This window comes from Micromonospora sp. SD12 (assembly GCF_052068495.1).
Lineage (GTDB): Bacteria > Actinomycetota > Actinomycetes > Mycobacteriales > Micromonosporaceae > Micromonospora > Micromonospora echinofusca.
In genome coordinates this window covers 1-55,577 of sequence record NZ_JBQHDF010000025.1, presented here as the reverse complement: position 1 = coordinate 55,577, position 55,577 = coordinate 1, and the positions used below count along the sequence as shown (strand labels likewise).

Sequence of the window (55,577 nt, the reverse complement as noted above, 5' to 3'; positions counted from 1 at the left end):
GCGCGCCGCACGCGGATGGGCACCGCGTTCGGCACCGAGGGTTTCGCCGCACCCGAGCTCGCCGTAGACGCCCACGCCGCCGGTCCGCCGGCCGACATCTACAGCATCGGGCAGATCATCGGTTGGGCGCTGACCGGTGTTCCGCCGCATGCCAACATCCCCCTGTTGCCTGATGGCGGTCCTTGGCGGGCCATCGTCAAGGCGGCGACCCTGCATGACGTCGATCGTCGCATCGGCAGCGTTGACGATCTGCTCGCGATGATCGCCGACGAGTTGGACAATCCGGAAGTCGTGGTCCACCGTGGCGGCCAGCTACTTGCCAGGGCGCGGACCGGGGATTCCGCAGCGCCGCTGGAACTGTTGAGACTGGCAGCCCAGTCGGACGAGAACTGCCGAATCCTACGGGATGGCGTGCTCGGTCTTCCCGACGAGCAGACGCACGGGGCGATCACCGCCGATCCGGGGGCTGCGGCCGAGGTCGTACGCCTGCTGCGCGTGCCGGTCAGCCGAGATCCCGAGGCTGCGACCAACCCGCCTGACGTGATCCGGTGGTTGCTGGTCGTGGCTCACCAGGCCGAGGAGGGTGAGCACTGGGATCTGCTGGACGAGACGATCGAGAGTCTCCTGCTGCTGAGCGCGCGAGTCGGTGACCGCAGAAGCCTCGCGGAGGTCTCAGAGTGGATGGGCAGCCGCACCGGACAAGCGGCCTCCAGCCTCGCCGTCGCTCTGCGCCGTTGGCCCGCGCATTCGCGGATCCGCGAGGAGCTGTCCGGACGCAGCGACGTGGACTACAGGATCAGACAGAACCTCCGGATCCAGCCGAGCAAGGGTCCCCGACCCACCCGGCAGCGCGGCGTTCTTCGGCGACCGCGAGCCTGGCTCCTGGTCGGTGCGGTGGCTGCCGCACTGGGGATCACCGCTCCGGTCCTGGTGGACCAGCTGAACGGTAACGGATCGCCCGGTGAAAACGGGTCCGCGCCCGAGTCCGGGGAGCCGAAGAATCCCTTCGCTGGCCTGCCGAAGACGCCGGGAGAGCTGGCGTTGTTCGTGATGGACGATTTCGTGGCGCCCTGGGACAGCTATCCGAGCTGGGCGGGTTGCCGTAGTGGTTCAGGCGACACGGTCATCAACGGGAGCTTCCCCTCGCAACCGGGTCCGAAGATTGCCCCGTCCAAGAGCATCTACTGCGACAACGGCGGAAACTTGGCGGTGATGTTCGCCGAGTTCAGGGACAGCAGAGACTTCACCGCTGTCCGTAACCGCTACCTCGCTGCCAAGCCTCCGGCCAACCTGAGGCCGGGTGAGGCCGCTGCTCCCCCAGGCTTGCACGTCTTCGAATGGAGCCAGACAGAACGGGCGGTCGTCTGGACGGATCCGAAGAATCAGCTCATCGGACTCCTGGTCACGGGTAGCAGCGGTACGGACCTCGTCGAGCTCTGGACCAGGTACCAGACCTGATCCGCCGCTCCTAGAGAATCTGATCCATGCGTACGTAGCCGCAGATCAGCTCGTTGCCACGGGCCGCCCTCGCCAGCACCCAGTCCCCTTTCTGCTCCTCGGGTATGTAGGGCGACACCGCGAGCTCACTCACCAACAGGCTGTCGTACTTCTGCGCGGGCTCGACGATCGGCGCGCGGTCGTCGGTATCGACGCGCAACTGGACCACTCCGCCTGGGCGCAGCGGCACGATCAATCTCTTCGGGTCACACGTCGCAAGCGGCCCATACGTCGGCCTGACCCGAACCGGCCATCCATCACGCACACCTGCCACGTACGAGATCGGCACGACGCCACCACCACCGCAGTTGTCCTGGTCGGATTGGAAGAGGAACGCTCGTACCTCGAACCCGCCCGTCACCGCGGTTACCGCCTCGATTGGGCGATCACACCTGGTCGTCGACACAATCGGTTTCTGCAGTTGGAGGGCGGAGCCGTCGCGCCACAGCCAGATGTACCAGGCAACATTCACGGATTGCCCGCCCGATGTGCTCAAACCCACCGCAGCATCTTCGTCGCCGTCTCCATCCGCGTCCGCGAAGCGCGGCGCGTCGAGAAGTTTCCATGAGCCGCCACCGTCCATTGGACTGATGGAGGCGTCGTCGCTCCGCTTGGCGGAACCTTGTTCGAGTTTGATGGTCTCCGCCACCGACGTGTCGAACCACTCGGCGTTGGCGAAGTCGAAATCCCGGATCTCGCGGGATGGTGACGGTGTGGGTGACCCGTCCGGGGAGGAGCAACCCGACATCGCCAACAGCGCCCAGGCCAGCGAGCCAGTCACGAACCGGGGAACAGTCGCAAACACATCGATAGGTTATCGCTCGATCGAGCGGGATCAACCATCCGCTGAGCACTCCGTTTGAAGCAGGACGCTGCACTCATCGTGAGCGAGTTCCCGAAACGGCTCAACCGGGGGACGAGCCAGTTCGGCTGCAAGCGCGCGGATCGCTGCATGGGAGTGCCCGGTGCCGGCCCTCGACGCGGCGAAGCGAAGCACCCGGATGCCGGGCGACGTCGCGAGAGGAAGCGAGGGCTCAGCGGGCGGGGGTCGGCTCGGACGACGGCCGCCACTCCCGCCTGATCAGCCCGTAGACCCACGAGTCAGAGACCTCGCCGTTCACGACGCAGTCTTCCCGCAACGTCCCCTCATGCACGAACCCGAGCTTCTCCAGCACGCGGGCAGATGCCACGTTGCGGGTATCGGTCTCAGCCTGGACGCGATTCAGGTTCAGCGTGTCGAATGCCCACCGCAGCAGAGCGCGTGCGGCCTCCGTCGCGTAGCCCTGGCCCCACGCTGCATCGTCGAAGCAGTAGCCCAGCGATGCGCTGCGGTAGTCCGGGTTCCACGGGTTCAGGCTGCACCAGCCGATGAACGCCCCGTCGGAGACGCGATCCACGGCCAGCCCCGCCCCGGTGCCTCCCTCTGCCATCTGCCGGCAAGCTGTGATGAACCGCTCGGCGCGCACGCGGTCGCTCCACGGCGGCGCGTCCCAGTAGCGCAGCACGTAGGCGTTGCTGTGCAGCGCGAAGAGGTCGTTCGCATCCGCGTCGTCGAAGGGACGCAGTCGAAGGCGAGGGGTGTGCAGCGTGGGGGTGGGCAGCGACACGGGTGTCATGTTCCCTCCTGTGAGCGATGGCCGATCAATCCGACATCCGGTGCCGGCCACTCGCAATGGATTTTCTCGGCAGGGCAGGAGGAACGACGTGCCCGCTCATCGGCTACAGATCCGTGCACATCAACTGGCGGTAGGAGAGCTCTCCGCGCCTCTGACCGAGGCGGCACCCGGCGTCGTTGAGGTCTGACTCTCCGCCGGTTGGGGTGGCTGCTTGTCGTCGGGTGGTTGCGGCGGTGAGATCCAGGTGACCAGCACGACAGAGATGATCATCAAGAGGAACCAGGAGGCCAGCTTTGTCAGCGAGACCGGATGCCAGCCGTCCGTCTGGCTCGGGTAGAGCCAGGCGTTGGACCAGGTGGCGATGTTCTCCGCGAGCCAGATGAAGAAGGCGACGAGGACGAAGGCCAGCAGCAGAGGCATGCGCCACCGTGCCCGGAAGATGCGGAAATGCATGACACAGCGTCCGAACACGAGTGCGACGGCCGCGATGAGCAGCCACCGCAGGTCGTGTAGGTAGTGGTTGGCGAAGAAGTTGAGATAGATCGCGGCAGCCACCGCGGCCGTCCACCAGCGTCTCGGGTAGCGCGTGAAGCGCAGGTTGAAAAGCCGATTCACTCGCACCATGTAGGAGCCGACCGCGGCGTACATGAAGCCGCTGAACAGGGGCACTCCTCCGAGCCTTAGCACGCCGTCGGGCTCGTAGGCCCATGAGCCGATGTGGGTCTTGACCAGTTCCATGAGGGTGCCGACGAGGTGGAACAGGACGATTACTCGTAGCTCGCGCAGCGTCTCCAGGCGTCCGGCGAGCATCGCGACCTGGATGACGACGGCGGCGACGGTGAGGGCATCGTTGCGGGCGAGCACGGCGTCGTCCGGATACCACAGGTGCGCCGCGCAGATGACCGCGAGCATGGCGGCACCGAAGACGCATGCCCATGCCTGTTTGAGTCCGAAGGCCACGAACTCGGTCAGCCACCCGGCCAGCCCGTGACGTGGCAGCCGGGCCAGCGCGGCACGGAGGTGGGCATCGATCGCCCGTTCGGCCGTGGTGAGCGTGGCCGTTGCGGCGGTGTCGTGTCGCATCGCCAGAGGTTAGGCCGCGTCTCATGATTCGACCGGTACGGGCGGGCCGTTGTTGGTCCTGGCACGGCGGGGACAGAACCGTGCCACGGGTAGTGCCGGCCCAGACCGCGCGGTGGCCGGCCTACGGAGCGGCGTTGGGCGATGATGCCAGCTGCATTCGTTCAAGACCATCGATAGAATGGCGCAATGACCGTTCGACGACTGCTACTACACACGATGGCGGCCTGCCTCGCGGCGACCACGCTGACGGCTCTCGTACCGGCCGGGACGGCGCAGGCGGCCTGCACGACGAGCAGCTTCACCGTCGTCTGGGACTACGCGGGCATGTACACCGCCCCCAACGAGTCGACCCTGTATGGCACCCGCCGCTACGGACAGGTCGTTACCGGCCCCACCGGGAACACCGCCAACGGGTGGACAATCACCTACGACTACTGGAACGGCATGGCACTCTGGGCCTACATGAAGGACGCCGCCTTGCAGTACCGCGGCTGCGCCTGAAGCGGAACCGACGGGTGCAGTGACGCCAATCGGCCGGACACCTCGGCGTGTGTCAGTGGGGGCAACAATGCGAAAGCCCGTTACCGGTGGTTCCGGCGACGGGCTCGCTACCTGCAACTATTAACGACGGGCGATACTCAGGTCGAACCAGTGACCTCGTCGGTGTGTACTCTCGGCGAGCGGGCCGGGTCGGGCTCGGTGCGCGGCCAAACGGTCTGCTGAGGCGCTTCTCGGCTCGTTTCGACTGGCACCGCTCTGTACTTCGCTGCTGTAGTGCTGGCATCAGACGAGGCGCTGGATGCGGACCTTGGGTTGCTCGTTCCTGAGGTGTCCCTGCTTGTGCTGGCGGACCTGCTCGTCCCAGACCTCCTGGTCGTAGTCGGGGCCGGGTGGGATCCACTTGTGGATCGCTGTATCCCGCTCCCCTGCGGGCGGACGGACTCACCGGCACAGGGACGGGCAGATGACCGACGACCACGACGCCACCGGAGCAATGAGCTTCATCTTCGAAGCCGGCGTCCTCAAACGCGCTGCCCGCACCGGCTGGTGGTTCGCCGGCGTCAAGCACCCCGAGTCCATCGCCGAACACTCGTTCCGCGCAGCGCTCATCGGAATGATGCTCGCCGCCATGGAAGGCGCCGACCCGGCCCGCGTGTCAATGCTCTGCGTCCTGCACGACACCCAGGAAACCCGGATCACCGACATCCCGCACATAGCCAAGCGCTACCTCACCCCCGTACCCAACACCACCGTCACCGCCGACCAGGTCGCCGACTGCCCACCAGCCGTCGCCGACGCCATCACCGCAGCCGTCGCCGAGTACGAGGCGGGTGAGACACCAGAAGCCGTCGTCGCTCGCGACGCTGACAAGCTGGAATGCCTCGTCCAAGCAGTTGAATACCGCCACCAGGGCGTCGACAACGTCCAGCGCTGGATCGACAGCTCACGAGCAGCACTCAAGACCGGCAGCGCCCACCGCCTCGCCGACGCCGCTCTCAGCGGACAACCCCTCGCCTGGCTCACTCCCCCGCCGCCGAGGTGAGCCCAAAGCATTCGCTCACTCAGTCATCAGGAATGAAGAGGCCCTGATCATCGATGTGATTGGGGCCTCTACACCCACCGCTCGGACGGGCGGGATCAACGCATCCGCGACGCGTTCGCTGACGCCCAACGACGACTGACGATGGAATCAGCAAGAGCCACCCTCTTCCGAGGGTGGCTCTTCTGCGTTACTTCGATGGTGGGCGATACTGGGATCGAACCAGTGACCTCTTCGGTGTGAACTGTCGGCGAGCGGGTCGGATCGGGCTGGATGCGAGGTCGAGCGGCCTGCTGACGCACTATTCGACCCGGTTCAGTTGGCATGGTTGCTGTACTTCACTGCTGTACTTTCGCCCCGCGCCCGAAGGGCACCCACGCTCAGACCAGGCCCAGACTGGTGGCGAGATCAGTGATCGCCGTAGGCGCGTTCGGATGTTGGGCAACCTCGACGACGACGTTCCGCGCCGTCGGTCGGTGCCGTATCTCCGATGGCGCTATGTTGTCGGCCTGCATCAGAGTCCGAGCCGCCTCGGTTACATCGCCGATCTGGAGGTACGCACGCGCGGCGTTGATCAGATGCGCGGCACGATGTTCGAGCGGCAGCCATCGCCATCCGTCTCGCACGATGGTTCTCTCGTGCTGGGCAACCGCACCGGTCCCCTCGTCCAGTTCGACTGCGGCGGCCACTCGGGCCAGGTCGACGGCCGTCGGTCCAAAGGCCGTCTGATGGTGGTCCTGCCCGTCGCCCACCCGGGCAGCCATCTCCGTCGCCTCGTCCAGCAGGTCACCGGCGGCGCGGTCGTCGCCCGCTCTGGCCGCTGTCAGGGCAGCCTGCATGAGTAGCGAACCGCACAGGGACAGCTCCTGCGGTGTGCCATCGTCCAGGTCGGCTGGAGCAACCCGGTACGCGGCGGCCAGCAGCATCGTCTTCGCCCGCGCCGACGCGCGCAGCACCTGGCCGAGCTGCATCGCCGCGCAGGCCAGCAGCACCCGGTCACCGGTCGCGGCGGACATCGCTCGGTCGGCGGTCAGCCAGGCGAGGCTTACCTCGTCGAGCTTGACCAGCAGCGCCGCCGTCACCCGGTACGCCTGCACCACGGCCGTACGGTCAGCATTCGGGTTCCGCGCCTGAAGCCGTTGGACATCCGTCAACAGCGTCGGCAATCGCTCGATCAACTGCGGATACCGGGCGTGCTGGTAGGTGGTCCACGCGTGTCCCACCGCCCGGCTCAACTGGTCAGGTGACGCGTCCCGGCAAGCAACCGGTTGACCGAACGCCATCCCGTACGTGGACAGGGCCGCCCGGATCCGGGAAATGCCTTCGGTACGCTCGGCCAGCTCGGCGGACTGAGCATCACGTCCGAGCAGTGCCGCGGTGTCGACCCGAAGAACCGCGGCAATTTCCCGGATGGTCGACACCCGCTCCAAGGACCGCACCCCGCGCTCGACCTTGTCCACCCAGCTCTTGGATTTCCCCAGGCGATCCGCGAATGACTGCTGTGACAGCTTGCGCCGTGCCCGCAGGTAGGCAACACGCCGACCGATCGGCACCGAATCACCGGTCACGACGCCACCGCCGATCCGGCACAGCCCGAGTCGTTTCCTCGACTGGTATGCGCTCAGCCTCGGCCTGCTCCAGAATCCGCCTCTTGGCCGCCTCCTGCTCCGCTGCCTGGGTCCGCTCGCCCGCCCCGTCGCCTGCGGTGTTGTCGCTCATCCCTGCCTCCGCAGTGCTTCCGCTCCCGCTTCATGTGGGATCTACTCTGGTGACCGCGCGACTACGCTCGGAAGCACCTCGATGCTTTCAGGACCTTTCACAGGGGATCCGATGGATGACCTCGGTGTGCAATTGAGGCAGGCTCGGATTGAGGCAGGCGTGACCCTGGCCTCCATCGCGACCCGTACCTGCTACTCGGCCTCGCACCTCAGCAACGTCGAAGCGGGACGCCGGACCGCGACGCCAGACATCGTGCTCGCGTACGCGCGAGCGTTGGGAGAAGCGGACGTGAGACGCAGAGACCTCCTCGCCGCAGCCACCATCGGCCCCATCGCCGCCAACGAGTTGATACGCAACGGCTTCACCGCCGCACTCGCCGGCCACCGCGACAGCACCGACCGCTGGCGTGACCGCGTCGACCAGTACGGCCGCGACTACATGGAGATCGGCGCGGATTCCCTGCAAACACGGCTCGCGAGCGACCTCGTCGTCATGCAACAGCAACTCGACAACCCGGCCATGTGGGCGACCGCCGCCCGTGCCCTGACCACCTACGGCAAGACGACCAAGGACCCGACCGAGGCGATCGGCTGGTACGACACCGCCCGGGTCGCCGCCGACCGCTCCGACGACCTCGCCGTCCGTGTCTGGGTACGCGGTCGAGCCGCCATCGCTCTGGCCTACGAGGGCGCCGCACTCCCCGTCGCACAGCGCTACGCGGACGAAGCCATCGCATTGTCTGACCGTCCCTCACTCGGTCGGCTCCAGGCACTGATGGCCCGCGCACACGTCGCCGCTGGACGCGGCGACACCGCCGCAGCCATCGCCTCGGACGAGGACGCGCAACGGGTCTTCGACCACACCGCCTCACCCGACGGCGAAATCTCCGACGCCGCCGTCCCGGCCTGGCGCATGGCGACCTTCCGGTCCATGCTCTACGCCCGCCTCGGGCTGATCCAACCCGGCGAGCAGGCCCAGACCGACGCCGACCGCCTCCGGCCCGCCTCGCTGACCCGCTTCGCCACCCACATCGAACTCCATCGCGCCCTCATGATGGCCAAAGCCGGCGACGGACCCGGCGGACTGGCACACGCCCGACGCGCATGGGCAGCACTACCGACCAACCGCCGCTCGCAAACCCTCGGCCTCGTTCTCCGCGAAGTCGAGAAGGCCGCCCGACAGCGACGCTGAACCACCAGAAACTCGACCCCTCGTTGGTAAGTTCTGGGCGCTCCGTCCGGCGGAGTCCGTCCGCGTCCGCGACCTCGGACGGCTGTCTGCGTCCGGCCGGCGGCGGCTGCCCTCCTCTCGGCACGTTGCTGTCACTGCTGCTGTCAGCGACCTCCGCGCGAGAGCGATCAAATCCGGCGTCGAGGTTCCTTCCCGGGAGCGTCGCCGTACGGGAGCGAGACGCCCAAGGCTCGCCAGAGGTCGTAGAGCACCCGCCCGAGCCTTTCGCTGTCGTCACTCGACAACTGAGCGATGGGCATGCCGGCGGCCTGGTGCTCGCCGATGTTGTAGATCAGGTCCGCGAGCGACGTGGCTGTCGGTCGGTCAAGGCGAAGAACAACTTCCTTAGGCATGTCCCGCACCCTACGGCTGTCTGACAGCCCAGCCACGGTCCCGACGGCCCGTCCACGGCCCGAAGTCGGTGAGTTGAAGCGGAACCTAGACCGGGCCTCCCGTGACCTGCGCTGACCTGACCGGCGCACTGGTCACGCCCCATCTTGGGCTCACGTCATTGGTCGCTGGTTGCCGACGTTTCACGCCGTCTTGTGCCCCGTGTGTGCCCCAGAACCTGGCAGTTGTTTCTCGGGGCGTTGGTGCTTCCTGGCACCCCGGATGCCAACTCCCGTCAACGCACCACCGACCGCGCACAAGGTTGGAGCAGACAAGGGCCAACCTCCTTCGGGCACATACGCCAAGGTCATGGCGAGTGCAGTGGCGGCCATCAGTGCACCGACTACCGCTAAGAGCAGGTACAAACGGCGTCGCCTACGCATGGGACCAGTAGAGCATGGGCGGGCGGCCCCAGGGCGTGCGGCTGACTCCTTGACCCCCAGGCAACCAGCACCGCCACGTGAGCTGCTGTTGCATGGTCCTTGACCTGGGAGCGCGGTCCGCCATCGTCCGTGCGTGTCCACTGGCGTCCGCCCCGATCGTCACTCGGTTAGTCACCCAGCCGGCCCATCATCCCAAAGAGATCAGGAAGCTAGGCTTCGTAGACGGTCTGCGATTACGAAGGCTGCGTCGTCCGAGCCCTGACGCACCCTTGTGCCGGTTATAGCGTCGGCCAACGCGACCAACTCCTCCGGTGGCAGGCTGTTCACTCCTCGTACGGGCAATTTCACCTGGATTTCCGGGTTCGGAGCAGCGACCAGCAGTGACATGACGCCTCGCCTTGGGTCATCCTCCGTGTCGATATTCGCCGTGGACAGGTCCACCCACCGCGTCCGGAGCCACAGGCGCTCACCGAGCAACGTCCCGTCCAGCCACGCTCCATACGGAATCACAGCGACCATTGCCAAGCTGACCGCTCCTACGATGTAGGCCCCCAAGAAGCACCAGGCAGAGACGAACAGGTGAGGTAGCAGCGAGCCCCACACGTTGATCGGGCTCTCCGTAAGCGACTCAAAGATCAGGTCAAAGGGCACCCAGAGCAGGAACCCTCCCACGACGATAAACGGCAGACTGAACCCGAACGCCCGGGCCTTCCTCGCTGCACCGGCACCCACCGACAGCCGAACCTTCGAACGTCGTCGCATGCCCGCCGATCCTATCTCCGTAGAACCAAAGCACTGTCTGCCGCCGACCCGCCGTCTGGGCAGCGGTCCGCCGTCCGGCCCACCACGTCAAGCGGGCCTTGACGCACGTACGGACCCTGCCACCGGAACAGACTGAGTCGGCTCTCGTGTCACGGACCGCGCCCCCGGCGGACACCGCCACAGTGGCGCAGTTGGCCTAACCTTGCCCGGCACGGACCCGGCTCCCGGGGTCGGAGCTGGCCACCGGCGGCCACCCCTCCCCCTCCCAGATGAGCGGTTGACCTAACCTTGCCCGGCACGGACCCGGCTCCCGGGGTCGGAGCTGGCCACCGGCGGCCACCCCTCCCCCTCCCAGGTGAGCGGTTGACCTGACCCTGAGCGGCTGCGAGCCCGCTCCTGGGCGACCGGCAAGCCGCCGCGCGGACACCGCCCCCATGCTTGGGGCTTGCCGCGCGGACCCGGCGCGCGCCCTCCCTGCGCCGCGCTGCTCGGGCGCGGCGCGGCCGGCTGCCGGCGACGGACCTCCACCACTCTCTGAGCCACCCCCGTCTGCGGCGGCCCCTCCGGGCTTTCCGCTCTCCGCGCCAGCCGCAGGGCGTGTTGCGTGGCCGGAGTCGGAGCGCCAGCGAAGCGACGGACACGCGCCCAGGCGGCGGCGCGTGCGGCCCGTTCAGGGCCGCCTTGATAGACGTAAGGAAAGTCCTCACACACGGCCGGCAGCCGGCTTCCCCAGGCCGCTACTCGGCCTCAGCCAGGTAGCCGACGTACGGTGACCCAGCCGCAGAGCGCACGTTGTAGCCCCAGCGGCGCAACGCCTGCATGATCTTTCTAGCGCCGGCGGGGTTCGCTGAGTGGACGTAAACGACGCCGATATCGAACGGGCGCTCCACAAACGCGGCCCGCTCCAGCACCTCGACGACGGGCCAGATCGTGTCGTCCTCGCCGAGGTCGTGATCCAGCCACAGCTCGTCCAATCGCTGTCCGCAGTGTCGCTCCAGCGCCTCAATGCCGGCCCTGCTGGTACGCGCAACTTGTGCCACCCGGCCATCAACGAACGAGCGCAGGTCGTCAACCAGCACAATTCTTGGCAGCTTCTCGGTATCCACGGCACCATCCTTGGGCCAGCACCGCCGCCATCGCCACCGCTATTGGGGCCCGCACTTCGCACCGGACTACGGCGGGTTGACGTGTCGGTACCCGGTGCTACTCTGGCGCTCGTCGAGCACACCAGCGCGGCCTTCCTGCCGGATCGCTGGACTCGACGTCGGAGATGCTGAGCGGCCTTCCTGCCGCTGACGCGGGCCACGTCCCGCCGGCTCTCGATCGCACCGGCCACCATGCCGGTTCCCGAATCCGCTGAGCGGCCCCAACACGGTCTTCCCTGCCGTCCACGATGGCCCGGATTCGCACTGCTTCACGGTGGGGACAGCCTGCGGCAACCCGCCGGATGCCGACATCCCAGGCTCCCACCCGTGCCGGCCCATTCGGCAGGTTCACGAGCGTGAAAGGACATGACCCATCGGCGGGAAGTGGCATCACCGGCCATCCGCCCTCCGGCGTCAGCCGCCTCTCGGCGGTGCCAGGAGACACGACGAACACCACCAGCGGACCAGGTCCACGGCTGGTGGTGCTTCGTCTCCCGTCCCTGCCACCTCGAAGAGGAGACAGTCGTGTCCACCGCCCCGCTCACCATCTACCGGCCCGGTCTCGCCGTCGGCCGTGACGCCCAGGTCCTGCACCGCGCCGCTACGCCGGAGTTCTCCGGCTGGCTGGAGCACACCCGCCCCGCCGGCGGCTGCTCCCGCCCAATCCGCCTCACCGGCACCATTGCCGCCGTCGACCGGAACACCGGCCGCATCACCAACTGGCTACACACCGACGAGCTGCCCGACCGGGCGCTCTACAAGGCGTGCGGCAACCGCCGCGAATCGCGGTGCCCAGACTGCGCCTGGGTCTACCAGGGCGACGCCTACCAGGTCGTCTGTCGCGGTCTGACCGGCGGCAAGGGCGTCCCCGCATCGGTCGGCCAGCACCCGGTCGTCTTCTCCACCTTCACCGCCCCGTCCTTCGGTCCGGTCCACCACCGCCACGTCTCCCGCCACACCTGCGCCGCCCGGCAGCGCTGCGACTGCCGCCCCGCCCCCTGCCGCGCCCGCAGCACCGCTGGCACCTGCCCCCATGGGCAGCCCGCAGCGTGCTTCGTTCGCCACGACGCCGACGATCCGCGGCTCGGCCAGCCGTTGTGCCTCGACTGTTACGACCACGCCCACCAGGTCGTCTGGAACTACTTCTCAGGCGAGCTGTGGCGGCGTACCAAACAGGCCATCGAGCGACACCTCGCCGCCCTCTGCCGCAAGCGTGGCATCCCGCTCGTCCGGGTCGTCACTGCCTCGGGCAAGGTCCGATGGGTGCCGCCCGTGCGCATGTCCCACGGCAAGGTCGCCGAGATGCAGCGCCGGGCAGCCGTGCACTTCCACGTCCTGCTGCGCCTCGACGGCGTCGACCCGGACGACCCGGACGCTCTCGTGCCGCCACCGGCCGGCATCACCCTTGACGACCTGGAAGACGCGATCCACGTCGCCGCCCGACAGATCACCGTCATCACGCCCGCCCACCCCGACCGGCCGCGAGGTTGGCTGGTCGCCTGGGGTGAGCAGATCGACGTCCGCCGTCTCAACACCGCCAGTGGCGAGCTGACCGACGGCAAGGTCGCCGCCTACCTGGCCAAGTACGCCACCAAAGCCACCGAAGCCACCGGCCACTGCTCCACCCGACTCACTCCCGCCACCATCGATGACTACGCCGATCCCGAAGGCGACCACCTCGCCCGCCTCATCGACGCCTGCTGGCACCTCGGCCGCCTCATCCACACCGACACCAGCAGCGGGGCCGCAGCTGCCAGCGACCGTCAAGACAGCCTTGACGCCAAACCCAACACCTACGGCGGCTTGCGCCGCTGGGCGCACATGCTCGGCTTCGGCGGCCACTTCCTCACCAAAGCCCGCCGCTACTCCGTCACCTTCGGCCAGCTCCGCGACACCCGCGCCACCTACCGCCGCACGGAGGACGACCAACCCGCCGACACCATCACCGTCGGCATCCTCACCTACATCGGGTCCGGCTGGCTCACCGAAGGCGACGCCCTGCTCGCCAACACCGCCGCCCAGCAGCGACGCGAGAGCAGACGCATCGGCCGGGAAGAACTCGCCCACGAAGGCTGGCTCATCGGGGCCGCCGCATGAACCACGACCTCCGCCCCCGCTGGTACTCCCCCGCCGAGGTCGCCGTCCTGCTCGGCTTCGGCATCTCCAAGGTCAAGATGAAGATCGCCACCGGCGAGTTGCGCTCCATCAAGGACGGCAAGTACCGCCGCATCCTCCCCGAATGGGTCGACGACTACATCCGCGAGCAGGTCGAACGCCAGGAGGCCGCCTGATGCCCGCCCGTGCACGAGCCAACGGCGAAGGCTCCATCTTCCCCTACCGCAACGGCTTCGCCGCCTACGTCTGGGTAACCAAGCCGGACGGCCGGCGCACCCGCAAGTACGTCTACGGCAAGACCCGCGAGGCCGTCCACGACAAGTGGATCAAGCTGCACCAGCAGGCCAAGGCCGGACCGGTAGCAACGAGCGTCCCGACGGTCGGCAGCTTCCTCACCTACTGGCTGTCGGAGATCATCGAGCCGAACCGCGCACCGTTGACCTACGCCACCTACGAGACGTTCGTCCGCCGCTACATCGCCCCCGGCCTCGGGTCCAAGCGGCTCGACCGGCTCCAGTCACGCGACGTGCAGACCTGGATCAACCAGGTGGCCCGCACCTGCCAGTGCTGCGCCCAAGGTAAGGACGCCGCCCGGCCGAAGCACAAGCGGCGTTGCTGCGCGGTCGGCCGCTGCTGCCAGACCGTCCCGTCGACCCGCACGGTCAGCGACATCCGGGCCGCACTGCGGGCCGCCCTCACCCACGCCCAGGCCGAGGACCTCATCGCCAAGAACCCGGCCGTGCCGGTCACCCTCGCCACCGTCCGTCGCCGCCGTGGCAAGTCGTGGTCGAGCGACGAGGCACGGAAGTTCCTGGAGTCCGCCAAAGAAGACGAGGACCCGCTCTACGCCGCCTACGCCCTGGTCCTCGTCACCGGCCTGCGCAAGGGCGAGGCGCTGGGACTGACGTGGGAGGACGTCGACCTCGACGCCGGCGAGCTGACCATCGGCCGCCAGCTCCAACGCGTGCGCGGGCAGCTCCTTCACCGCGACACCAAGACCCAGGCGTCCGACGCCACCCTCCCCCTCCCCGACATCTGCCTGACCGCTTTCAAGCTCAGACAGCAACAACGCGACGAGGCACGAGCAGCCGCCGGCAACGCCTGGCACGAGAACGACCTCGTATTCACTACCCGCTACGGCACACCCATCGAGCCACGCAACTTCCAGCGCTCCTGGCAGACAAGGTGTGAGAAGGCGAAGGTCACGCCGATCACCGTCCACGACGCCAGAAGAACCTGCGCCACGCTCCTGGCCGATCTCGACGTCCACCCGAGAGTCGCCATGCAGGTGCTTCGGCACGCCCGTTTCTCCGTGACGATGGAGATCTACACCCAGGTATCGACCAAAGCGACCAGAGACGCACTCAAACGCCTCGGTGACTCACTCGGCCGCTGACGGAACTGCTGTACTTCGCTGCTGTACGGGCAGCAGAAAGGCCATCCCCGATGATCGGGAATGGCCTTTGACCTGCGTGGGCGATACTGGGATCGAACCAGTGACCTCTTCGGTGTGAACGAAGCGCTCTCCCGCTGAGCTAATCGCCCTCAGCGCCGATGACTCTACCTGATCGAGGGACCGGACCGGAAATCCGGGGTCCGCGTGCCGCGCGGCGGCCGGTCGCCCCGGCGGAGCGCCGGGTCAGTGCGTCGCCAGGTAGTGCAGCGCCTCGGCGACCACGTCGATGCCGAAGCTGTACTTCAGCGACAGCCAGACCACCGAGCCGACGAAGACCAGGCCGACGGAGCCGAGCAGGAAGCGTACGGCCAGCGACCGGTCCTTCACCCACTGCGTCCAGTTGTGCACGTGCCGGCGGGTGAAGCCGAGCAGTCGGCGGGCCCAGTGGAACTCGACGGCCCAGACGCCGAGGCCGGCGATCACGAGCAGCCAGCCGGGGCCGGGCAGCGGGATGAGGGCGATGCCGATGGTGACGACGAGGGCCCCGGCGATGGCGATGAAGATCTTTAGCGCGACCCGTCCGGTGGGGTTGGCCCGGATCAGTTCGAGGGTGGTGCTCAGCCGCTGCCGCCAGCGCGGTCGCTGCCGCCGTTCGGCCAGCATCGTCCGGCCGGCGTCACCCCGGTCGGCTCCCGGCCGGCCGGGCCGCTCGTGCTGCTCCATCGGCACCCCGTACCCCCGCTTTTCGGCTGGCCGGGCCGCGACTTTCGGCGGGCCCGGCTCTGCCATCGGATCCACTGAGGATCGTTTCGTAACCATTTCCTCCCCCAGTGTGGCTCGCGCCCGTCACTGCAACGGCCGACTGGACGTTACCGGAGTAAGTCGACGACTGAACCACCCGATGCCGGGCGGGATCACGCACTGGGCAGAACCGGAAATCCTACATGAATCTTCACATTCACGCGGCCTTTCCGACCCCCTTCCCACCACTGGGTGAAGTCAGCGTATGGCGGAGCGTAGCCAGGAGTAGCACCTGAGTATGGGAAAAGCGGGACACGCGCGTTCCGCAGCGGTGCCGGGGGGAGATCGTCCATGAGTGTCATCCGACCGACGACCGTAGAGGTCGAGACGTCGCTAAGGCTCGTCGCACCTGATGCCACCGCCTTGCCGGTGCGTGCCAGTCTGCGTTACGACCCTGCTGATCCGTATGCGGTCCATGTCCTGTTCCACGCCGAATCCGCCGGCGGCGAGGCGGTCAGCTGGTCGTTCGCCCGGGAACTGCTGGTCACGGGTCTCGACGAGCCGGCCGGTATCGGGGACGTGCGGGTCTGGCCCTGGGCCACCCCGCGCGGGGACTTCGTCGCGCTGGCGCTGTCGTCGCCCGACGGCAACGCACTGTTCGAGGTGCCGCGCAGCGTCCTGGTGCGCTTCCTGCGCCGGACCTACGTCGTCGTTCCGCGCGGCCGCGAGGCCGAGCACCTGGACGTCGACACCGCGGTGAGCCGGCTGCTCGCCGGCCGCTGAACCACCGGCCACTCCGGCCGTCCGGGGCCGCGCGGATCTGCCGAGTCCGCGCGGCTCCGGCCTACCAGGGGGTACGCGCACCGTCTCCCGCCTCCCGCCGTGCTCAGCCGTGGGTGGTGATGCCGCCGTCGACCGGGATCACCGCACCGGTGAGGTACGCGCCGGCGCGCGACGACAGGTAGATCGCGGTGCCGGCCATGTCCTCCGGCCGACCGATCCGGCCCAGCGGCACCTGCCCCTCGATGGCGGTCCGGGACGCGGGGTCGTCCAGCGCGAACGCCATCATCTTGCTCTCGAACGGCCCCGGCGCGATCGCGTTGACGGTGATCCGCTCGCCGGCGAGCTGGTGCGCCAGGCTGCGGGTGAGCATGTGCACGGCGGCCTTGGTCGCCGAGTACGCGTACACCTCCATCATCGGCACCCGGATGCCGTCGATGGAGCCGATGTTGATCACCCGGGCCGGGTCGTCGGCGCTGGCCGAGGCGCGCAGCGCGGGCAGCAGTGCGGTCGTCAGCCGGAAGACCGCCTTGACGTTGACGGCCCAGAGCTTGTCGAACGCGCTCTCCGGGTACGACTCCAGCGGCGCGCCCCAGGTGGCGCCCGCGTTGTTGACCAGCACGTCGAGCCGGTCGAACCGCTCCCGTACGGCGGCGGCCAGGCCCTCGGCGCCGGCGTCGTGGCCGAGGTCGGCGGGGATGGCCTCGCAGCGCCCCTCGGCGGAGAGTTCCTTGGCCACGGCCTCGCAGACGTCCGCCTTGCGGGACGAGATGATCACGTGTGCGCCGGCCCGGACGAAACCCTGGGCGATCATCAGGCCGATCCCCCGCGAGCCGCCGGTGACCAGGACCGTCTTGCCTTCGACCGAGAACAGATCCGTCATGCCCATCCCATCGCGAGTCGGCCGGGGCCGCCGGGGCGGGGCGGCCCGACCGGCGCGGACCGGCTCCGGCCGTGCCTCGACCGGACGGCGCTACCGCCCGGTAACGTAGCCCGGCCCCGGTGACCTCGACAACCCCCGCCGGCCCTGGCGCGCCGTCCGGCCGGTGACCGGGAGCCGCAGCGTGCCCGCATGCCGCCCGGCCTGGGCGGCCGTCCCGGGATGCGTTGATCGTCGCCCCGGGCTACGGTCGCAGGCGATGGTCTCTTCCGGTCAGCTCTCCCCCGCTCCGCCCGGCAACCCGGCGACCGCCCCCGCCGAGATCGACACGGTGGCCCTCGGTGACCTCGCCTCCGAGCCGCGTTGGCGGCGCCCGGTGCTGCTTGACAGGGACCTGCTCGTGCTGACCACGGGCGGACACGGCACGGCCGAGCTGGATTTCCGCGCCCTGCCCTGCCGCCCCGGCACGCTGCTGCGGGTGCGTGCCGGGCAGGTGCTGCGCTGCGCCGGCCCGCAGCTCGACGCGACGGTGGTGCGCTGGGATCCGGCGGCGCTGCACGGGCTCGACGTCGACCCGGACGCCGTCGGGGCCTGGTTCCAGCTCGCCGGCGAGGACGAGGACGCGGTCATCAACGAGGTCAGCCAGCTCGCGGTCGACTGCCAGCGGCACCGGGGGGTGGCGGCGGCGCGCGGCCTGCTCCGCCACCAACTCGCCGTGCTGCTGCTGCGGCTGTCGCTGCTGCCCGAACGCGCCTCCCGGGCCACGCGGGCGGAGGCGGCCACGTTCCACCGGCTCTGCCGGGAGGTCGAACGCGGCTACCAGCACACCCGCCGGGTCGAGGACTACGCCGACCGGCTGGGCTGCTCGGTGCGTACGCTCACCCGGGCCTGCCTGGCGGTGACCGGGCGCAGCGCCAAGCAGGTGGTCGACGAGCGGGTGGCCCTCCAGGCGAGCCGGCTGCTGGCGGCCACCGACGAGCCGATCGCCCGGATCGGCCGGCGGCTGGGCTTCTCCGAGCCGACGAACTTCGGCCGGTTCTTCACCCGCGAGGTCGGGGTGAGCCCGGGCGCCTTCCGTGCGGCCCGCGAGCAGCCGCTGCCCGGGCCGCTCGTGCGGCCCCGCCCGCCCGCCGAGGCGACCGGCCGCCCGCGCGGGGCATGATGGCGGGGTGCAGATCTCCGCGCGCGGCGACTACGCGGTACGGGCGGCGCTGAGCCTCGCCACCGCGTACCCCCGGCTGCTCTCCACCCAGGCCATCGCGGCGGAGCAGGACATGCCCCGCAAGTTCCTGGAGGCCGTCCTGGCCGACCTGCGGCGGGCCGGCGTCGTGCGGGCGCAGCGCGGCGCCGAGGGCGGCTACACGCTGGCCCGGCCGCCGCGCGAGGTGACCGTCGGCGCGGTGCTGCGCGCCGTGGAGGGTCCGCTGGCCGGCGTCCGCGGGCTGCGCCCGGAGGAGACCAGCTACGAGGGCGCGGCGGAGAACCTGCCGGGGCTGTGGGTGGCGGTGCGGGCCGCGGTGCGGCGCGTGGTCGACGAGGTGAGCCTCGCGGAGATAGTCAGTGGCCGCCTGCCCGCCCACGTCCGTAGGTTGACGGCGTTGCCCGACGCCTGGGAGCCACGCTGATGCCCACCCCCGTCCTGCGCACCGCGCGCCTGCTGCTGGAGCCCTACCGGCCCGACGACGCCGAGGACTTCGTCGCCCTGCTCACCGACCCGGAGGTCGGCCGGTTCATGGGCGACGGACCGCTGAGCGCCGAGGAGGCCGGCGCCCTCTTCGGGCGGGTGTTCACGAAGGTCTACGCCGAGGACCTCTTCGACGTCTGGGCGGTACGCCGCGACGGCCGCTACGTCGGGCACGCCGAGGTCAAGCGGACGGACCAGGTCGACGGGCACGAGATCATCTACGCGTTGGCGAAGCCGGCCTGGGGCGTGGGCCTCGGCACGGAGCTGGCCCGGGCCCTGGTCCGTCACGGCTTCGACACCCTCGGCCTGCCCCGCGTGTACGCGACCGTCGCCGACGCCAACCACGCCTCGCTGGCGCTGCTGGGCAGGATCGGCTTCGTGCACGAGCGCGACATCGCCGAGGACGACGGCAGCGTCACCCGCGTGCTCGTCGCCGACCGCGCCACCGCCTGACGCCGTCCGCCCCGTCCCCGCAAGGGGCCGTCCCCGCCACCGACCGGCGTGCCCGCCGTCCCCGTGTACCCCACGACGGCGCCGCCGGCCGACGTGTCGGCGGGGGCCCGGCCGGGTCACGCCCGCGTCGGCGGGCCCGTGGTGGTGTAGCCGCCCCGGTGGTAGACCAGCGGGTCCCCGTCCTCGCCGCCGCCGAGCGCGAGCGGCTCGGCCACGAAGAGCGTGTGGTCGCCGGCCGGCACCCGGTGCGCGACGCGGCAGAGCAGCCGGGCCAGCACCCCGGACAGCAGCGGCACATCGAACGGCCCCGGCGTCCAGTGCGGATAGGCGGCGAACCGGTCGATCCCGCCGGTGGCGAAGACCCGGGCGGCCTCCCGCTGCTGGGCGCCGAGCAGGTGCACGGCGACGTGCTCGGCCCGGGCGAAGACCGGCCAGCTCGACGAGGCGGTGCCGAGGCAGAACGAGACGAGCGGCGGGTCCAGCGACACCGAGGTGAAGGACGTGGCGGTGAAGCCGGCCCGCACGGGCTCGCCGGAACCGTCGGCGCGGGTCGGCCCGGCGGTGTCCGGGGCGGCGGTGGTGACCACGGTGACGGTGGCGGCCTGCCGGCGCAGCAGCGTCCGGAACAGGTCCCGGTCCACCGGAAGCAGGTCGGCCGCGTCGGGCCGGGACCACTCCACGGTGGTCACGCCGCCACCGGCGCCGGGCGGACGTGGGGCAGCCCTGCGTCGACGGGCGGGCGAGCCGCGTGGAGAAGATCGTCCCGCTGCGTCATCGCCCCATGCTGCCGCCGACCGCATCCCCGGTCAATGCCCCTATCGATGGCGGCATCGACGTCGGCCGACACCGTCACCGACCCCTACCCCGGCGGCCGGGCCGCGCGTCACCCGTCGGCGTAGGGGTTGCCGGCGACCCCAGGGCTCGATCCACGCCGGCCGGACCGGGTTTCCCGATCCGGCCATTCGGGAATGTTCGGTTTCGACAGGGCAGGGAAGGGATTCGAAGGGAGCTTGAGCGATGGGTCTGATGTTCCGCAAGCGCAAGAAGTACGGCCCGATCATCCTGAACTTCACCGAGAACGGGTTCTCGTCCTGGAGCATCAAGATCGGTCGCTGGTCGTGGAACTCGCGGGCCAAGGCGCACCGCGTCGACCTGCCGGGCCCGCTGTCCTGGAAGCAGGACAAGTCCCGGGCGTGAGATCCCGAGGTCGAGCGGGGTGCCGGTGATTCACCGGCACCCCGCTCGGCGTCGGGTCAGCGGGCCGTCGCGGCGCCGTGGGCGGAGATGACCACGTCGCCGCCGAGCCGGCCGTGCTCCGGGTCGCGGGTCGCCTCCCCCGCGTCGAGCAGGCCGGTCAGCGCCCGGACGGCGTCGGACGACCGGTAGACGGTCGCCGTGAGGACGTGCCGGCGCAGCTCGGTGACCGTACGCGGGCCCGAGCGTCGCAGCTCGGCGAGCAACTCGTCGCGCAGCGGGCCTGCCTCCGGGACCTCGACGACGTCGAGCAGCCCGCCCGCCGGGTCGCGGTAGCGCACGCCGGAGGCACCGTCGCCCGCCCAGAGCGCCTCCTTGAACGCCTCCAGGCTCTTGTCCGACCCGGTCGCGAAGGCGAACAGCCGCGCCGGGTCGCCGTCGGCGGTCACCAACTCCACCTCGCTCGTCAGCGGGAACCCGGCGTCGGCGAGGGCCGCCCGCGCCGGGGTGCCGACGGCGGTGGCGAGCAGCACGTCCGCCGGCTTGCCGGCCGCCGCGGCGGTCAGCACGGCGGGATCGGCGGTGTCGTCGTCCACGACGGACAGCAGGGGCGCGCCGGCCGCGCCGGCCGCCTTCACCGCGACCGGCAGCCGGGCCGGGCCGCCGGGCACGAGGTGCACGGCGACGCCCGCCGGCAGTTCCGCCTCCACGGCGCCGAGCCGGGTCGGCAGGTCCTCGGTGCCGTCGGCGAGCACCAGCACGGTGAGTTGCCGGCCCCGCAGCCGGTCGGCGTGTCCGGCGACCACCCGCAGCGCGGCCTCCGCGCAGCCGGCGTCGCCACCGGCGTACGCCAGGGCGAGGGTGGCCCGGCGGGCGCGGTGCAGCGCCCCCGGCAGCCAGGTCTCCAGGTGTCGGACGAGCAGCTCGCGCAGGACGGCGTCGGTCGGCATGCTGCCGTTCTACCGCACGTCGCCCCGGGCCGGGCACGGCTCCCCCGACCGCAGGGGGCGTCCCGGCCCCCGGGCGGGCCTCGTCGGCCCTGCGGTCGGCTCGCAAGACCCCGGTGCCGTCGGCCCGGGTCCGGTCAGGCCGGGACGGAGATGCCCACGCCGCCCCGGGTCTGGCCGCCGTAGCGCCGCCGCTCGGCGTCCAGGTCGAGCCGGCCGATCCGCTTGCGCGCGGCCAGGGCGGTCTCGTCGAGCCGGTCGGCCGGCACCAGCCAGACGATCTCGAACTCCAGCCCGTCCGGGTCCTGGCCGTAGAGGCTCTTGGTGGTGCCGTGGTCGGACGCGCCGACGAGCGCGCCGGCGGCGGCGAGCCGCTGCGCGGTGGCGTCCAGCTCGTCGAGGGTGTCGACCTCCCAGGCCAGGTGGTAGAGGCCCACGGTGCCGCGGCCGGCGGTGGAGCGCCCGGCGCCCGCGCCGACCTCGAACAGGCCGAGGTCGTGGTCGTTGGTGGAACCGGGCGCCTGGAGGAAGGCGGCGCCCCGGAAACCGTCCGGCGTCATCGGGATCGGCCGGAAGCCCAGCACGTCCCGGTAGAAGTCGACGCTGCGGGCGAGGTCACTGACGTAGAGCACGGCGTGGTTGAGGCGGTGGATTCCCATGCCACCGACGCTAGCGCGGTTTCGTTGAACGTTCAACTAAGTGCCGTATGATGGGCGTCATGACCCGCTGGCTGGATCCCGACGAGCAGCGCACCTGGCGCGCGTACCTGACCGCGTCCCGGGCACTCATGGAGGCGCTGGACCGGGAGCTGCAACGCGACGCCGGGATGCCGCACGCCTACTACGAGATCCTGGTCCGGCTCTCCGAGGCACCCCAACGGCGGCTGCGGATGAGCGAACTGGCCCAGGTCAGCGGCTCCTCGCGCAGCCGGCTCTCCCACGCCGTGGCCCGGCTGGAGGCCGAGGGCTGGGTCCGCCGCGAGGAATGCCCCACCGACCGGCGCGGGCAGATCGCGGTCCTCACCGACGAGGGATTCGCCACCCTCGCCGCCGCCGCGCCCGGCCACGTCGAGGGGGTACGCCGGCACCTGTTCGACGCGCTGACCCCCACCCAGGTGGACCAGTTGCGCCGGATCAGCGAGACGCTCGCCGCACACCTGACCGGTTCTTGACCAATACACTCCCCCTCGGGTCTTGTACTTACCGTCGTCGGATGAGCACGATGGGGCGTGCCTTCCGGCTTCGGTGATCTGACTGACCAGGCGCACCACCTGGTGTCCTCCGGCGACCTCGCCGGCGCCCAGCGGCTGCTCGCCGACGCGCTGACCGACGCCGACCCGCGTCCGGCCAACGCCACGCCCGAGCTGGCCGAGGCCGCCAGCCTCCAGGCCCGCGTACTGGTCGCCCTCGGCGAGCCGCACTCGGCCCGGGGCTGGGCCGCGTTCGCGTACGCGGCCACGACCCGGTTGCACGGGCGCGCCGACCAGCGCACGGTGGCCGCCGCGGCCACCCTCGCGGCGGTGCTGCACCGGGTCGGCAGCTGGTCGCGCGCCGCCCGGCTCTACCAGGAAGTGATCATCGAGCTGACCGCGCTCGACGGGCCGGAGTCGCTGCGGGTGCTCGCCGCCCACGCCGACCTGGCCACGGTGGAATACGCGCGCGGCCAGTGCCAGGTGGCCCGCGACCGCTTGCAGGACGCCTGGGAGCTGCACCGCGAGGTCTACGGCGACGGGCACCCCAGCGGCATCAAGATGCTGGCGCGGCTCGGGGCGATGCAGCGCGACTGCGGGCAGTTCGCCGAGGCGCACGACAACCTCGCGCTGGCCAGGGAGCTGTGCCGCCAGCACCTGCCGGCGGACGATCCGCTGGCGGCGCAGGTGGCGGGGCTGGCCCGGGCGGCGGCCAACCCGGACCACGTCTGCGCCGACACCGCACCCGTCGGCCGCGACGGCCCGATCGTGCCGTCCGCGCGTACCCCGCCCCCGGGCGACGGACCGGCGACGGCGCAGCACCCCTCGCAGCAGGGCTACCGCCCGGCGGAGCCGGACCCGTACGCCGCAGCGGCACACACCGACCCCTACGCCGCGCCGCCGCACCCGGTGCCGACGCCCCGGCAGCCGACGGAGGATCCGCCGCCCGGCTGGTGGCCCCCCGACGCCGACGACGGCCCGGCCGACAGCGCCGTGCCGCCGGCGGTCGTACCCCTGGCCGGTGGCGCTGCCACCGAGGAGGCCGACGGGGTGCACCGGGTCCACCGGCCCGACGCGCCCGAGGAGCCCTACCAGCCGTCGCGGCTGCTGCCGGTGCCGGTGCACCGCGCGCCGGCGCGGCGCGGCAACCTGCTGCTGCCGCTCGCCGTCGGTGGCGTCGCGGTGGTGCTGCTGGGCACGGTCGCGGTGATCACCGGGGTGGCCGCAATGGACGGTGCCCCCGACCCGGCGCCCCCTGCCGCGACCGGCGCGCCGGCCTCCACGCCGGCGGGCGGGTCGACCGGCACGGGCGCCCCGCCCGCCGCCGGCCCGACGAGCGGGGCCGCGGCCTCCCCCGGCAGCCCGCCGGGCGCGGTCACGCTGCGGGACAACCGCGACAACGTGGCGCTGCGCTGGACCTACCCGGCCGGCGGAGAGGGTCCGGTGGTCATCTCGGGCGGCCGGGCCGGCCAGGCGCAGACGGCCTTCGCCAACCTGCCCGCCGGCACCACCACCTTCGTCGTCTACGGCCTGAACCGCAGCACCGACTACTGCTTCACGGTCGCGGTCGTGTGGTCGACGGACACGATCGCCCGCGCGCAGCAGGTCTGCACCCGTCGCGGCTGACGGCCCGGTCCCGGCTGACGGTCCGCCGCCGGTCCCGGGCGCGGCGACGCCGATCGCAGGCGTGCCGGATGGTCCGGAATTGGGCCCCGCCCGGCGTGGCGTCCTTCGTCAGGGTTTCTCCGGGTCGGGCAGGGTCGGCAGCAGCAGCCGTACCCGCAGCCCCGGCCCGCCGGCCCGCCCGGGGTGGGCGTCGGTGAGCTCGATGCCGCCGCCGGCCCGGCGGACCAGCTCGCGCACGATGGCCAGGCCGAGGCCGGCGCCGCCGTCGTCGCGGGCGCGGGCGTCGTCGAGCCGGGTGAACCGGCCGAAGACCCGCTCCCGGTCCCCGGCCGGGATCCCCGGCCCGTCGTCGGTCACCGTCACCAGGTGGTACGCCCCGACGCCGCTGCCGCCCGCTCCCCCGCCGCCTGCCGCTCCCCGGCCGGCCCGCCCGCCGGCGGCCTGGCCCCTGCCGGACGTCCCACCGTCGCCGCCCGCCCCGTCGGCGCCCGGGCCGGCGGCCAGCACCACCTCGCCGTGGGCGTGCCGGACGGCGTTGTCGACCAGGTTGGTCAGGATGCGACGCAGCTCGTCGGGATCGCCCTCGGTCCACAGCGGCGCCGCCGGGGCGTCGAGGCGCACCGGCGGCGACGGGTACCGGGCGGCCACCGCCGCCAGCAGGGCCCCCAGCTCGACCGGCCCCGTGGCCCGCGCCGGCGGCCGCTCGTCGAGCCGGGCCAGCAGCAGCAGGTCGTCGACGAGCCGACCGAGCCGCTCCGTGTCGGCGAGCAGGTTCGCCGACACCGCCGTCCAGTCCGTCCGGTCGGCCAGCCGCCGGGCGACCTCCAGCTCGGTACGGATGTTCGCCAGCGGGCTGCGCAACTCGTGCGCGGCGTCCGCGACGAACGCCCGTTGCCGGTCCCGGGCGGACTCCAGCCGGCCCAGCATCCCGTTGAGCGTCACCGCGAGCCGGTGGATCTCGTCCCGCGACGCCGGTACGGGCAGCCGCCCGCCCCCGTCCCGCCCGGTGATCTCCTCGGCCCCCCGGCGCAGCGCCTCCACCGGGCGCAGGGTCGCGCCGACCACCCGCCAGGCCACGGCGGCGAGCACCACGACCAGCAGCGGGAAGCTCACCAGCAGGATGGTCCGTACGACGTGCGCGCTGTGCCGCACGTCCGCCAGCGACCGGGCCACCAGGACGGTACGCGGGTCGGCGGCGGTGCCCGCCGGTACGGCCACCACCCGCACCGGCCCGGTCAGGCCGACCCGCTCCCCCGACACCGTCAGCCGCTGCCGCACGCCGGCGTCGAGGCTCCCCGGCGACACCATCGGCACCAGCCGGTCGGCGTCGATGGAGGCCGCCCGCACCCGGCCCGCGGCGTCGATCACCTGCACCCGGACCTGCCCGCCGGCCACCGGCAGCGGATCGGGCAGTACCTCCTCGGCGGCGAGCAGCGCGACCGCGTCGGCGGTACGGAACGCCTCGGTGTCGACGGCACGTTGCAGGGCCCAGCCCAGCACGGCGAGCAGGACGAGCCCGCCGACGGCGAGTCCCCCCGACACACCGAGTACGCCGACCGCCATCAGCCGCCCGCGCAGCCCGGGCCCGGCGCGCAGCCGCCCGCGCGTCCCCCGCGTCACGGGGCGAGCCGGTAACCGGCGCCCCGGACCGTCTCCAGGCGCTCCCGGCCGATCTTGCGCCGCAGGTACCCGACGTAGACCTCGACCGCGTTCGGCGCCGTCTCGACGCTGGCGTCCCAGACGTGGTCCAGCAGCTCGGTCTTGGAGACCACCTCGCCGGGGCGGCGCATGAGGTAGTCGAGCAGCGCGAACTCGCGGCTGGTCAGCGCGACCTCGGCGTCGGCGCGGGTCACCCGTCGCCGCGCCGGGTCCAGCCGGAGGTCGCCGACCGCGAGCACCGTCGGGCGTTCGGGGGCGCCCCGGCGCAACAGGGCCCGCAGCCGGGCCAGCAGCACCACGTACGAGAAGGGCTTGGTGAGGTAGTCGTCGGCCCCGCAGTCCAGCCCGTCGGCCTGGTCGTACTCGCCATCCTTGGCCGAGAGCATGAGCACCGGCAGCCAGTGCTCCTCGGCGCGCAGCCGGCGTACCAGCTCGTAGCCGGAGAGGCCGGGCAGCATCACGTCGAGGACCATCGCGTCGTACCCGCCGTGGCGTGCCGCGTCGAGCCCCTCCGGGCCGGTCGCCGCCACGTCCACCGCGAACCCCTCGGCCTGCAACCCCCGTTGCAGGGCGGACGCCAACCGCGACTCGTCCTCCACCACCAGCAACCGCACGCCTCCAAGGGTGCCACCCGGGCGCCCGGGGTCGTACGGCCGTCCTCAGCGCCCTCACAGCGTCGAGGAGGCAGGATGTCCGGCAGGAGGTGTCACATGTCCGTCCTGAAGAGCCGTCCCGTCCTACGCTGGCTGGTCCCGGTGACCGCCGTCGCGACCGTCATCGGCGGCGGCGCCGCGCTCGGCACGTTCGCCGCCCAGGCCGAGCCGAGCCTGCCGCCGCGCACCGCCGCCCAACTCCTGGTCGACCTTCAGACCTCCCGGCTGGAGGGGCTCTCCGGCACGGTCGTGCAGCGCGCCGACCTGGGCCTGCCGCCGCTGGCCGGCCTGGTCGGCGGCGACGGCCTGACCGGCCTGCTGACCGGCACGCACACCCTGCGGGTCTGGCACTCCGGGCCCGACCGGCAGCGCGTCGCCCTGGTGGACACGCTCGGCGAGCACGACATCGTGCGCAACGGCCGGGACGTGTGGGCCTGGAACAGCCGGTCCAACACCGCCACCCACCGCACGCTGCCCGAGGGCACCACCGGGGCCCAGACGCCGGAGTTGCCGGTCACCCCCGGGGAGGCGGCCGACCGTGCCCTCACGGCGATCGGCCCGAGCACCGAGGTGAGCGTCGGCCGCTCCGCCACGGTCGCCGGCCGCGACGCGTACGAGCTGGTGCTCGCCCCGCGCGACGCCGCCTCGCTGGTGCACCAGGTGCGCATCGCCATCGACGCGCGGCAGCACGTGCCGCTGCGCTTCGAGGTCTTCGCCGACGGCAGCGACAAGCCGGCCTTCGAGATGGCCTTCACCCAGGTGTCGTATGCCCGGCCCGACGCCGACCAGTTCACCTTCAACCCGCCGCCCGGCGTGAAGGTGACCGAGGAGACCGCCGGCAGGCAGCCCGCCGACGCCCCCGGGAAGCGGCGCGCGGACGGCGAGCGGCCGGACGTGCGTACGGTCGGCGAGAGCTGGGCCACCGTGGTGGTCGCGCGGCTCGACGGTGCCGGCGCGCCCGCGGACCGACCCGCCGCCCCCGGCCGCGCCGGGAACGGACCGGCCGGCGACCCGGCGGCGTTGCTCGGCGCGCTGCCGAAGGTCAGCGGCGACTGGGGCAGCGGCCGGCTGCTGACCGGGAAGCTGTTCAGCGTGCTGCTCACCGACGACGGCCGGCTCATCGCCGGCGCGGTGACGCCGGAGCGGCTCTACGAGGTGGCGAAGGGCTGAGAATCGGCAGTCCGGGGGCCCGCCACGCGGCGGGCCCCCGCTGTCTGTGCGGGACGAGTCGCGGTGTGGCCCGGCGCGCTTGGTCGAGGCGACCGGCGCACGGTATCTTTCTCAGTTCAGGCAACAAAAAAGAACGGCTGATAATAGCCGTTCCGAGAGAGATGCTACTCGAATGGGAGACGGCTTGTCAAGGCATTCCGCCGATTCCGCCGAATTGCAGCCCGATGACGAAATCGGCCGCGAACAGGAATACGTCTCGATGCTCTATCGCCGGCTGGACGAGCTGCGTGAGCAGGCCTCCCGCCGGCTGACCGACGAGCTGCGGGCGACCGGCGGCACCCTCCAGGCCCGCTCCCAGCGCGACAGCGCGGTGCGGATGTACGCCGACCAGGTCGAGCAGTTCTCCTCGGTGGAGAGCGGCCTCTGCTTCGGCCGGCTCGACACCGACGACGGCGGCCCCCACTACATCGGCCGCATCGGGATCTTCGACACCGGCGGCGACTACGACCCGCTGCTGATGGACTGGCGCGCCCCGGCCGCCCGCGCCTTCTATCTCGCCACCGCGGCCAACCCTCAGGGCGTACGCCGCCGCCGGCACCTGCGTACCCGGGAACGCAAGGTGACCGCGCTCAACGACGAGGTGCTGGACCTGGACACCGCCTCCCCCACCGCGCACGAGGAGCTGACCGGCGAGGCGTCGCTGCTCGCCGCGCTCAACGCCGGCCGCACCGGCCGGATGCGCGACATCGTCGAGACCATCCAGGCCGAGCAGGACCGGATCATCCGCGCCGACCTGCCGGGCGTACTGGTCGTGCAGGGTGGCCCCGGCACCGGCAAGACCGCCGTCGCGCTGCACCGCGCGGCGTACCTGCTCTACACCCACCGCGAGCAGCTCTCCACCCGGGGCGTGCTCCTGGTCGGCCCGAACGCCACGTTCCTGCGCTACATCTCCCAGGTGCTGCCGGCGCTGGCCGAGACGGGCGTGCTCCTGCGGACCCAGGGCGACCTCTTCCCGGGGGTCAGCGCCCGCCGCGCCGAGCCCGCCGCGACCGCCGCGCTCAAGGGCAGCGCGGTGATGGTCGGGGTGCTGGCCGCCGCCGTCCGGGACCGGCAGTGGGTGCCCGACGAGCCGCTGGAGATCGAGCTGCCGCAGCAGGAGGTGCTGCGGCTCGACCCGGAGACCGTGCGCGCCGCCCGGGACCGGGCCCGCCGGTCCGACCGGCCGCACAACCTGGCCCGGGCGCTCTTCGACGTCGAGATCGTCCATGCCCTCGCGGCCCAGGTCGCCGAGCGGATCGGCGCGGACCCGCTGGGCGGGGAGAACCTGCTCGACGAGGCCGACGTGGCGGAGATCCGCCGCGAGCTGCGCGAGGAGCCCGAGGTGCGCGCCGTGCTGGACCAGCTCTGGCCGGTGCTCACCCCGCAGCGCCTGCTCGCCGACCTGTACGCCTCCACCGAGCGGATCGCCGTCGCCGCGCCCATGCTCAGCGACGCCGAACGGGCCGCGCTGCACCGCGAGCCGGGCGGCTGGACGCCGGCCGACGTGCCGCTGCTGGACGAGGCGGCCGAGTTGCTCGGCGAGGACGAGCGGGCCGCCGCCGCCCGCCGGGAACGGATCCGGACCCTGCAACGGGAGTACGCCGAAGGCGTACTGGAGATCGCCCGGGGCTCCCGCTCCATCGACGTCGAGGACGAGGCCGACGGCGGTGAGATCCTCGGCGTCACCGACCTGCTCGACGCCGACCGGCTGCTCGAACGGCAGGAGGAGGCGGACCGGCTGACCACCGCCCAGCGGGCCGCGGCCGACCGGCGCTGGGCGTTCGGGCACGTGATCGTCGACGAGGCGCAGGAGCTGTCGCCGATGGCCTGGCGACTGCTGATGCGCCGCTGCCCGAGCCGCTCGATGACCATCGTCGGCGACGTGGCGCAGACCGGCGCGCTGGCCGGCACCCCGTCCTGGGCCGACGCGCTGGAGCCGTACGTGGCGCAGCGCTGGCGGCTGGAGGAGCTGACCGTCAGCTACCGCACCCCGGCCGAGATCATGGCGGTCGCCGCCGAGGTGCTCGCAGAGATCGATCCGGCGCTGCGCCCGCCCCGCTCCGTACGCTCCAGCGGGGTGCCGCCGTGGGACCGCGCGGTGCCGGCGGAGCGCCTGACGGCGGAGCTGGTGGCCGCCGCCACCCGGGAGGCGGCCGGCCTGGACGACGGCCGGCTCGGGGTCATCGTGCCGGCCGGGCGGGTCGACGAGTTGGGCGGCGCGCTCACCGCCGCCCTGCCCGAGGCCGCCGTCGGCGAGGACCCGGCGTTGGAGAGCCGCGTGGTGGTGCTCACCGTCGGTCAGGCCAAGGGGCTCGAGTTCGACTCGGTCCTCCTGGTCGACCCCGACCGCGTCGTGGCGGAGTCGCCCCGGGGTCGCAGCGACCTCTACGTCGCTCTCACCCGCGCCACCCAACGCCTCGGCATCGTCCGCCCCACCTGAACCACCGACCCCGCCCTCCCGGTTGGCGCTGCGGTAGGTGGGGTCGGCGGGTCAGTCCGGGGTGAAGTCGCCGACCTGGCTGGCGGGGCCGGACTGGTCGCTGGTGGATCCGCCGGCCGGGGTGCTCAGACCGCCGGTGGTGGCGTCGCCCGTGGTGGTCGGCGCCACCTTGCCCGGGTGCCGCTCCGGCTGCCGCGCCAACCGGCGGACGGACGCCGGTCCGGCGGTGCCGCCGGTCGTGGTGACGGCGCCCTGTCCCCGGGTGGGGCCGCCGTCGCGCAGCACCTCCGGATCGACCGGAACGTGGGCCGGATCGTCCGGGTCCTCGTCCTGGATCACCCGCTGCACGTCGGTAGGAGGCACGGTCACCTCGTCGAGAGCGCCCTCGCCGTACACGCCACCGGCGATCCGTTCCTCGGCACGCCGGGCGGCGTCCTGCCGCATGTCGTCCTCACGCATGTCCATCACCTCGCACGAGTCGTAGTCCCGAGACGCGTGCCCATCACCCCCACCACCAAACCCCCGCCCATGCCTGGCGGGGGGCGGGGACGGGGCCGATCAGGCAGTCGTGGTGCCCGCCAGCGGCCCATCAGGGCGTTTTGCACCCCACCACAACTGCATGATCGCTGCCGGAGCACGGGGCGTGGGGCGGGGAGGATTCCGGCTGGCGGTGGGTGTTACTGCCCCCGTCGGGTCGGGTAGACGGCGGGTGCCCCCGCCATGAACGCGAACCGTGCCGTGGCCGACACGCGGTAGCGGGGCGAGGGAACGCAGGTACGACTCATCGCATCCTGAGGAGGACAAGATGAGCACGCAGGCTGCTTCCACCAGGCCGATGAACCGGCCGACGCAGGACATGCCCAACCGGGCGATGCAGGACAGGGCCATCCAGGAGACGCCCACCCGTCCGATGCCGATGATGCACGACGGGCACCGGGAGGCCATGCAGGCGCCCGGCACGGAGACCAAGCCGTCGCTGCGGACGACCGAGTTCTGGGTCTACATCGCGGCCGTGATCGGCGTGCTGGCCGCCTCGCAGCTGGTCGGCCGGAACACGGCCGGGGTGGACATCTTCCGGGCCGACAACGCCTGGTTCATGATCACACTGCTGACCATCGGGTACCTGGGTAGCCGTGGTCTGGCCAAGGCCGGCAGCAACTGGCGCAGCGGCGAGGAGCGCAAGGCCCGGCACTGACCGGGCACCGCGTAGCCGCGCACCACGGCACCGCAGTGGCCCCCGGGACTGTCGTCCCGGGGGCCACCGTCGTGTGTGGTCCTACTCCTCGAAGCCGCCGAAGTCCTCGCCGTCGCCCTCGAAGGCATCGCCGATCATGTCACCCACGATCATGCCGCCGACGGCTCCCACCGCGGCGCCGGCGACGACGCCGCCCATGCCGACCCCCCGGCCGTGACCGTGCCCGTGGCCGTGCCCGCCGAAGCCGTGCGCGCCGCGCAGGCTGCCGTAGCGGGACGTCGTCTCCCGCAGCCAGCCGTCGACCACCTGGACCCAGTCCGTCCCGTCGGCGTCGGTGTGCGCGACCCGGTAGTGACCGAACGCGTCGTGCCCCGGGGTGAGGAACCCGCCGCGCTTGTCGCACTCGAGGATGACCTCGACACCGTGCGGGCTGGTCACGAAGGTCAGCTCGACCTCGTTGATGGTGCTCGCGTACTGGGGCGAGGCGAAGAACTCGATCTCCTGGTAGAACGGCAGCGTCTGCTGCGTGCCCCGGATGTGGCCGCGTTCCAGGTCGGCGTGCTTGAACCGGAAGCCGAGCCGCTGGAACGCCTCCAGGATCCGCTCGTGCACCGGCAGCGGGTGCACGTTGACCTGGTCCAGGTCGCCCTTGTCCACCGCCCGGGCGATGGCCAGCTCGGTACGCAGCCCCATCGTCATGCCGCGCAGCCGCTGACCGTAGACGTCGGTGATCGGGGTCTCCCACGGCATCGGGAGCTGGAACGGGATGGCGAGCTGCTGCTTCGCGGCGAGCTGGAGCGGGCCGCTGACCGGCAGCCGGTGGAACTCCATGACCCCGGCGTACTCCGTGTCGTGGCCCTCGATCTCGACCCGGGTGACCAGGCCGACGACGACCTGCTCGATGTTGGCCGGCGCGTCGCCGCCGAGCAGGTTCACCTGCCCCTCGAGGGTCAGGCCGGGCCGGGTGTTCGGGTTGGTCAGGACGGTGTCGACGCTCGGCCCGCCCACGCCGAACGCGCTCAACATCTTCTTGAAGACCATCGGAACTCCCGTGCAAAGACACCGCGCTCCACCTTGGAGCCGGTCGCTGACTTCCCGGGACCCTATCCGTGGGCGCTGTGAAGTGCCTGTGAAGGCGCGCCGTCCGACGGAAGCACCGCAGGTGGAACCGTCGCGGAGTGGACGTCGCGGCGTCGACGGCCGCGTGACCGGCGGCACGAGCGAGCAGGTGATCAAGCGGCGCCGTCGTCCCGCGCGAGCCACTGACGGACGGCTGAGAGGTCGGTTTCGGTGAGGCCGACGTACGGGTCGAGCAACGGCTCTGGTGGTGGTGCCGGGGTGCCATGATCGGTTCATGTCGCTGTGGGAGGCCACCTCGCGCGTCGGCGGACCCCTGATCGTCGTCGTCGGCGCCGCAGTCACCGTGTCCGTCGCGTTCTCCGCCCCGCCGGGCACGTTCTCCCGGCCACGCGGCTGGCAGTGGGCGTGGGTGGGGCTGTGGCTCATGGCGGCCGGTGATGCGGCGTTCGGCAACGACAGATCGTGGTTCGAACGTGCCTGGAAGGGCGCCACCGCGCTGCTCGTTGCCGTGGCCGTCACAGTCGCGGTGTGGCGCCACCACCGGTGGCGGAAGCGCGTCCGGCCCGCGGACGGTGTGTCCGCGCCGGCCGAGCGGACGCCGGGGTCCACGAGCTGAGGGTCACGCCCTCGTTCGACGGGGAGGCACCGGTCAGCCTGCGGCGACGTCGGAACCGCCGGGATCAACCGCCACGGCGCGGGCGAAGGTCTCAGCCGCCCTCGACGACGACCAGTTCGCCGACCTGCTCGGCGAGCTGAGCGCGCGCCTCCGGGGGCAGGCCCGCGTCGGTGACGAGCACGTCGGCCTCGGACAGCGGGGCGATGGTGGCCATCCCGACGGTCTCCCACTTGGTGTGGTCGGCCAGCACCACCAGGCGCCGCGACGCCTCGATCAGGCACCGGTTCGTCCCGGCCTCCAGCAGGTTCGGCGTGGTGAACCCCGTACGCGGGCTCATGCCGTGCACGCCGAGGAAGAGCACGTCGACGTTGAGGGAGCCGATCGCCGCCTCGGCCACCGGGCCGGTGAGGGCGTCCGACGGGGTACGGATGCCGCCGGTCAGCACGACCGTCCGGTCGGCGCGGGGGTTCTGGTGCAGGGCGTCGGCGACGGGGATCGAGTTGGTCACCACGGTCAGGCCGCGTACGTCGGCAAGCAGGGTGGCCAGCGCTGCGGTCGTGGTGCCGGCGGAGAGCGCGACGGCCATGCCGGGCTCGACGAGGGCGGCGGCCCGCCCGGCGATGGCCCGCTTCTCGGCCTGCTGGCGGACCGACTTCGCGGCGAAGCCGGGCTCCTCGGCGGAGCCGGGGCCGGGCAGGGTCGCGCCGCCGTGGACCTTGTCGACCAGCCCCAGCTCGGCCAGCACCTCCAGGTCGCGCCGGATCGTCATGTCGGAGACGCCGAACCGGCTGACGAGGTGGCTGACCCGCACGCCGCCGTGCTGCCGGATCAGTTCGAGGATCGCGGTCTGCCGTTGTCGGGCCAGCATCCGGACGTCCTCCTTCGCGCCGTCACCGGGCCGCGCCTGCGGCCGGTTCCTCGCGGACCACGGCCACCTCGCCGGCCGGCACGACCAGGTGGTCGGCGCAGGCCGCCCCGGTCAGCAGCTCCACGCCGGTCGCGTCGAGCCGGGCGTCGGCGTCGGTGTGGTTGATGACGAAGAGCCAGCTGCGCTCGCCGGCACGCCGCCGGACCACCTCCACCTCGGCGGGGGCCTGCGCCGCCGGGCGTACGCCCGCCTCGGCCACCAGCCGGGCGACCAGCCGGTCGGTCGCCGCCGCGTCCAGCCGGGTGCCGACGTACCAGGCCGCGCCCGCGCCCACGGCATGCCGGGTCAACGCCGGCACGCCCGGCAGGGGCCCGTCGGCGTACGCGGCGAGCACCTGCGCGCCCTCGGGGTGCAGCCACTCCGTCCACACGTCGGCGCCGGAGCCGTCGTCGAGGGTGACCCGCTCCCCCGCCCGCAGCGGGAAGAACTCCTCGACGCGTACGCCCAGCAGTTCCCGGAACGCCCCCGGGTAGCCGCCGAGGCGGATGTGGTCGTGCTCGTCGACGATGCCGCTGAAGTACGTCACCAGGGCGGTGCCGCCCGCCTCGACGTACGCGCGCAGCGCGGCGGCGTGCGCGTCTAGTACCAGGTAGAGGGTCGGAACGAGCACCAGCCGGTAGCGGGCGAGGTCGGCCGACGGGTGCACGACGTCGGCGGTGACCCCGGCCCGCCACAGCGCGTCGTGCAGCGCGCTGAGGCGGTCGACGTACGCGACGTCGACGCTGGGGTGCGAGTCCAGCTCGGCGCCCCACCACGCCTCGTAGTCGAACAGGATCGCCACCTCGGCCTCGACCCGGCTGCCGCGTACCTCGGCGAGGGCCCGCAGGTCCGCGCCGAGGCGGCACACCTCGCGGAACACCTTGGTCTCCGGGCCGGCGTGCGGGACCAGGGCGGAGTGGAACTTCTCCGCCCCGGCACGGGAGGCCCGCCACTGGAAGAAGAGCACGCCGTCCGCGCCCCGCGCGACGTGCGCCAGGCTGTTGCGGCGCAGTTGCCCGGGGGCCTTCGCGACGTTGCGCGGCTGCCAGTTCACGGCGCTGGTCGAGTGCTCCATCAGCAGCCACGGCGCGCCGCCGGCCACGCCCCGGGTGTGGTCGGCCGCGAGGGCGAGGTCGACGTGGGCGCGCGGGTCGGCGGCGGTGAGGTAGTGGTCGTTGGCGACCAGGTCCACGTCGGACGCCCACGAGTGGTAGTCGAGGTGCTTGATGCCGGTGCCGACCATGAAGTTCGTGGTGACCGGCTGGCGCACCAGCCGATCGAGCACCTCGCGTTCGGCGCGCAGCTGGGCGCGCTGCTCGTCGGAGGAGAAGCGCAGGAAGTCCAGCTGCTGGGTGGGATTGGCGAAGGTCGGCGCGGTGCGCGGCGGGTTGATCTCGGCCCAGTCGCCGTAGCGCTGACTCCAGAAGGCGGTGCCCCAGGCGTCGTTGAGCCCGTCCAGGTCGCCGTGGCGCTCGCGCAGCCAGCGGCGGAACGCCTCGGCGCTGACGTCGCAGTAGCAGTGCACGTTGTGGCAGCCCAGCTCGTTGGAGACGTGCCACATGACGACGGCGGGGTGCTCGGCGTACCGGGTGGCGAGGGCCTCGACCAGGGCCAGCGACCGCTCGCGGAACACCGGCGAGCTGGGGCAGTACGCCTGCCGTCCGCCGGGCCAGAGGATCGCGCCGTCGGCGCGCCGGGGCAGCGTCTCGGGGTGCCGGTGGGCCAGCCACGGCGGTGGGCTCGCGGTGGCGGTGGCGAGGTCGACGGAGATCCCGCCGTCGTGCAGCACGTCGAGCACGCGGTCGAGCCAGCCGAACTCGTACGCGCCGGGGGCGGGTTCCAGCAGCGCCCAGGAGAAGATACCCACCGACACCAGGTTGACCCCGGCGCGGCGCATCAGCTCGACGTCCTCGGCCCAGGTCGACTCGGGCCACTGCTCGGGGTTGTAGTCGGCGCCGAACCACATGTCGTCGCCCTGCCATCGCCGCATGAACGCAGAGCGTGCCCGGCGAAGCCGGCCAAGTCAACACGTTCCAACATCGATCATCTTTACAACGTTTACCTCCCAATGCCCTTGTCGCGGCCGGATTGGCGGGCGTCAGCCGCCCTCTTGACAGCGCCCGGAGGACGAGTAGCTTGAGGCGCCACTGGCAATTCGTGTTCGCCAATGTGGATTCGCGATGGATCCGGATGTGTGATCACGGTTGCCGGGGCACCGCCACCGACGGCCCTCGGGCACTCCTCTTCATCCGCAGGAGGCACCATGTCCCGTCCCCGCACCCGAGCCGAATACCTCGCGCGGCTCGTACCCCCCTCCGTGGCCGGCCTCAACCGTCGTTCGCTGCTGGCCGGCGCCGCCGGCAGCACCGCGCTGCTCGGCACGGGCCTGCTCGCCGGCTGCGGTTCCGACTCCGGCGGATCCGACGCCAAGACGGTGTCGCTGGGCTCCAACCAGTCCGACCCGAAACCCAAGGAGGTGGTCGCGAAGGTCGTGGACGGGTTCCAGACCTCGTCCGGCCTCCAGGTCGCGGTCAACACCGTCGACCACAACACGTTCCAGGAGAACATCAACAACTACCTCCAGGGCAAGCCGGACGACGTGTTCATGTGGTTCGCCGGCTACCGCATGCGGTTCTTCGCCGCCCGGGGCCTCGCCGGGGATCTCAGCGACGTCTGGGGCAAGCTCTCCGGGATGTCCGACGCGTTCCGCAAGGCGTCGACCGGGGACGACGGCAAGCAGTACTTCGTGCCGTCGTCGTACTACCCGTGGGCCGTCTTCTATCGCAAGTCGGTCTGGCAGCAGAACGGCTACCAGGTGCCGAAGACCCTCGACGACCTGACCGCGCTCGCCGGGGAGATGAAGAAGGACGGCCTCACCCCGATCGCCTTCGCCGACAAGGACGGCTGGCCGGCGATGGGCACCTTCGACATCCTCAACCTGCGGATCAACGGCTACCAGTTCCACATCGACCTGATGGCCGGCAAGGAGTCCTGGACCTCCGACAAGGTGAAGAAGGTCTTCGACACCTGGCGCGGCCTGCTGCCCCTGCACCAGCCGGACAGCCTCGGCCGGACCTGGCAGGAGGCCGCCCAGTCGTTGCAGCAGAAGAAGAGCGGCATGTACCTGCTCGGCCTCTTCGTCGGCCAGCAGTTCGACGGCGACGACCTGGCCGACCTCGACTTCTTCACCTTCCCCGAGATCGACCCGGCGATCGGCGCCAAGGCCCTGGACGCGCCCATCGACGGCTACATGATGGCCCGCAAGCCGAAGCAGGAGGCCAACGCCAGGAAGCTGCTGGAGTACGTCGGCTCGAAGGCCGCCGCGGACATCACCGTCAAGAACGACCCGAGCACGCTGGTCGCCAACAGCGAGGCCGACACCAGCGGCTACAGCGCCCTGCAGAAGAAGGCCGCCGAGCTGGTCGGCTCGGCCACCGAGATCGCCCAGTTCCTGGACCGCGACACCCGCCCGGACTTCGCCTCCACGGTGATCATCCCGGCGCTCCAGCAGTTCATCAAGGACCCGAAGGACATCGACGGGCTGACGTCCAGCATCGAGAACCAGAAAAAGTCGATCTTCACCGACTGACGGCGAGAGGGTGAGGGCACCGTGTCCGACCTGCCCCTGATCCAAGCGGATCGCGCCGCGCCGCCGGCGGCGGCCACCACCCCCACGGGTGGCCGCCGCCGGCGCGTACGGCTGCTGTCCCGCACCGACCGCGTGGTCGTCGCGCTCATGGTGGCCGTACCGCTGCTGCTCGTCGTCGGCCTGGTCTGGCTGCCGGCGGGCGCCACCGTGCTGCTCTCCGGCACCGACTGGGACGGCATCGGCCCGGTCTCCGACATCGAGTGGGTCGGCGGTCGCAACTACGCCGACGTGGTCCAGAACTACCCGCCGTTCGTGCCGGCCGTGCAGAACAACCTGCTCTGGCTGGCGGCGCTGTTCGCGGTGGCCACCCCGTTCGGCATGTTCCTGGCCGTCCTGCTGGACAAGGAGCTGCACGGCACCCGGTTCTACCAGACCGCGCTCTACCTGCCGGTGGTGCTCTCCCTGGCGCTGATCGGCTTCGTCTGGCAGCTGCTCTACTCCCGCGACCAGGGCCTGCTCAACGCCGTCCTCGGCACGAACGTCGACTGGTACGGCGACCCCGACGTCAACATCTGGGCCGTGCTGGTGGCCGCCGGCTGGCGGCACGTCGGCTACATCATGCTGCTCTACCTGGCCGGGCTCAAGGGCGTCGACCCGTCGCTGCGGGAGGCCGCCGCCGTGGACGGCGCGTCGGAGGGCCGGACCTTCTTCAAGGTGATCTTCCCGGTCCTGCGGCCCATCAACATCATCGTGCTGGTGGTGACGGTGATCGAGTCGCTGCGCGCGTTCGACCTGGTCTGGGTCATCAACAAGGGCCGCAACGGCCTGGAACTGCTCTCGGCGCTGGTCACCCAGAACGTCGTGGGCGAGGCGAGCCGGATCGGCTTCGGCTCCGCGCTGGCGACGATCATGCTGGTCGTCTCGCTGCTCTTCATCACCGTCTACCTGGCGACCGTGCTGCGGGAGGGACGCCGATGAGCACCGCTACCGTGTCCCGGCAAGCCGGCACCGCCCCCGCACCCCGGCGGCGCCCGCCGCCGCGCCCGGCCCGGATCGTGCTGCACGTCTTCCTCGCCGCGGTGGCGATCGGCTGGCTCTTCCCGATCCTCTGGGCCGTGCTGACCTCGCTGCGCTCCTACGAGTACACGGCCACCAACGGCTACGTCTCGCTCGGCGGGTGGACCCTCGACAACTACGTCACCGCCTGGCGGACCGCCGAGTTCGGCAAGCACTTCCTCAACTCCGTCTACATCACCGTGCCGGCGGTGCTGCTGACCCTCTTCCTCGCCTCCTGCGTGGCGTTCGTCATCGCCCGGTTCAGCTGGAAGACCAACATCGTCCTGCTCGGCCTGTTCACCGCCGCGAACCTGCTGCCCCAGCAGGCCCTGCTCATCCCGCTGTTCCGGCTCTTCACCCAGGTGCCGCTGCCGGCGTTCATGAGCGACTCGGAGGTGCTCTACGACAGCTACTGGGGGCTGATCCTGGTCAACGTCGCCTTCCAGTGCGGATTCTGCGTCTTCGTGCTCAGCAACTACATGAAGGCCCTGCCGCACGACCTGTACGAGGCGGCGATGATCGACGGGGCGAGCGTCTGGCGCCAGTACTGGCAGGTCACCATGCCGCTGTGCCGGCCGGCCCTCGCCGCGCTGGCCACCCTGGAGGTGACCTGGATCTACAACGAGTTCTTCTGGGCCACCGTGCTCATGCGTACCGGCGACAAGTTCCCGGTGACCAGCTCGCTGAACAACCTGCGCGGCGAGTTCTTCACCGACAACAACCTCGTCTCGGCCGGCTCGGTGCTGGTCGCGATCCCGACCCTGGTGGTGTTCTTCCTGTTGCAGAGGCAGTTCGTCCGGGGCCTGACCCTGGGAGCGTCGAAAGGATGAGTGTCGTCCACCTGCGCCGTGCCCGGACCAGCGTGGTGCTCGACGCGCGCGGCCCGGGGCTGCCCCGCCTCGCGCACTGGGGCGCAGACCTCGGCCCGGTCCCGGCCGACGACCTGCCCGCCCTGCTCGCCGCGACCGTCGCGCCGGTCGTACCGAGCAGCTTCGACGCGCCGACGGTGCTGTCCCTGCTGCCGGAGGCGTCCGCCGGCTGGGGCGGCCGCCCGGCGCTGGGCGGGCACCGCGAGCGCCGGGACTGGTCCACCGCCTTCCGGCTCGACGACGTCGACGTGGCCGACGACGGCAGCGGTCCCGCCCGGGTCACCGTACGGGCGGCCGACGCCGCCGCCGGGCTGTCGCTGACCGTCGAGCTGACGCTCGACGCGACCGGGCTGGTGCTGCTGCGGCACCGGCTGCGCAACACCGGCGACCACCCGTACGAGCTGCGGGAGCTGACGCCGGTCCTGCCGGTGCCGGCGGTCGCCACCGAACTGCTCGACCTGACCGGCCGGTGGTGCCGGGAACGGTCCCCGCAGCGGCACCCCTGGCCGATGGGCACCTGGGTACGCGAGGGCCGGCACGGCCGCACCGGGCACGACGCGACCCTGCTGCTGGTGGCCGGCACGGCGGGGTTCGGCTTCGGCCACGGCGAGGTGTGGGCCGTGCACACCGCGTGGAGCGGCGACCACGTCACCTTCGCCGAGCGGCGGCCGACGGGCGAGTCGGTCCTCGGTGGCGGCGAGCTGCTCGCCCCCGGCGAGGTGGTGCTCGACCCCGGCGGGGAGTACGCCACTCCCCTGCTGTACGCCGCCTTCTCCGCCACCGGGCTCGACGGGATCAGCGACGTCCTGCACACCCACCTGCGCGCCCGCCCGCAGCACCCGGCCACGCCCCGCCCGGTCACCCTCAACGTCTGGGAGGCCGTCTACTTCGACCACGACCTGGAGCGGCTGCGCGCGCTGGCCGACCACGCCGCCGAGGTCGGAGTGGAACGCTTCGTGCTCGACGACGGGTGGTTCCGGGGGCGTCGCCACGACCGCGCCGGTCTCGGCGACTGGTACGTCGACGAGACCGTGTGGCCCGACGGCCTGCACCCGCTCGTCGACCACGTACGCGGGCGCGGGATGCAGTTCGGTCTCTGGGTCGAACCGGAGATGGTCAACCCGGACTCCGAGCTGTTCCGCGCCCACCCCGAGTGGGTGCTGTCGACGCCCGGCCGGCTGCCGCCGACGTGGCGGCACCAGCAGGTGCTCGACCTGGCCCACCCGCCCGCGTACGCCCACCTGCTGGAGCGGCTCGACGCGCTGCTCACCGCGTACCCCGGCATCGACTACCTCAAGTGGGACCACAACCGGGACCTGACCGAGGCCGGCCACCAGGGCCGCCCGGGGGTGCACGGACAGACCCTCGCGGCCTACCGGCTCCTCGACGAGCTGCGCCGCCGCCACCCGCGGGTGGAGATCGAGAGCTGCGCGTCCGGCGGCGCGCGGGTGGACCTGGAGATCCTGCGGCGCACCGACCGGGTCTGGGCCAGCGACTGCAACGACGCCCTGGAACGGCTGGCCATCCAGCGTTGGACGGGTCTGCTGCTCCCGCCCGAGCTGGTCGGCAGCCACATCGGGCCGGAGCGCTCGCACACCACCCACCGCGTGCACGACCTGGGTTTCCGCGCCGCGACCGCGCTCTTCGGCCATTACGGCATCGAGTGGGACATCGGCACGATCGACGCGGGTCGGCGCCGCGAACTGGCCGCCTGGGTCGCGCTGCACAAGCGGCTGCGCCCGCTGCTGCACGCCGGCCGGGTGGTCCGGGTCGACCACCCCGACCCGGCCGTCTGGGCGCACGGCGTGGTCGCCCACGACGGCGCCCACGCGGTGTACGCCGTGGCCCGGCTGGCCACCTCGGTGGCCCAGACGCCCGGGCCGGTCCGGCTTCCCGGCCTCGACCCCCGCCGCCGGTACGCGGTGCGGCCCGTCGCCGGCGTGCCGGAACCCGCGACCCTCGAACTGACCGGGCCGGGTTGGCTGGCCGACGGCGGCGTGACGCTCGGCGGCGCGGTGCTGGCGACCGTCGGGCTCCAGATGCCCGCGCTGCATCCCGAGCAGACCGTGCTGCTGGAGGTCACCGCCGTCGACTGAACGAGGTGGGGCGGTTCTTCCCGAAGAGCCGGGCTGGCCACCTCCCGACCGGGCGCTGACCCGACACGACACGGTGTATCCCTGCCGTACGTCCCGGAGGTTGCGGGTCAGCATGCGGCGCCGCGCTCGTCGGGGACCGGAAGAGCGTGTCGCCCCTGTCGAGCTGCCCGCGCAGACGGGGCAGGATGTTGCGGGTCCGCGGCGGCGGCCGGTCCCACGGACGGGGCAGCTCGACAGCGCGCACGGCAACGCCCACCGGTGGCCGGGCCCGCGCGGGCCCGGCCACCGGTGGTACGCCGGATCTCAGCTCGCGGTGCAGGTCACCGCGGGCGTGGCGTTGGTGCCGTTCCAGCTGGCGATGAAGCCGAAGCTGGTGCTGGCGCCGGCGCCCAGCCGACCGTTCCAGTCGGCGTTGCGGGCCGTGACGGTCGCCCCGCTGCTGCTCAGGACGGTGCTCCAGGACTGGCTGACGGTCTGACCGTTGGCGAAGGTCCACTTCGTCGTCCAGCCGGTGATCGCCGCCGAGCCGGCGGTCACCTTCACCTCACCCTGGAAGCCGCCCTGCCACTGGTTGGTCACCGTGTACGTCGCCGTGCAGCCGCCCGGCGGCGGGGTGGACGGTGGCGGGGTCGTGGGCGGGGGCGTCGTCGGCGGCGGGGTGGTGGGCGGCGGGGAGGTCGGCGGCGGGGTGCTGCCGAAGACCGTCGCCTCCTTCGCGGTGGCCTTGATGCCGTTCGCCCCGTTGAAGATGCGCTGGCCCCAGGTGGTCAGCGCGGCGGGGTTGAAGCTGGTGACCATGTCGAGGTACTCGACGCCGCCGCCGTTGCCGCTCCACGACCAGCCCAGGTAGCCGATCCCGTTGGCCTGGGAGTAGGAGAGGATGGTGTCCTCGTCGGGGTTGCCGTCGGAGTGGTCGAAGCCGAACTCGCCGACCACGATCGGCAGCTTGGCGGCGCGGAACCGGCCGAGGTAGTCGCTGATCTCGGCGGCGGTGTCGAAGACGCCGTACATGTGGATGGAGAAGACGGTGTTCTTCTGCGGGTCCGCCGCGAAGACCGACGCGGCGTTGTCGCGCATGGTGAACGACCAGTCCTGGCCCCAGTTGGGGGCGTCGACCATGATGGTGTGCGTCAGGCCGCCCGCCCGCAGCCGCTTGATCGCGTTGGCGGTGTCGGTCGCCCAGGTGCCGTAGCCCTGGTTGCCGTACGGCTCGTTGCCGATGTTGACGATGACGTACTTCTCCTGGCCGGCGAGGGCGCTGGAGACGCTGAGCCAGTAGTCGACCGCCTGGTCCAGGGTGGCCGCCCCGCTCTGCTCGCCGTAGCCGGTGGTGTCGTGCACCTCCAGCACGCAGATCAGCCGGTTGGCCTTGCACAGCGAGATGACGTTGGCGACGTCGGCGGTGTCGTTCTTCGCCCACCGCTGGCCGCTGGCCAGCACCACGCGCACCGTGTTCGCCCCGAGCGCCTTGATGTTGGCGAAGGAGCTGGTCTGCTGCTGGTACCAGGTGTGCGCGTGGTTCACGCCGCGCATGACGAACTCGCTGCCGTTGGCGTCGTAGAGCTTGCCGTCGGCGACGGAGAAGCCGGTGGCGGCCCGCGCGGGCTGGCCGAACGCCAGTACGGCGACCAGCAACGCGAGCAGGGCCGCCCCGGCGGCGGAGAGTCTCTTCTTCATGGCCTTCCTCAGAGGGAGGACCCCCACTGCCCAGGTGGGGGTGGGACGTCACAGGGGATGGCGGCTGCAGCCCGGCAGCCGCCGCCCGGCTCCCGGCGGCGCAGGGATCAGCGTAGGCGGGTCGGGCCGGTCACGCAATGAACCGGTTAAGCAGCGGTCGGTCGACACCGGACGCGGGGGTTGACCGGGGCTGGCCGGGGTATCCGGGGATGATCCGCCCGGGTCGGAAGGAGACATCCATGGTCAACGTCGGCTACACCCTGATGTGCGAGCAGGCCGGTCCGAAGCAACTGGTCGACTACGCGGTGCGGGCGGAGGCGGCCGGCTTCGACCAGCTCGTCATCTCCGACCACTACTACCCCTGGCTGGACTCCCAGGGCCACTCCCCGTACGCCTGGTCGGTGCTCGGCGCGGTCGCGCACGCCACCAGCCGCGCGGAGCTGATGTCCTTCGTCACCTGCCCGATCCGCCGCTACCACCCGGCGGTCGTGGCGCAGAAGGCCAGCACGGTCGGGGTGCTCTCGGACGGCCGGTTCACCCTCGGCCTGGGCGCGGGCGAGAACCTCAACGAGCACGTCGTCGGCGGCTGGCCGCACGTGCAGCAACGGCACGAGATGTTCGAGGAGGCGCTCCAGATCATCCGGCCGCTGCTCAACGGGGAGACGCTGACCTTCTCGGGCAACCACTACGACGTGCCCGACGCCTACGTGTGGGACCGCCCGGCCCGGCCGGTGCCGATGGCCGTCGCCGCCTCCGGCCGCCAGTCGGTCACCCTCGCCGCCGAGTACGGCAACGGCCTCGTCGCGACCGAGCCGGACCCGCACATCATCGAGATGTACGACGAGGCCGGCGGCGCCGGGCAGCCCCGCTACGGCCAGGTGGCCATCTGCTACGGCCCGGACGAGGCGGAGTGCCGCAAGATCGTGCACGACCAGTTCCGCTGGTTCGGGATGGGCTGGAAGGTCAACGCGGACCTGCCCGGTCCGGAGTCGTTCGCCGCCGCCACGCAGTTCGTCCGCGAGGAGGACGTGGCCGAGGGGATCTCCTGCGGGCCCGACGTGGACCGGCACGTCGAGGCGTTCCGCAAGTTCGTCGACGCCGGCTTCACCCACGTGGCGATCGTGCAGGTGGGCGGCGAGACGCAGCCGATGTTCCTGGACTGGGCACAGGAGCAGCTCCTGCCGAGGCTGCGCGAGCTGTGAGGACCACGCCGACCCGGCGGCCCCGGGTGAGCCCGCCGGGCCGGTTCGGTCCGGCGGAGCTGCGCGTCGCGCTGGCCGCCCCGAGACCGGCCGCCGGGCTGACCAGCGAGTGGCGGCTGGTCGACGGGCTGCGTACGCACACCCGCCGCGCGGGCGACCCCGGCACCGCCGCCACCCCGGTCGTGCTGGTGCACGGGCTGGCCGTGTCCCACCGCTACCTGACCCCGCTCGCCCTGGCGCTGGCCGACACCCACCCGGTGTACGTGCCCGACCTGCCCGGCTTCGGGCTGACCGAGCGCCCCGACAGCGCGTACGACGTGCGCGAGCACGCCGCGCACCTGGCCGCCTGGCTGGCCGCGTACCGGATGCCGCCCGTCTGCCTGCTCGGGCACTCCTTCGGCGCGGAGGTCGTCGCGGCGCTGGCCGCCCGGCACCCCGACGCGGTCGCAGCGGTGGTGCTCGCCGGCCCGACCAGCGACCCGGCCGCCCGGTCCCGGCGGGCGCAGTTCGGACGCTGGCTGGTGGACACCCTGCGGGAGGCGCCGTTGCAGGCGCCGATCCTGCTGCGGGACGTCGTCGACGCCCGCCCCTGGCGGGTGCACGCGACGCTGTCGCACTCGGTACGCAACGGCATCGAGGTGGACCTCGTCCGCATCGCCGCGCCCACCCTGGTGGTCGTCGGCTCCCGGGACCCGATCGTGCCGCCGTCCTGGCGTACGCAGGTGGGCCGGCTGGTGCCGCACGCCCGTACGGTCACCGTGCCGGGCGCCGCGCACAACGTCGCCACCACCGCGCCGGCGCAGCTCGCCGACGCGATCCGCGCCCTCCTCGCCCCCTCGCTGACGAACAGGTGATCACATGCGTATCGGTAACACGGAGATCCGGCCGGCCGGCGGCGGCCTCGGCTGCCTGCTGATGATCCTCTTCTCGATCGTCGCGTCGGTCGTCCTGACCGTCCTGCTCAACCTGCTCCTGTAGCCCGCTCCGGCTCCGCCCCCGCTTGCGCTTGCGCTTGCGCTTGCGCTTGCGCTTGCGCTTGCGCTTGCGAGATCTTGGTGCGGGAGTGCCCCTGGAGGGGCCGTTTCGCGCCAAGATCTCGCTCGGGCACCGCTCGTCGGGCGGCGTGGGCGGTCAGCCGCGCAGGCCCAGGGCCGTCAACACCTCACGGGTCGCCTGGCGGACCGGGTCCACGACGGCGCGGCGCACCCAGCGCACGGCCGGCGACACCGTCGCCCGCCACGCGGCGGCCACCGCCCGGCCCACCGGGCGGACGGCGTTCCGCCACAGCCAGCCCGCCGCCAGCACGAAGGGCCGCAGCGTGAGCGCGTAGCACCACCACAGCAGCCGGCCGGCCGCCCACCAGGCCCAGGCGAGCGCGTGCAGCAGCACCCGACCCGCCGCCGCCAGCCAACGGCCGACCGCCGCGAGCCCGGCCAGGAGCAGGCGTCCGAGCGGGGCGAGCAGGCGGCCCAGCCAGCGCAGCGGCACCCAGATCAGGTGGTACGCCAGCCAGGCCAGCGGCACCCACACCACCGTCCGGGCCAGCCAGGCCAGCCCGCGCCCCAACCAGACCAGCGGCACCCAGACCAACGTCCGGAACAGCCAGCCCAGGCCACGGCCGAGCCACACCAGCGGCACCCACAGCAGCATCCGCAGCAGCCAGCCCAGCGGGCGCAGCAGCCAGCGGTCCAGGAAACGGCCGACCGGCGCGAGCAGCCAGCGGTGCAGCCAGCCGCCGACGGCGGCGACCAGCTCCCAGATCAACCGCAGCGGCACCACCACGACCAGCGCGATTCCCCGGGCGACGGCGACCAGCAGCGGAGCGGGCGGCGACCCGGTGCGCCCCGGCTCCGGACTCGGCGAGTCGATCACCAGCTCACGGTAGTCCGCACCGGCAACGCGCCGTCCTCGCGGCCCTCGGGACGGCCAGGTGGTCAGGCCGGGTCGAGGTCGAGGTCCGCGACGACCGGGTAGTGGTCGGAGGCGTACTCGGTCTCGCCGCCGCGCAGCACCCGGCAGTCCCGCACCCGCTCGGCGAGCGCGGCGGTGCCGAACAGGTAGTCCAGCCGCATCCCCGAGAACTCAGCCCCGCCCCCATGCCGGGTGGGAGCCGTCAGCCCGTCGTCCGGCCGGCCGGCCGCCGCGTACAGGTCGACCAGGCCGGCGGCGAGCAGCCGGGCCACCGCCCGGGTCTCCACCGTCCGACCGTCGCGGCGCAGGTGACGACGGCGGTACGCGGCCGGCAGCCGGGCGACGCGGTCGGTGTGCTCGGCCACCGGGTCGAGGGTGTTGAGGTCGCCGGCCAGCAGCCCCAGTCGCCCCGGCGCGCGGCGTAACGCGGCGGCGGCCCAGCCCGCCTCGACGCGCCGCCGCAACCCCGAGTACGGGTCGAGGTGCACGCTCAGCACCGTCAGCGCGCCCGCGGTGGTGGCCACGCTGACGCGCTGCGCGGCGTGGTGGAACGGCCGGCGCACCCGGGTCGCGGCGAGCGCCCGCAGCGGCGGGCGGAGCAGCACCGCCACCGGCTGACCGAAGCAGGACCGGGCCAGGTGGGGGCGCATCCCCACCCGGCCCGCGAAGTCGGCGAGCACGCCGCCCGCATCTGCTCGGCGACCACCGGCGGGGGCAGGCGCAGCGGCCGGCCGGTCGTCGAAGTCCCGCAACTCCTGCAACGCCAGCACGTCCGGCCGCTCGGCGGCGACGACCCGCACCAGCAGGTCCCGGCGGTCGGCGCCGCCCCGGTCGCGCCCGCCCGTGCGGATGTTCCAGGTCATCGCCCGCAGCATGGGCCGGGTCAGTCCGCCCGGCCGGCCTTGGCCAGCTCGTCGTCGAGGGTGTCCACGTCCTCGGACTCGATGCTCGGCCGGTTGCCCTCGCGCAGGTCCTCGTTGGGACGTACGACCCAGTAGAGCAGCCCGATCCAGAGGGTGGTGAGGATGATCGCGCCCATGAAGTCGGTGGGGTGGTGCATCCCCCGGTACATCCGGCTGATCGCCACGCCGGCCGGCATCACGACCGCCAGCGCCACGAAGATCCACCGCCACCACCGGTCGGTACGCGGAAAGACGATCACCGCGATCGCCACCCAGACGCAGAGCGTGGCGGCGATGTGGCCGGACGGGAAGGAGGAGGTCGGCATCGGCCCGTCGAGGTTGCCGACGGGCGGGCGCGGCCGGTCGACCGCGGCGGCGGAGGCGAGGAAGAGGCTCAGCTCGCCGAACATGGTCAACGCCACGAACAGCACCGGTCGCCAGCGCCGCCACACCGCGAGCACGAGCGGGCAGAAGACCAGCGAGATGAGCAGGATCGCGTGGGTGTCGCCGACCTTGCTCCACCAGTAGCTGAAGTCGTCCCTGCCCGGGGTGCGGTGCTCGGCGAACCACCGTGGCACGTCGGTGTCGAGGGTGGCGAAGAAGGTGCCGCCGGCGTAGTAGCTGACGAACATGCCGAAGCCGTACAGCGCGCCGAGGATGAGCACCCAGCCGACGATCAGCTCGAACACGGCGGCCCGGGGGTGCGGCAGCAGGTGCGCCTCGTCGGGGGCGGGCGCGACGTCGTGCGCGGCCTCCGGCTCCAGCCCGTCGGTCAGCGCCGGGACCGGACGGCCCCGCTCCAACCGCCAGAGCCGGAAGGCGTACGCGGTGACGCCGAGCCAGGCGGCGCCGAGCAGCCAGGCCCCCAGCACGTCCGAGACGAAGTGCACGCCCAGCGCGATCCGGGTCAGGCCGATGAGGAACACGACGACGGCGACCAGGGCGATCGCGGGCTTGCGCCAGCGGCGCGACATCGCCGGCAGGAAGACCAGCAGCAGCGCCCCGTACGCGACCATCGAGCCGAGCGCGTGGCCGCTGGGGAAGCTGTCCCCGGCGTACGTGCCGATGGGCACCTCCACCTCGGGGCGCAGCCGGTCCACCAGGGTCTTGAGCGCCGGGTCGAGGACGAGGGCGCCGACGCCGGTGACGATCAGGAACACCGCGAGCCGGCCCTGCTTGCGGATCAGCAGGCCCACCACTGCGACCGACACCAGCCAGATGATGACGGCCCGCCCGCCGAGGTCGGTGAGCGCGTTGAGCACGGTCACCAGTGGTCCGTGCGGGGCGACCAGGTCGTTGAGCCATTGGGCCACGCCGTGGTCGACGTCGTAGAGGGGGGTCCACCGGGTCCGGACCAGCACGAGGAGCACCCCGAAGCCGACCCCGGCACCGAGCACGATCGCCAGACCGGCGAGGGTCCGCTCGGTGAAGTGACCCAAGGGTCGTCGCAACGCCTCTTTGACCGCGCCCACGGCAGCCTCCCTCTCGCTTCTGGCGTGCCGCAATACCCGATCGGCGCTCCGCGTACACCGGGGGTGTCCGATGCGGAGCTACAGCGAGCTCATCTCGCCCGTGTCGTGAAGCTCCTCGCGCTGGGCCTCGGGCTCCCAGAGATCGGGCTGGGCGGGCTCCCGCACGCCGATGCGCAGCGCCTCGAGCTGGGCGGCGAAGGAGAGTCCACCGAACAGCGCCATGCCCGTCAGGTTGGCCCAGAGCAGCAGCGCCATCATCCCGGTCAGCGCCCCGTACGTCTGGCCGAACCCCCCGCTGAAGCGCACGTACGCGGCCAGCAGCAGGCTGGCCAGCCACCACAGGGCGGTGGCGATCCCGGCGCCGAAGAAGAGCCAGGACAGGCCGGGCTGTTTGCGGCGGGGGGCGTGCCGGAAGATCACGGCGACGGCGAGGACGGTCAGACCCAGGCTGAGCGGCCAGCGCACCACGTCCCAGACGGCGTTGGCGAGCTCGCCCCAGGCGTAGTGCCGCTGCACGGAGTCGCCCATCGGGCCGCCGCCGACGAGGATCAGGAACCCGGTCAACGCCGGGACGCCAGCGGCGAGGGCGAGGATGGTGGCGCGGACGTACTTCCAGAGCGCGGGCCGGTCCCGTTCCACGCCGTAGATGCGGTTGGCCCCGCGTTCGATCTGGGCCATGGTGCTGGTCAGCGCGACCAGGCCGGTGATCATGCCCAGGCCGAGCGCCAGCTCGCCCGCGCGTTCGGTGCGGTCCCCCTCGCCGAGCAGCTCGGCCACCATCGGCTCGCTCGCCCCGGGGGTGAGGGCCAGGACGGTGTCGGCGACGACCTGGCCGCCCTCCTCCACGCCGAGTTCGCTGATCAGGCCGGTCAGCGCGATCAGGAACGGCACCACGGCGAGACAGAGTTGCAGCGCGAAGGCGCGCGAGTGGCTGAACCCGTCGCCGTAGCGGAACCGGATGAACGCGTCGCGCAGCAGGTGCCAGCCGCCCTGCCGGCGCAGGGTGTGCCAGGCGTCGTCGGCGTTGAGTTCCTCGTCGGACATCAGCCGGGTCTCCGGCACGATCCGGGTGCTACTCACTGCGGGCTTCCTCGATCAACTGCTCACCACGCTCGGCGGCCGCCTTCGCGTCCTCGGCCAGGTCGGGATCCTGCTCCGGCTGCGGCACGCAGAGCCACAGCGCCCGTCGCCGGATCTCGGCCTTGAGGGTGCGCCCCGGCTCGATCAGATCGCCGTCGAGCTGCCGGGGCTGGGCCCGGTTGCTGGTGATCTCCACCCGTCGGACGCGGAAGACCTCCATCCGGGGCACGCTGTCCTGCTTGCGTACGACCGCCCAGCCGAGCGCGAGCCAGTGCCGCAGCGTACGCGGGGTGAGCACCGCGACGTCGAGGTAGCCGTCGTCCGGTTCGGCCTCGGTGAGCAGGCGTACACCGCCCTGGAGGCGGCCCACGTTGGCGACGAGGACGGAGCGGGCCCGGCGGCGCAACGGCTGCTGGTCGTCGATGCGGATGGAGACCCTCATCGGCCGGTCGCGCAGGTGTCGGGCGGCCCCCACCACGTACGCCGGCCAGCCGATCCGCTTCTTGGTGGTCTCCGAGGTGTCGGCGAGCATCTGGGCGTCGAAGCCCATGCCGGCCATCACCGTGAAGTAGTGGTCCTCGACCGCGCCGACGTCGAGCAGCCGACGGCCACGCTCGACGGCGACCTCCAGCCCGGCGGCCAGGTCACCCGACAGCCCCAGGTTTGCCGCGAGCAGGTTGCCGGTGCCCTGCGGCAGCACGGCGAGCGCCACGTCGGTGCCGACGAGGCCGCTGACGCAGGCCATCACGGTGCCGTCGCCGCCGCAGGCGAAGACGACGTCCACGCCGGCCGCGACCGCCTCCTCCGTCTGGCCCCGGCCCGGGTCCTCGACCGTGGTCTCGAACCACAGCGGCTCGGGCCAACCGGCCGCGGCGAGGGCGTCGTGGACCGTACGACGCAGCTCGTCGAGGTCGGCCACCTTCACCGGGTTGACCACCACGGCCGAGCGCAGACCGCCGTCGTGCGCCGGGCGTCCCTTGTCCTGTCCAGCATCCACGGCGCCAGTGTGCAGCAGATCCGGCACGGCAGCGACCCGGCGGCGCGGTGACGTTACGCGCAGCGCAAACACGTTTGCCGCGCCCCTGCGCCCCTCCACCTCCTCCGCACCCCGCCTCGCCCTGCCGCGACCCGTCGTCCGGGAGGCTGGCGGCAGTTCCCGAGGTCGACCGCCCCGCCGATCCCATGATCGACGGAGCGGGGCGGGGGAAGGCCGCCTTCCCCGCCGCAACGACCTGAAGGGCGTCGCCGACGCCACGACGCTCGGGTTCGCCGCCGACCTCGTGGTCGAGGGGCGGGTGGTAAGGCGGGGTCGCCGCCGACTTCAGGGAAGGAAGGGGCGGTCGGTCAGGCGGGGGTGCGCAGGGCGGTCTCCACCCGGCGGCGCAGGTCGTCGAGGTCGGCGCCGGCCTCGGTGAGCACGAGCGCACCGAGCCCGTGGCCCTCGCGGAGCACGCCGAGCAGGATGTGCTCCGTGCCGATGTGCCGGTGGCGCAGGCGCAGCGCCTCCCGCAGGGCCAGCTCCAGCACCTTCTTGGCGCGCGGGGAGAAGGGGCCGCCCGCGTACCGCCGACGACCCCAGCGGCGACGCGGCGCCGGCGCGGCCTCGCGCAGCGCGTCGGGGCCGAAGGACTCCTCGATCCGGGCCACGATGGCGGCCAGGTCGATGCCGATCTCGCGCAGGGCCGCGGCGTCGGCGTCGCCGAGGCCGGTGGCTCCCCGCTCGGTGTGCCGGCGGATGCGGGCGCGCAGGTCGTCGGCGCGCAGGCCGGCCTCGGCGAGCACCCGGGCGGCGAGGCTGTCGCCGTCGGAGAGCAGGGCGAGCAGCAGGTGCTCGGTGCCGACGGGCCGCTGGCCCTCGGTCCGGGCCTCGTCCCGGGCGTCGCGCACGACCGTGCGGGCCCGGTCGGTGAACCGTTCGAACATCACGCCTCCCAGGAGGATCCGACCGCCGGACGACCGGCGTGCTTCTTGTGGACCGCCTGCCGGCTGACTTCCAGCTCGTCGGCGATCTCCTGCCAGGACCAGCCCTGTCGACGGGCGTTGTCCACCTGGACCACCTCGAGCCGCTCGAGCAGCCGGCGCAGCGCGCGGACGGCGCGCAGCCCGACCCGGGGGTCGGTGCTGCCGGCTGCCGCCGCGAGTTCCGTTGCCTGACTCATGTCGTCAACCTACGTTGACACGCGTCGACTGTCAACCCGCGTTGACAGTCGCTATGGTGTGTCGATGGCCACGGTCAAGCAGGTACAGATCACCTTCGACTGCGCGGAACCCGAGCGCGTCGCCCGCTTCTGGTGCGAGGTGTTGGGCTACGTCGTACCGCCGACACCGGAGGGGTACGCCACCTGGGACGACTTCGATCGCGCACTGCCGCCCGAACGACAGGGTTCGGCGTTCGCATGCGTCGACCCCTCGGGTGTGGGCCCGCGACTGTTCTTCCAGCGCGTTCCCGAGGGCAAGGTCGCCAAGAACCGGCTGCATCTCGACGTACGCGTCGGCACCGGGCTGGTGGGCGAAGAGCGCCTGGCCGCGCTTGAGGCCGAATGCGCGCGGCTGGTCGCGCTCGGCGCGGTACGCGTGCGACTGCTGCGCGCCGACGGCTACAACGAGTCGTGTCTCGTGATGCAGGACATCGAGGGCAACGAGTTCTGCCTCGACTGATTGGCCGCTGACGCCTCTCAGCCGAGCAGGTACGCGGTCAGCCGGTCGGCGAGCCGCTCCGGATGGCTGAGCGCCACCGAGTGCCCACCGTCGATCTCGTCCGGGACGACGCCGAGTCGCTCGGTGACCACCCGGCGCTGGAAGTCCGCCAGGAAGAACTGGTCGTCGCGGGCGATGAGCACCTTCGTCGGCACGGTCGGCCAGGCGTCCAGAGGCCACGGCTCGTTCCACTCCGCGCTGACCTGCGCCCGGCTGTGCGCCGCGGCCTCCGCGACGGTCTCGGCCGGCAGGCCGTTGTAGAACTGCTCCTCCCCGCTCAGCCCCTCCGCGACCCGGTGACCGGTGTCGTCCCACCAGTCCCCGGGCCTCTCACCGGGCTTCGGCACCATCGGCGCGAGCAGGACGATCAGCCGCACCGGCAGCCTGTCGGCGATCAGCGGCGCGGTGAACGCCCCGTACGAGTGCCCGACGACAACGAGATCGCTCCGGTCGCCGATCGCGTCGACGACCGCTTCGCGGAACTCGGCGAACCCCGCCGAGGCATCCTCGATCGGCAGCTCCGGCACCACCACGTCGTGGCCACGACCGACCAGCTCAGGGGCCAGAAGATGCCAGTCCCAGGCGCTGCCCCCGCCGCCGTGGATCAGAACGAAAGTCGCCACGCTCCGAAGCCTCACACACGGGTACGACAGCAAGCCGGACACCCGGCCCGGTCCTGGTCGTGCGCGCGTCGCCGGATGCAACAAACCTGCATGTCTCCCACTCTTGCCTCGCCGGCAAGCGCTTTCCTAGCCTGTGTTTCATCGATGTTTCCGATTCTCGACCGGGCCGAGGGTGCGGACACGAAGCCACCTGCGGTGTCGGGCGGCAAGGCAGCGCCCCGCGCCGTGCCTACTCCTGAGGAGTCCAACAGTGAGAACCGCAGTGCGACACAAGCTTCTCGCCGGCGGCACCGCCGTGGCCGCCGCAGCCGCGGTCGCCGCGGCGCTGCCGATGACTGAGGCGTCGGGTGCGTCCGGCGGCCCCACTCCCGCATCGGTCAGCGCCAACGCGACCAACCTCAGCCTCGGGGGCGACTCCGACGGCTCCAGCAAGGCCAGCGGCACCAGCTACGGCAACGTGCGCGACGGCAACATGAGCACCTACTGGTCACCGGTCGGCTCGACCGGCCGCATCTCGATCAAGTGGGACTCCGCCACCACGGTGGCCTCGATCAACATCCGGGAGGCGGCCGGCGCCGTCGGGGCCATCGGCTCCTGGCGGGTCGTCAACAACGACACCGGCACCACCCTGGCCAGCGGCGCCGGGGCGGGGGCCATCAGCTTCGCCGCCACCTCGCTCCGCAAAATCAACTTCGAGATCACCAGCTCGACCGGCACCCCGAGGGTCGCCGAGTTCGAAACGTACGCCTCGGGTACGACGACCCCGCCGCCGACGACCGGGCCGACCACGCCTCCGCCGACCACGCCCCCACCCACCACACCGCCGCCGACCACGCCCCCGCCGTCGAGCAGCACGCTGTACGTGGCACCGACCGGCACCGACAGCGCGGCCGGCACCGAGGCGAACCCGACGACGCTCACCTCCGCGATCACCCGGATCACCGCCGGCGGCACGATCTACCTGCGCGGCGGCACCTACCGCTACTCGCAGACCATCACCATCGGCCAGGGCAACAACGGCACGTCGAGCGCGCGCAAGAACATCTTCGCCTACCCGGGCGAGACCCCGATCCTGAACTTCTCGGCCCAGAGTGAGGACCCGGCGAACCGCGGCCTCGCGGTGGGCGGATCGTACTGGCACATCCGCGGCATCATCGTCGAGCGGGCCGGGGACAACGGCATCCTGCTCGCCGGAAACAACAACATCATCGAGCGTACGGTGACCCGCCACAACCGGGACTCGGGGCTCCAGCTCTCGCGGCTGGTGGCCAACGCGCCCCGCGACCAGTGGCCCGCCAACAACCTCGTGGTGAGCACCGTGTCGCACGACAACGTCGACTCCGACGGTGAGGACGCCGACGGTTTCGCCCCGAAGCTCACCGTGGGCCCGGGCAACGTCTTCCGCTACACCGTGGCCCACAACAACATCGACGACGGCTACGACCTCTACACGAAGAGCGACACCGGGGCCATCGGCGCGGTGACCATCGAGTCCTCCCTCGCCTACGACAACGGCACCCTCAGCAACGGCGGCCAGGCCGGGGCCGGCGACCGCAACGGCTACAAGCTCGGTGGCGAGGACATCGGGGTGAACCACATCGTCCGGGGCAACATCGCCTACGACAACGGCAAGCACGGATTCACCTACAACCGCAATCTGGGCACCATGCAGGTGTCGAACAACGCCAGCATCGGCAACACCGAACGCAACTTCACCTTCGACGGCGGCTCCTCGGTGTTCCGGAACAACACCTCGTGCGACGGCGGCTCGAACGACAAGATCGTCGGCAACTCCGACAGCTCGAACCAGTTCTGGTCCGGCACCAACGGATCCCGGTGCTCCCAGTACTCCGGCGCCCTGGGCTGGTCCTTCGCGTCCGACGGCCGCCTCGTCGTGACCTTCGGCGGCAGGGTGGTCGCCCCGTAAACGAGCGGGACGACGTCGGCGTCACCGCAGCGGTGACGCCGACGTCTGCTGCCGCGCCGGCCGGGGCGACAAGCGACGGCCGATCACCGGCACAAGGAATGGCGATCGTCCGCTCCGGTTCACCCGATCGGGGCCGCCACGCAGACGCCGCTGGCCGGCACCCCGGGTGGGGTGCCGGCCAGCGGCAGTCGTTCACACTGCTCGGGTCAGCTGTTCCAGTGCTCGGCGACCAGGTCGGCGGCCATCTGCTCCCACTGGGCGTAGTGGTCGGGGTAGGCCGACACCTGCACGGTCTGCGCGGCCTTGGTCAGGGGCATGTCCTGCCACCCGTCGACCTGCTTGAGGCC

Annotated in this window: 53 protein-coding genes and 1 tRNA gene (1 of these 54 running past the window's edge); 26 read left to right on the top strand and 28 right to left on the bottom strand. The window is 71.9% G+C overall.

Features of this window, described 5'->3' with window-relative positions:
• Nucleotides 1-1,458 carry the 3' portion of a serine/threonine protein kinase gene (locus ACTMS2_RS28220; protein WP_441178094.1) on the top strand. The gene continues 498 nt to the left of window position 1, outside the view, so the window shows 1,458 of its 1,956 coding nt (coding positions 499-1,956); its start codon lies off the left edge, out of view; it ends in the stop codon at nt 1,456-1,458.
• 10 nt (nt 1,459-1,468) lie between these two features.
• Here the strand turns inward: ACTMS2_RS28220 and ACTMS2_RS28215 are convergent, their stop codons facing one another.
• The 3 genes from ACTMS2_RS28215 to ACTMS2_RS28205 form a co-directional block, all read right to left on the bottom strand.
• The gene (locus ACTMS2_RS28215; protein ID WP_441178093.1) at nt 1,469-2,278 is read right to left on the bottom strand and encodes a hypothetical protein; all 810 of its coding nucleotides are present in this window, start codon (nt 2,276-2,278) and stop codon (nt 1,469-1,471) included.
• 253 nt (nt 2,279-2,531) lie between these two features.
• The gene (locus ACTMS2_RS28210; RefSeq protein WP_441178092.1) at nt 2,532-3,104 is read right to left on the bottom strand and encodes a GNAT family N-acetyltransferase; all 573 of its coding nucleotides are present in this window, start codon (nt 3,102-3,104) and stop codon (nt 2,532-2,534) included.
• A 129-nt stretch (nt 3,105-3,233) separates the two neighbouring features.
• Nucleotides 3,234-4,196, bottom strand: a complete 963-nt coding sequence (locus ACTMS2_RS28205; protein ID WP_441178091.1) for a DUF817 domain-containing protein — start codon at nt 4,194-4,196, stop codon at nt 3,234-3,236.
• A gap of 186 nt (nt 4,197-4,382) precedes the next feature.
• Here ACTMS2_RS28205 and ACTMS2_RS28200 point away from each other — a divergent pair, with 186 nt between their 5' ends.
• Together ACTMS2_RS28200 and ACTMS2_RS28195 are read left to right on the top strand one after the other, a co-directional pair.
• Nucleotides 4,383-4,697, top strand: a complete 315-nt coding sequence (locus ACTMS2_RS28200; protein WP_441178090.1) for a hypothetical protein — start codon at nt 4,383-4,385, stop codon at nt 4,695-4,697.
• Between the two features lie 463 nt (nt 4,698-5,160).
• On the top strand, nt 5,161-5,739 hold the full coding sequence (locus ACTMS2_RS28195; RefSeq protein WP_441178089.1) for an HD domain-containing protein: 579 nt from the start codon (nt 5,161-5,163) through the stop codon (nt 5,737-5,739).
• Between the two features lie 377 nt (nt 5,740-6,116).
• Here the strand turns inward: ACTMS2_RS28195 and ACTMS2_RS28190 are convergent, their stop codons facing one another.
• The gene (locus ACTMS2_RS28190; RefSeq protein ID WP_441178088.1) at nt 6,117-7,304 is read right to left on the bottom strand and encodes a helix-turn-helix domain-containing protein; all 1,188 of its coding nucleotides are present in this window, start codon (nt 7,302-7,304) and stop codon (nt 6,117-6,119) included.
• A 262-nt stretch (nt 7,305-7,566) separates the two neighbouring features.
• On the opposite strand from ACTMS2_RS28190, the gene ACTMS2_RS28185 reads away from it, so the two are divergent.
• A complete protein-coding gene (locus ACTMS2_RS28185; RefSeq protein ID WP_089001258.1) occupies nt 7,567-8,646 on the top strand; it encodes a helix-turn-helix domain-containing protein in 1,080 nt (359 codons plus the stop codon).
• A gap of 167 nt (nt 8,647-8,813) precedes the next feature.
• Here ACTMS2_RS28185 and ACTMS2_RS28180 read toward each other — a convergent pair whose 3' ends face one another.
• The 3 genes from ACTMS2_RS28180 to ACTMS2_RS28170 form a co-directional block, all read right to left on the bottom strand.
• Complete coding sequence (locus tag ACTMS2_RS28180) at nt 8,814-9,038, bottom strand: hypothetical protein (protein WP_089003598.1); 225 nt, start codon at nt 9,036-9,038, stop codon at nt 8,814-8,816.
• Between the two features lie 621 nt (nt 9,039-9,659).
• The gene (locus ACTMS2_RS28175; RefSeq protein WP_157747186.1) at nt 9,660-10,220 is read right to left on the bottom strand and encodes a hypothetical protein; all 561 of its coding nucleotides are present in this window, start codon (nt 10,218-10,220) and stop codon (nt 9,660-9,662) included.
• A gap of 737 nt (nt 10,221-10,957) precedes the next feature.
• Nucleotides 10,958-11,326: a cyclic-phosphate processing receiver domain-containing protein gene (locus ACTMS2_RS28170; protein ID WP_231925736.1), complete on the bottom strand. Its 369-nt coding sequence runs from the start codon at nt 11,324-11,326 to the stop codon at nt 10,958-10,960.
• Nucleotides 11,327-11,890: 564 nt separating this feature from the next.
• Between ACTMS2_RS28170 and ACTMS2_RS28165 the strand changes: the two genes are divergently transcribed.
• From ACTMS2_RS28165 to ACTMS2_RS28155, 3 genes are read left to right on the top strand one after another with little or no spacing between them, the layout of a single operon-like run.
• Nucleotides 11,891-13,462, top strand: coding sequence for a replication initiator (locus tag ACTMS2_RS28165; RefSeq protein WP_089001261.1), 1,572 nt, complete (start codon nt 11,891-11,893; stop codon nt 13,460-13,462).
• Nucleotides 13,459-13,656: an excisionase family DNA-binding protein gene (locus tag ACTMS2_RS28160; protein WP_089001262.1), complete on the top strand. Its 198-nt coding sequence runs from the start codon at nt 13,459-13,461 to the stop codon at nt 13,654-13,656. Before ACTMS2_RS28165 ends, ACTMS2_RS28160 begins: the two co-directional genes overlap by 4 nt.
• Nucleotides 13,656-14,876, top strand: a complete 1,221-nt coding sequence (locus ACTMS2_RS28155; protein ID WP_441178087.1) for a tyrosine-type recombinase/integrase — start codon at nt 13,656-13,658, stop codon at nt 14,874-14,876. The genes ACTMS2_RS28160 and ACTMS2_RS28155 overlap by 1 nt, the downstream gene beginning before the upstream one ends.
• 77 nt (nt 14,877-14,953) lie before the next feature.
• Here ACTMS2_RS28155 and ACTMS2_RS28150 read toward each other — a convergent pair.
• Both ACTMS2_RS28150 and ACTMS2_RS28145 read right to left on the bottom strand, forming a co-directional pair.
• Nucleotides 14,954-15,025, bottom strand: a tRNA-Val gene (locus ACTMS2_RS28150).
• Between the two features lie 94 nt (nt 15,026-15,119).
• On the bottom strand, nt 15,120-15,665 hold the full coding sequence (locus ACTMS2_RS28145; RefSeq protein ID WP_441178096.1) for a TIGR02611 family protein: 546 nt from the start codon (nt 15,663-15,665) through the stop codon (nt 15,120-15,122).
• A gap of 303 nt (nt 15,666-15,968) precedes the next feature.
• On the opposite strand from ACTMS2_RS28145, the gene ACTMS2_RS28140 reads away from it, so the two are divergent.
• Complete coding sequence (locus tag ACTMS2_RS28140) at nt 15,969-16,400, top strand: SsgA family sporulation/cell division regulator (RefSeq protein WP_067311359.1); 432 nt, start codon at nt 15,969-15,971, stop codon at nt 16,398-16,400.
• Nucleotides 16,401-16,503: 103 nt separating this feature from the next.
• Here ACTMS2_RS28140 and ACTMS2_RS28135 read toward each other — a convergent pair whose 3' ends face one another.
• Entirely contained in the window at nt 16,504-17,280 is a 777-nt protein-coding gene (locus ACTMS2_RS28135; RefSeq protein ID WP_441178086.1) for a glucose 1-dehydrogenase, read from the bottom strand.
• A gap of 256 nt (nt 17,281-17,536) precedes the next feature.
• Between ACTMS2_RS28135 and ACTMS2_RS28130 the strand changes: the two genes are divergently transcribed.
• Genes ACTMS2_RS28130 through ACTMS2_RS28120 form a run of 3 tightly spaced genes read left to right on the top strand, consistent with a single transcriptional unit; the run spans nt 17,537 to nt 19,414 of the window.
• The gene (locus tag ACTMS2_RS28130) at nt 17,537-18,439 is read left to right on the top strand and encodes a helix-turn-helix transcriptional regulator (RefSeq protein WP_441178085.1); all 903 of its coding nucleotides are present in this window, start codon (nt 17,537-17,539) and stop codon (nt 18,437-18,439) included.
• A 7-nt stretch (nt 18,440-18,446) separates the two neighbouring features.
• A complete protein-coding gene (locus ACTMS2_RS28125; protein WP_089001265.1) occupies nt 18,447-18,902 on the top strand; it encodes an RrF2 family transcriptional regulator in 456 nt (151 codons plus the stop codon).
• Nucleotides 18,902-19,414 (top strand): GNAT family N-acetyltransferase, encoded by a 513-nt coding sequence (locus ACTMS2_RS28120; RefSeq protein WP_441178084.1) that lies wholly within the window; start codon nt 18,902-18,904, stop codon nt 19,412-19,414. The genes ACTMS2_RS28125 and ACTMS2_RS28120 overlap by 1 nt, the downstream gene beginning before the upstream one ends.
• 116 nt (nt 19,415-19,530) lie before the next feature.
• On the opposite strand, the gene ACTMS2_RS28115 is transcribed toward ACTMS2_RS28120, so the two are convergent.
• Nucleotides 19,531-20,103 carry a flavin reductase family protein gene (locus ACTMS2_RS28115; RefSeq protein ID WP_441178083.1) on the bottom strand — a complete coding sequence of 191 codons (573 nt, stop codon included), beginning with the start codon at nt 20,101-20,103 and terminating at the stop codon, nt 19,531-19,533.
• 328 nt (nt 20,104-20,431) lie between these two features.
• Between ACTMS2_RS28115 and ACTMS2_RS28110 the strand changes: the two genes are divergently transcribed.
• Nucleotides 20,432-20,611, top strand: a complete 180-nt coding sequence (locus ACTMS2_RS28110) for a DUF4236 domain-containing protein (RefSeq protein ID WP_007075522.1) — start codon at nt 20,432-20,434, stop codon at nt 20,609-20,611.
• A gap of 56 nt (nt 20,612-20,667) precedes the next feature.
• On the opposite strand, the gene ACTMS2_RS28105 is transcribed toward ACTMS2_RS28110, so the two are convergent.
• Nucleotides 20,668-21,558 (bottom strand): hypothetical protein, encoded by an 891-nt coding sequence (locus ACTMS2_RS28105; RefSeq protein WP_441178082.1) that lies wholly within the window; start codon nt 21,556-21,558, stop codon nt 20,668-20,670.
• A gap of 134 nt (nt 21,559-21,692) precedes the next feature.
• Nucleotides 21,693-22,214, bottom strand: coding sequence for a VOC family protein (locus ACTMS2_RS28100; RefSeq protein ID WP_441178081.1), 522 nt, complete (start codon nt 22,212-22,214; stop codon nt 21,693-21,695).
• 50 nt (nt 22,215-22,264) lie between these two features.
• Between ACTMS2_RS28100 and ACTMS2_RS28095 the strand changes: the two genes are divergently transcribed.
• Together ACTMS2_RS28095 and ACTMS2_RS28090 are read left to right on the top strand one after the other, a co-directional pair.
• The gene (locus ACTMS2_RS28095) at nt 22,265-22,726 is read left to right on the top strand and encodes a MarR family winged helix-turn-helix transcriptional regulator (protein WP_357662927.1); all 462 of its coding nucleotides are present in this window, start codon (nt 22,265-22,267) and stop codon (nt 22,724-22,726) included.
• Between the two features lie 57 nt (nt 22,727-22,783).
• Nucleotides 22,784-24,370, top strand: a complete 1,587-nt coding sequence (locus tag ACTMS2_RS28090; protein WP_441178080.1) for a tetratricopeptide repeat protein — start codon at nt 22,784-22,786, stop codon at nt 24,368-24,370.
• A 108-nt stretch (nt 24,371-24,478) separates the two neighbouring features.
• Here the strand turns inward: ACTMS2_RS28090 and ACTMS2_RS28085 are convergent, their stop codons facing one another.
• Both ACTMS2_RS28085 and ACTMS2_RS28080 read right to left on the bottom strand, forming a co-directional pair.
• A complete protein-coding gene (locus ACTMS2_RS28085) occupies nt 24,479-25,933 on the bottom strand; it encodes a sensor histidine kinase (RefSeq protein ID WP_441178095.1) in 1,455 nt (484 codons plus the stop codon).
• Between the two features lie 53 nt (nt 25,934-25,986).
• Nucleotides 25,987-26,643: a response regulator transcription factor gene (locus ACTMS2_RS28080; protein WP_089001271.1), complete on the bottom strand. Its 657-nt coding sequence runs from the start codon at nt 26,641-26,643 to the stop codon at nt 25,987-25,989.
• A gap of 96 nt (nt 26,644-26,739) precedes the next feature.
• Here ACTMS2_RS28080 and ACTMS2_RS28075 point away from each other — a divergent pair, with 96 nt between their 5' ends.
• Together ACTMS2_RS28075 and ACTMS2_RS28070 are read left to right on the top strand one after the other, a co-directional pair.
• Nucleotides 26,740-27,852, top strand: a complete 1,113-nt coding sequence (locus tag ACTMS2_RS28075) for a LolA family protein (RefSeq protein ID WP_441178079.1) — start codon at nt 26,740-26,742, stop codon at nt 27,850-27,852.
• Between the two features lie 172 nt (nt 27,853-28,024).
• Nucleotides 28,025-30,331: a HelD family protein gene (locus tag ACTMS2_RS28070; protein ID WP_441178078.1), complete on the top strand. Its 2,307-nt coding sequence runs from the start codon at nt 28,025-28,027 to the stop codon at nt 30,329-30,331.
• 51 nt (nt 30,332-30,382) lie between these two features.
• On the opposite strand, the gene ACTMS2_RS28065 is transcribed toward ACTMS2_RS28070, so the two are convergent.
• A complete protein-coding gene (locus ACTMS2_RS28065) occupies nt 30,383-30,790 on the bottom strand; it encodes a hypothetical protein (protein WP_441178077.1) in 408 nt (135 codons plus the stop codon).
• Between the two features lie 346 nt (nt 30,791-31,136).
• Between ACTMS2_RS28065 and ACTMS2_RS28060 the strand changes: the two genes are divergently transcribed.
• A complete protein-coding gene (locus tag ACTMS2_RS28060) occupies nt 31,137-31,526 on the top strand; it encodes a hypothetical protein (RefSeq protein ID WP_441178076.1) in 390 nt (129 codons plus the stop codon).
• 81 nt (nt 31,527-31,607) lie between these two features.
• Here the strand turns inward: ACTMS2_RS28060 and ACTMS2_RS28055 are convergent, their stop codons facing one another.
• Complete coding sequence (locus ACTMS2_RS28055) at nt 31,608-32,567, bottom strand: sporulation protein (RefSeq protein WP_350823810.1); 960 nt, start codon at nt 32,565-32,567, stop codon at nt 31,608-31,610.
• Nucleotides 32,568-32,880: 313 nt separating this feature from the next.
• On the opposite strand from ACTMS2_RS28055, the gene ACTMS2_RS28050 reads away from it, so the two are divergent.
• Complete coding sequence (locus ACTMS2_RS28050) at nt 32,881-33,222, top strand: hypothetical protein (protein ID WP_441178075.1); 342 nt, start codon at nt 32,881-32,883, stop codon at nt 33,220-33,222.
• A 91-nt stretch (nt 33,223-33,313) separates the two neighbouring features.
• Here the strand turns inward: ACTMS2_RS28050 and ACTMS2_RS28045 are convergent, their stop codons facing one another.
• Entirely contained in the window at nt 33,314-34,090 is a 777-nt protein-coding gene (locus tag ACTMS2_RS28045) for a DeoR/GlpR family DNA-binding transcription regulator (protein ID WP_441178074.1), read from the bottom strand.
• Between the two features lie 22 nt (nt 34,091-34,112).
• Nucleotides 34,113-36,119: a beta-galactosidase gene (locus tag ACTMS2_RS28040; RefSeq protein WP_441178073.1), complete on the bottom strand. Its 2,007-nt coding sequence runs from the start codon at nt 36,117-36,119 to the stop codon at nt 34,113-34,115.
• Nucleotides 36,120-36,392: 273 nt separating this feature from the next.
• Here ACTMS2_RS28040 and ACTMS2_RS28035 point away from each other — a divergent pair, with 273 nt between their 5' ends.
• Genes ACTMS2_RS28035 through ACTMS2_RS28020 form a run of 4 tightly spaced genes read left to right on the top strand, consistent with a single transcriptional unit; the run spans nt 36,393 to nt 41,739 of the window.
• Nucleotides 36,393-37,718, top strand: a complete 1,326-nt coding sequence (locus ACTMS2_RS28035) for an ABC transporter substrate-binding protein (protein ID WP_441178072.1) — start codon at nt 36,393-36,395, stop codon at nt 37,716-37,718.
• Between the two features lie 21 nt (nt 37,719-37,739).
• On the top strand, nt 37,740-38,696 hold the full coding sequence (locus tag ACTMS2_RS28030) for a carbohydrate ABC transporter permease (protein ID WP_441178071.1): 957 nt from the start codon (nt 37,740-37,742) through the stop codon (nt 38,694-38,696).
• On the top strand, nt 38,693-39,604 hold the full coding sequence (locus ACTMS2_RS28025) for a carbohydrate ABC transporter permease (protein ID WP_441178070.1): 912 nt from the start codon (nt 38,693-38,695) through the stop codon (nt 39,602-39,604). The genes ACTMS2_RS28030 and ACTMS2_RS28025 overlap by 4 nt, the downstream gene beginning before the upstream one ends.
• Nucleotides 39,601-41,739, top strand: a complete 2,139-nt coding sequence (locus ACTMS2_RS28020) for an alpha-galactosidase (RefSeq protein ID WP_441178069.1) — start codon at nt 39,601-39,603, stop codon at nt 41,737-41,739. Before ACTMS2_RS28025 ends, ACTMS2_RS28020 begins: the two co-directional genes overlap by 4 nt.
• A 303-nt stretch (nt 41,740-42,042) precedes the next feature.
• Here the strand turns inward: ACTMS2_RS28020 and ACTMS2_RS28015 are convergent, their stop codons facing one another.
• A complete protein-coding gene (locus ACTMS2_RS28015; RefSeq protein WP_441178068.1) occupies nt 42,043-43,416 on the bottom strand; it encodes a cellulase family glycosylhydrolase in 1,374 nt (457 codons plus the stop codon).
• A 239-nt stretch (nt 43,417-43,655) separates the two neighbouring features.
• On the opposite strand from ACTMS2_RS28015, the gene ACTMS2_RS28010 reads away from it, so the two are divergent.
• Both ACTMS2_RS28010 and ACTMS2_RS28005 read left to right on the top strand, forming a co-directional pair.
• Nucleotides 43,656-44,618 carry a TIGR03557 family F420-dependent LLM class oxidoreductase gene (locus tag ACTMS2_RS28010; RefSeq protein WP_101414817.1) on the top strand — a complete coding sequence of 321 codons (963 nt, stop codon included), beginning with the start codon at nt 43,656-43,658 and terminating at the stop codon, nt 44,616-44,618.
• Complete coding sequence (locus tag ACTMS2_RS28005; protein WP_441178067.1) at nt 44,615-45,472, top strand: alpha/beta fold hydrolase; 858 nt, start codon at nt 44,615-44,617, stop codon at nt 45,470-45,472. The genes ACTMS2_RS28010 and ACTMS2_RS28005 overlap by 4 nt, the downstream gene beginning before the upstream one ends.
• Nucleotides 45,473-45,749: 277 nt before the next feature.
• On the opposite strand, the gene ACTMS2_RS28000 is transcribed toward ACTMS2_RS28005, so the two are convergent.
• The 7 genes from ACTMS2_RS28000 to ACTMS2_RS27970 form a co-directional block, all read right to left on the bottom strand.
• Nucleotides 45,750-46,490 (bottom strand): hypothetical protein, encoded by a 741-nt coding sequence (locus ACTMS2_RS28000; protein ID WP_441178066.1) that lies wholly within the window; start codon nt 46,488-46,490, stop codon nt 45,750-45,752.
• 62 nt (nt 46,491-46,552) lie between these two features.
• Entirely contained in the window at nt 46,553-47,404 is an 852-nt protein-coding gene (locus ACTMS2_RS27995) for an endonuclease/exonuclease/phosphatase family protein (protein WP_441178065.1), read from the bottom strand.
• A gap of 8 nt (nt 47,405-47,412) precedes the next feature.
• Complete coding sequence (locus ACTMS2_RS27990) at nt 47,413-48,903, bottom strand: phosphatase PAP2 family protein (protein ID WP_441178064.1); 1,491 nt, start codon at nt 48,901-48,903, stop codon at nt 47,413-47,415.
• A gap of 78 nt (nt 48,904-48,981) precedes the next feature.
• Nucleotides 48,982-49,983 carry a YihY/virulence factor BrkB family protein gene (locus tag ACTMS2_RS27985; protein ID WP_441178063.1) on the bottom strand — a complete coding sequence of 334 codons (1,002 nt, stop codon included), beginning with the start codon at nt 49,981-49,983 and terminating at the stop codon, nt 48,982-48,984.
• Nucleotides 49,976-50,980 (bottom strand): diacylglycerol/lipid kinase family protein, encoded by a 1,005-nt coding sequence (locus ACTMS2_RS27980; protein ID WP_441178062.1) that lies wholly within the window; start codon nt 50,978-50,980, stop codon nt 49,976-49,978. Before ACTMS2_RS27980 ends, ACTMS2_RS27985 begins: the two co-directional genes overlap by 8 nt.
• A gap of 347 nt (nt 50,981-51,327) precedes the next feature.
• Nucleotides 51,328-51,906, bottom strand: a complete 579-nt coding sequence (locus ACTMS2_RS27975) for a Clp protease N-terminal domain-containing protein (protein WP_101414811.1) — start codon at nt 51,904-51,906, stop codon at nt 51,328-51,330.
• Complete coding sequence (locus ACTMS2_RS27970) at nt 51,906-52,142, bottom strand: HTH domain-containing protein (protein ID WP_089001290.1); 237 nt, start codon at nt 52,140-52,142, stop codon at nt 51,906-51,908. Before ACTMS2_RS27970 ends, ACTMS2_RS27975 begins: the two co-directional genes overlap by 1 nt.
• A 64-nt stretch (nt 52,143-52,206) precedes the next feature.
• On the opposite strand from ACTMS2_RS27970, the gene ACTMS2_RS27965 reads away from it, so the two are divergent.
• Nucleotides 52,207-52,641 (top strand): VOC family protein, encoded by a 435-nt coding sequence (locus ACTMS2_RS27965; protein ID WP_441178061.1) that lies wholly within the window; start codon nt 52,207-52,209, stop codon nt 52,639-52,641.
• A gap of 17 nt (nt 52,642-52,658) precedes the next feature.
• Here the strand turns inward: ACTMS2_RS27965 and ACTMS2_RS27960 are convergent, their stop codons facing one another.
• Nucleotides 52,659-53,303: an alpha/beta fold hydrolase gene (locus ACTMS2_RS27960; RefSeq protein WP_441178060.1), complete on the bottom strand. Its 645-nt coding sequence runs from the start codon at nt 53,301-53,303 to the stop codon at nt 52,659-52,661.
• Between the two features lie 250 nt (nt 53,304-53,553).
• Here ACTMS2_RS27960 and ACTMS2_RS27955 point away from each other — a divergent pair, with 250 nt between their 5' ends.
• Complete coding sequence (locus ACTMS2_RS27955; protein WP_441178059.1) at nt 53,554-55,230, top strand: cellulose-binding protein; 1,677 nt, start codon at nt 53,554-53,556, stop codon at nt 55,228-55,230.
• Nucleotides 55,231-55,577 lie beyond the last annotated feature (347 nt).

Excerpts from the sequence above, each read along its gene's own strand:
- ACTMS2_RS28205 (WP_441178091.1), bottom strand. The coding sequence starts at position 4,196 with ATGCGACACGACACCGCCGCAACGGCCACGCTCACCACGGCCGAACGG.
- ACTMS2_RS28200 (WP_441178090.1), top strand. The coding sequence starts at position 4,383 with ATGACCGTTCGACGACTGCTACTACACACGATGGCGGCCTGCCTCGCG.
- ACTMS2_RS28195 (WP_441178089.1), top strand. The coding sequence starts at position 5,161 with ATGACCGACGACCACGACGCCACCGGAGCAATGAGCTTCATCTTCGAA.
- ACTMS2_RS28185 (WP_089001258.1), top strand. The coding sequence starts at position 7,567 with ATGGATGACCTCGGTGTGCAATTGAGGCAGGCTCGGATTGAGGCAGGC.
- ACTMS2_RS28180 (WP_089003598.1), bottom strand. The coding sequence starts at position 9,038 with ATGCCTAAGGAAGTTGTTCTTCGCCTTGACCGACCGACAGCCACGTCG.
- ACTMS2_RS28175 (WP_157747186.1), bottom strand. The coding sequence starts at position 10,220 with ATGCGACGACGTTCGAAGGTTCGGCTGTCGGTGGGTGCCGGTGCAGCG.
- ACTMS2_RS28160 (WP_089001262.1), top strand. The coding sequence starts at position 13,459 with ATGAACCACGACCTCCGCCCCCGCTGGTACTCCCCCGCCGAGGTCGCC.
- ACTMS2_RS28155 (WP_441178087.1), top strand. The coding sequence starts at position 13,656 with ATGCCCGCCCGTGCACGAGCCAACGGCGAAGGCTCCATCTTCCCCTAC.
- ACTMS2_RS28145 (WP_441178096.1), bottom strand. The coding sequence starts at position 15,665 with ATGGCAGAGCCGGGCCCGCCGAAAGTCGCGGCCCGGCCAGCCGAAAAG.
- ACTMS2_RS28140 (WP_067311359.1), top strand. The coding sequence starts at position 15,969 with ATGAGTGTCATCCGACCGACGACCGTAGAGGTCGAGACGTCGCTAAGG.
- ACTMS2_RS28135 (WP_441178086.1), bottom strand. The coding sequence starts at position 17,280 with ATGACGGATCTGTTCTCGGTCGAAGGCAAGACGGTCCTGGTCACCGGC.
- ACTMS2_RS28130 (WP_441178085.1), top strand. The coding sequence starts at position 17,537 with ATGGTCTCTTCCGGTCAGCTCTCCCCCGCTCCGCCCGGCAACCCGGCG.
- ACTMS2_RS28120 (WP_441178084.1), top strand. The coding sequence starts at position 18,902 with ATGCCCACCCCCGTCCTGCGCACCGCGCGCCTGCTGCTGGAGCCCTAC.
- ACTMS2_RS28110 (WP_007075522.1), top strand. The coding sequence starts at position 20,432 with ATGGGTCTGATGTTCCGCAAGCGCAAGAAGTACGGCCCGATCATCCTG.
- ACTMS2_RS28105 (WP_441178082.1), bottom strand. The coding sequence starts at position 21,558 with ATGCCGACCGACGCCGTCCTGCGCGAGCTGCTCGTCCGACACCTGGAG.
- ACTMS2_RS28100 (WP_441178081.1), bottom strand. The coding sequence starts at position 22,214 with ATGGGAATCCACCGCCTCAACCACGCCGTGCTCTACGTCAGTGACCTC.
- ACTMS2_RS28095 (WP_357662927.1), top strand. The coding sequence starts at position 22,265 with ATGGGCGTCATGACCCGCTGGCTGGATCCCGACGAGCAGCGCACCTGG.
- ACTMS2_RS28085 (WP_441178095.1), bottom strand. The coding sequence starts at position 25,933 with ATGGCGGTCGGCGTACTCGGTGTGTCGGGGGGACTCGCCGTCGGCGGG.
- ACTMS2_RS28075 (WP_441178079.1), top strand. The coding sequence starts at position 26,740 with ATGTCCGTCCTGAAGAGCCGTCCCGTCCTACGCTGGCTGGTCCCGGTG.
- ACTMS2_RS28070 (WP_441178078.1), top strand. The coding sequence starts at position 28,025 with ATGGGAGACGGCTTGTCAAGGCATTCCGCCGATTCCGCCGAATTGCAG.
- ACTMS2_RS28065 (WP_441178077.1), bottom strand. The coding sequence starts at position 30,790 with ATGCGTGAGGACGACATGCGGCAGGACGCCGCCCGGCGTGCCGAGGAA.
- ACTMS2_RS28060 (WP_441178076.1), top strand. The coding sequence starts at position 31,137 with ATGAGCACGCAGGCTGCTTCCACCAGGCCGATGAACCGGCCGACGCAG.
- ACTMS2_RS28055 (WP_350823810.1), bottom strand. The coding sequence starts at position 32,567 with ATGGTCTTCAAGAAGATGTTGAGCGCGTTCGGCGTGGGCGGGCCGAGC.
- ACTMS2_RS28050 (WP_441178075.1), top strand. The coding sequence starts at position 32,881 with ATGTCGCTGTGGGAGGCCACCTCGCGCGTCGGCGGACCCCTGATCGTC.
- ACTMS2_RS28045 (WP_441178074.1), bottom strand. The coding sequence starts at position 34,090 with ATGCTGGCCCGACAACGGCAGACCGCGATCCTCGAACTGATCCGGCAG.
- ACTMS2_RS28040 (WP_441178073.1), bottom strand. The coding sequence starts at position 36,119 with ATGCGGCGATGGCAGGGCGACGACATGTGGTTCGGCGCCGACTACAAC.
- ACTMS2_RS28035 (WP_441178072.1), top strand. The coding sequence starts at position 36,393 with ATGTCCCGTCCCCGCACCCGAGCCGAATACCTCGCGCGGCTCGTACCC.
- ACTMS2_RS28025 (WP_441178070.1), top strand. The coding sequence starts at position 38,693 with ATGAGCACCGCTACCGTGTCCCGGCAAGCCGGCACCGCCCCCGCACCC.
- ACTMS2_RS28020 (WP_441178069.1), top strand. The coding sequence starts at position 39,601 with ATGAGTGTCGTCCACCTGCGCCGTGCCCGGACCAGCGTGGTGCTCGAC.
- ACTMS2_RS28015 (WP_441178068.1), bottom strand. The coding sequence starts at position 43,416 with ATGAAGAAGAGACTCTCCGCCGCCGGGGCGGCCCTGCTCGCGTTGCTG.
- ACTMS2_RS28010 (WP_101414817.1), top strand. The coding sequence starts at position 43,656 with ATGGTCAACGTCGGCTACACCCTGATGTGCGAGCAGGCCGGTCCGAAG.
- ACTMS2_RS27995 (WP_441178065.1), bottom strand. The coding sequence starts at position 47,404 with ATGCTGCGGGCGATGACCTGGAACATCCGCACGGGCGGGCGCGACCGG.
- ACTMS2_RS27975 (WP_101414811.1), bottom strand. The coding sequence starts at position 51,906 with ATGTTCGAACGGTTCACCGACCGGGCCCGCACGGTCGTGCGCGACGCC.
- ACTMS2_RS27970 (WP_089001290.1), bottom strand. The coding sequence starts at position 52,142 with ATGAGTCAGGCAACGGAACTCGCGGCGGCAGCCGGCAGCACCGACCCC.
- ACTMS2_RS27965 (WP_441178061.1), top strand. The coding sequence starts at position 52,207 with ATGGCCACGGTCAAGCAGGTACAGATCACCTTCGACTGCGCGGAACCC.